This window comes from Planctomycetaceae bacterium (genome assembly GCA_021371795.1).
Lineage (GTDB): Bacteria > Planctomycetota > Phycisphaerae > Sedimentisphaerales > UBA12454 > UBA12454.
In genome coordinates this window covers 1-57,671 of sequence record JAJFVK010000001.1, presented here as the reverse complement: position 1 = coordinate 57,671, position 57,671 = coordinate 1, and the positions used below count along the sequence as shown (strand labels likewise).

Sequence of the window (57,671 nt, the reverse complement as noted above, 5' to 3'; positions counted from 1 at the left end):
GAGGCGTCTGTGAGAAACTGGTGTGTGCCGACTTCGAGCATTTCTTTGATTGGTGTTACGCCATAGAGAGGGTCTTTGCCGCAAGCCCAGCCGGAAGACAATGCGCCGGCAAGTCTGCCATTAATATAGACAGGTGAACCACTGCATCCGGCGACCGCGCCGGAATGAATAAATGCTTCGTCAGTTCCGATAACAAGAATCAAGTCTTTGTTCGGCGTGGCATTTCGGACGACAGACACGACTTTCAGGTTGTATTTTGCCGGTTCAACGCCCTGATAGACCGTCAGGCAGTAGGCGTCCATTCCGGGCTTGATTTCGTCGATGGTTATATATCTGGATTTGTCAATTTCTGCGAAACAAATGACTGAAAACACGGAAATAAAGGTGCACAAGAGCAGGGAAAACGGAATTTTACGAAACATCTGGATTTTTCCTGTATTATTAAGTATAAATTCTTTGAACTGACCGCAATTTTAGTATGTAAATCTTTTATTGCAAGTCAAAAGCTAAATGGTTATAATTGCTGAACTTGCTATATAATTTAGAAAGGTTAAACGATGAAATCAGAACGTCGGCACGAATTAGCGACAAATGAACTGGCAGACTGGATTGTGAATTTCCCGGCCTGGTTGAAGGAAAATATGACCACCGTTATAATCGGTGTTGTTGTAGTAATCGCTCTGGTCGCATATACAGTCTTTTTCTACAGCAGAGAACATCGTGTCTGGAACGAGAAAAACGCGATGATTACCTCGACTATCGAACAGCTTGGTATGCAGAAACAGGCCGTCATTCAGGGTAAGACACAGGGAATGGGCGTTTCTGATTTATTCCAGACCACCGCCAATACGCTGAAAAATTCGGCAGCCGAAACTGATAACCCTGTTCTTGCGGCACTGGCGATGGTTAAACAGGCCGAAGCGTTACGCACCGACCTGCATTACAGACTTACAGCGGCCGAGCCGGACGTTCGCAAATTCCAGTTCCAACAGGCACAGAAAATTTATGAAGAGGCTCTGGTAAAAGCAAAGGCAGACCCACAGGTCGCCGCGATGGCTCAATATGGAGTAGGTCTTTGTCTTGAAGAAATCGGCGATTTTGCCGGAGCTAAAAAAGCTTACCAAACTCTGGTCGATGAGCCGAGTTACAAAGGCACTACATATCAGGAACGAGCACAGGTTCGTGTAAATACAATGAGCGATAATCAGAGACAGGTTGTTTTCGCAAAGGCGCCGATTCAAATAATGCCGCCGGCAAAAGAGATTAAAAGGCCCGGCCCGCTCAAACTCGAAGGCCCTGTCGATGTAACGAAAATATCCGCTCCGAAGTCGGATTCCAATAAGCCAGAATAAATGGAATCGCCTGAAAATTTAAACGAACCGAACAATCAGGATGAAGTAATTGATACCGAAGGCGCAGAGCGTCTGACGCTTAAAGTCGGTACAAATATCACAGTTCGCAGATTGGACAAATATCTTGCCGGCAGATTCAGCAATTTCAGCCGGACAATGCTTCAAAAACTGATTGACGAACAGGCTGTAACCATCAACGGCAAACCTGTAAAGCCCAGCACGAAAGTTTCTACCGGCGACAGTATTGATGTAATCCTGCCGCCTCCTCCGGTGAAGGAATATATCCCCGAAGATATTCCTCTGAATATTATGTATGAAGACGATGATATTCTCGTCATCAATAAACAGGCAAATCTGATAGTGCATCCGGCAAGGGGTTATAAAACAGGAACGCTGGTAAACGCTCTTGCGTTTCATCAGAAACAATTATCCAAAGGCAGCGAAGATTTTCGTCCCGGCATAGTTCATCGTCTCGACCGTAACACTACCGGCTGTCTTGTCATTGCCAAAAATGAAACCGCGCACTGGCGGGTTGCAAAACAATTCGAGGACAGACAGACGAGAAAATTTTATCTTGCGATTGTTCACGGCACACCTGAACCGGACGCAGACTGCATTAATAAGCCTTTGGCTGTTCATCCGCTTATACGTGAGCGGTTCGCTGTTCGGCCTGAAATCGGAAAAGAAGCGATAACGTTCTATGAGAACATTGAAAAGTTTCGCGGCTATACTCTGGTGAAGGTAAATATCAAGACCGGCAGAACGCATCAGATTCGCGTTCATATGTCATATTTGAAACATCCGATAATCGGCGATGAAATGTACGGCGGAAGATTCGTGTATCCGTGGCAGCTTGAGGATAAAAAAGCCTGTCCGCAGGAACCGCTGATAAACAGGCCTGCGCTTCACGCGTGGCAGCTTGAGATTACTCATCCGACAACGATGAAGAGGATGCTTTTCGAGGCGCCAATGGCCGACGATATGAAGAATATTCTTGAGGAATTGAGAAAGTATAGAAAACTAAAGGGCTGATTGTTTTCCGGCAGTTTTGCGGTTTGTCTTTTTGCTTCGCACTATGAGCGATTGGTTTACATCAATGGCAATTTCTTGTTTCATGAAAGCTAATTAAAACAAGAAATCAGGATGGCGCAAGTATAAAATATAAAATCTTTCAAGATAAGCAAAAATAGTGCCGAACAGAATTGGTAAATTGCAGTGAATCAACATAGAAACGACAGAAAATCACAAAAAAAACAAAAAATGACCCGCGGATATAGCCACTAATACCACGGGTATTTTTTAATTGCGCGTCGAACGAACTGATTATTAATCACGGATTAAACAGATATTTTATGGATGAAGTTTGGAAAAGTATCGTATAAAATGCCATCAGGGAAAATGGAATATGAGTTGGATATATTTATTAATAGCGGCGGTGTTTGAAGTCGGCTGGCCATTGGGATTCAAGCTGGCGCAGATGACGGCACATAAAATTTTGTGGATTTCATTCGCGGTTGTTACGATGGCCTTGAGCGGATACTTCTTATACATCGCGCAAAGAAACATTCCAATCGGAACGGCATACAGCGTATGGACGGGTATCGGAGCAGTATGTACATTTCTTATCGGTATTGCTTTCTTTAATGACGCAATAAATATGCTAAGATTTTTGGGAATCGTTCTGGTTGTTTTCGGCGTAGTCTTATTGAAAGCAGCACACTAAAATATGCGAGCGGTAGTACAGCGAGTTAAGAAAGCAAGCGTAACGGTTGATAGCCGGATTGTCGGGCAGATAAACGCCGGGCTGCTGGTCTATCTCGGCGTTGGCAAGGGCGATGATGAATCCGATGCTGTTTTCATTGCGGATAAGTTAGTCAATCTGCGAATCTTCAAAGACGGCAATCAAAAAATGAATCTCAATGTCAAAGACGCGGCAGGAGAAATTCTTATAGTCAGTAATTTCACGCTTTATGGCGATTGCAGAAAAGGAAGACGGCCGGGGTTTGATTTGGCGGCTGAACCTGCGATTGCTGAAAAACTCTATGAGCGAGTTTGCGAACTTATAAAAGCAGAGGGGCTGAATGTTCAAAAAGGAATCTTTGCGGCTGATATGGATGTAACGGCTTCAAACGATGGGCCGATTAATTTTCTGTTAGACAGCAAACGCCTGTTTTAAATTGTAGGCACTAAGGCACGAAGAAAAGATATTATAAATATAGCTATATAATTTGGTGTCTTTGTTTCTTGGAGGCGGTTTTTGTCTGAAAATCAATTCTTGATTGAAAACCACATTTCGAGTAAAATACACGGTTTTGAAGGCTTTTCTAATTATGATAGATTGTAAACAGCAGGCAGAGCAGTTAAAACGCGGAACAGTTGAGATTTTCAGCGAAAATGAGCTGGTGCAGCGTTTGGCTGATGCGGCGAATGAAAAACGTCAGCTTCGTGTAAAACTCGGTATGGACCCGACGGCTCCGGATATTCATCTGGGACACACGGTCGTTATGCGGAAGATGCGGCAGTTTCAGGATATGGGGCACAAGGCCGTTCTGATTATCGGCGACTACACCGCGCGTATCGGCGACCCGACGGGTCAGAACGCCACAAGGCCGATGCTCTCGGGCGCACAAATTGATAAAAACGCGAAAACATATATTGATCAGGCAGGCAAAATTCTCGATACATCGCCTGATAAATTCGAGGTCAGGCCGAACAGCGAATGGCTCGCCGATTTAAGACTTGCGGAAATTATAAAACTCATGAGTTCAATGACCGTCGCAAGAATGCTCGAACGCGATACTTTTGAAATTCGCTACAAGGCAGGCGATGCGATTAGTATGCATGAATTTTTGTATCCGCTGATGCAGGGTTATGATTCCGTTATGGTAAATGCCGATGTCGAGCTGGGCGGAACTGACCAGACGTTTAATAATCTTGTCGGCAGAGATTTACAGAGAATCAATAATCAAAAGCCGCAGATTGTAATTACCATGCCGATACTTGTCGGACTTGACGGCGTACAGAAGATGAGCAAGTCAAAAGGCAACTACATCGGCGTAACGGATTCACCAAAAGATATGTTCGGAAAAGTTATGAGCATCAGCGATGAAATGATGGAAAATTATTACACGCTGCTGACGGATATTCCGACTGATAAAATCAAAGAGCTTGTTGATTCGCAAAAAACGCATCCGAAACAGGCGAAAGTACTTTTGGGCAAGACAATAATAAAACAATTTTACGATGAGGCGACGGGCGAAGCGGCGGCGGCAGAGTTTGAAAGTGTTTTCGCACAGAAGCAATTGCCGCAGGATATGCCGGAGGTTAAAATCGCCGGTGAAGCTGTAACAGCCGCTAAACTGCTGACTATGTGCAATCTTGTCGCAAGCGGCGGCGAGGCGAAAAGACTTGTCGCAGGCGGTGGAATGAGCGTTGACGGCGAAAAAATTACAGACCCGAATAAATCAATCACGCCGGCAAACGGTATGATTGTTCGTGCGGGAAAACTTAAATTTGCGAAATTAATAGTAGGATAGATTTTAAAATGAGATTGCCGCGGTCGTCCCTAAGGACTCCCTCGCAATGACAATGGTGAATAAATGAAATTACCGGAAATAAAAAACGCGGACAGATATACGGGACTTTATGTAGTTGATTTTGGCGGGCACAGCGGTGTCGGCTTTACGGCTGAAGAAGTGGCCGAGCTTTTGGAAAGCGAAAAGTTCCAGGATATCAAAGTATATAAAATTTACAGGGCTTACGCTGACGGCAAAATGGAACTCAAAGGCGTGCCGAATGGAATCTTTCAGCTTGAAACTGGAATGTTCTTCTATGAATCGGATGAAACAGCCGCAAGAACCGATTATAAAAAATTGGTAAACGCTGCGATTGCAACCGCTCCGCCGACACAGGCGAAAGTACATCTGGCAAAGTACAGCGATGATAAGTTTGTAACAGTTTTGATTTTTCCCGCGGAACAGAACGACGAAATGAGCCGATGGCTTTTGGATGTCGATTATAAAACTCAAGGGCTGGCCGAGGGCGGTATCGACGCGGTTAAACAATATTATAACGACGCTCCTGAAATTATGGAAAGACACCAGTTGTTTAACCAGAGGCAGATTGATACGCTGACGGGCGAAAGACTGCTTGCGGCAACTAAAACTGCGATAGTGCGATAATGAAACAAATTGAAGATTTAAGATTTAAGATTGAAAATTTAAAAATTTCATTTGTGCTGTTTATCTCTTCGCTATTCAAACAAAAAACAAAATCGAAAGACTTACGAAATATAGATTTTTCGGCATCTACGCAAAGAATGGGGCTTTCATTTACGGATAGAATCCGCGGCGTTTTTCGACGCAGATGGATTAAAAAGACATAGCCACAAAGACACCAGGGAATTGAATATTTAAGATTGTAGATTGAAGATTTTTATAAATACTCCGCCGCAGGCGTTCCTTAAATCTTCCCCCTCTGATTTTTGCGTTCAAGGAGCAAAAATCCTAAAGATTCGGGGGGCTGCGACATTCTTCCTTCTTCAATCTTCAATTTTTTATTAGCCGTTTTGTCCGCAGCACTTTTTATATTTTTTGCCGCTGCCGCAGGGACACGGGTCGTTGCGGCCGACTCGCGGTTTGTCGTGCACAATCTGTTTGACCTTTGCCGCTTCACCCTGCGGAGCCTGTGCCGCCGCTCTTTGCTGCTCGGACATCTCGAACTGGTTCACTTCGGCGTGCTGTGTTTTGCCGGCCTGGAAAACATTTCTTGACCTTGTGCCTGCTTCAAGACGCACTTTGAAAATCGTGTCCGTAACTTTATCCTCAATCAAGTCCAGCATATCGGAGAACATTCTAAAGCCCTCGGTCTTGTACTCAATCTTCGGGTCTTTTTCAGCGTACGCACGCATAAAGATGCTTTCCTTGAGCCTGTCCATCGAATAAAGATGGTCTTTCCACGCGGTGTCGTAGAATTGCAGCAGGACATATTTTTCCAACTCCGTAAGCTCTGTTCGCAGGAAATTTTTGCCGACTTCGACCAGTTTTTCCTTAGCGGAATTTATGTTACCGGTCGCTGACGAGTCGTCGTGCCGACGACTGCTAAACACAAGTTCATCTTTTTTCAGATTTGCTCTGAATCTTGTGTTCGCCCATTCAAGAAGCTGTTCTGCGTTTAACGCAGCGATTTTTTCGTCGATTTCCTTTTCAAGGCCTGTGGTGTAGTATTCTTCGCTGATTTTCATAAGCTCGGCGTGCACAACGTGCGGCGCGGTGTCCTGAAGATAGCCGACCGTCATTACTTTTCCGAATTTGTCCGCTATCCATCGCGACAGGCTTTCAAACGCATAAACGTTTATTCCGTCGGGGCGGTATGTCATACTCATCGCGAACTCGACGGGGTACTCTATTTCGCGTCTGGCGTAACGTGCGCGAACCTGCTCGATAAGTTTTTCGTAAATCTGCTCCGGTCTTAATCCTTTCAGTTCGTCCGGTTCGAGCTTAATTGCGAATTTGTTCGCAGCCCAGTTTGTGAATGTTCTGGTTGAAAATTCAGTGTCGAGGAATGATTGTAAAGGCGAACAATCTTTTTTATCTATCTGCTCGGCTGCGGCGTCTTTCAAATTCTGCTCGATTTCCTCTGCGGTCATCTGGCGAATTTTACTGCCGGAAAGATTCACACTAAACGCAGTCATAGCCCATTTTACAAGCGATTCGATATTCCACGTGTTTTTGTCGTCGAAGTCTTCGAGATATTCGCCGAGTGTTACGGAAATATTGTTCGATGCTTCGTTTCTGGCGATTTTCTTAATCAGCTCTTCGGCGGTTTCAACTTCAAGGCCGTCGAAACGTTTGGGATTGACATCGACACCGAACGCGACTTTCGCCCATTCTGAAATCGCTTTGAACCGGTAGCCTTCCGACAGAATATCGCTGACCGCGTGATCAACGGTCGATTCGAGCATCGCGGTGATAACTTCCTTTAAGCCTTTGCCCTCGATTACCTGTCTTCTGCGCGAATAGAAAGTTTTACGCTGGTAGTCCATTACCTCGTCGTATTCGAGCAGGCTTTTTCGTGCCTCGAAGTTTCGCTGCTCAACTTTTTTCTGTGCTTTTTCTACGCCTTTACTGATGTGACGGTTCTGAATCGGCATTCCTTCTTCCCAGCCGACCCACGAAAGAGCTTTTACCGTCCATTCCGGCGAAAATATTTTCAGCAAGTCGTCATCGAAACACAGGAAGAACTGGCTTGAGCCAGCGTCGCCCTGACGACCGGCTCGGCCGCGAAGCTGATTATCTATTCTTCTTGATTCGTGGCGCTCTGTGCCGACGATATGCAGACCGCCTACTTGCTGCGGGTCTTTTTTCTCGACCTGAAAGATGTTCGCAAGCGGCTCAGAAGATTTAAACGTTATCTCTTTATCGGTTCCGCCTTGCTTGAGTGTGAAGACTTTTTCGTCTTCAATAGTTTCGGTTTTTGCGACCTGGAAAAGTACGCTCGGACTTAATTTAATATCCGTTCCGCGACCTGCCATATTTGTCGCGATTGTAACGTTTCCGCAAAGATTGCCGCGGCGGTCGGTGTGCTGATGGCCTGCTTTTTCGACAATCAACGCTTCACGTGCGTGCTGCTTTGCGTTTAGCACTTCGTGTTCCAGGCCGTATTTTTTCGTAAGCGCGTTCGATATCGCTTCGCTTTTCTCGACGCTGATTGTGCCGACCAAAACCGGTCTGCCGGACTGGCTTGCCAGATTGATTTCATCGACTATCGCGTTGAATTTTTCGTGCAGCGATTTATAAATCATATCCTCTTTGTCGTCTCGGACGCATGGTTTGTTTGTCGGTATCGTAATGACTTCAAGTTTGTATATCTGCGAAAATTCATCTGCTTCGGTAATGGCTGTGCCGGTCATTCCCGCGATTTTTTCGTAAAGTCTGAAAAAGTTTTGCAGCGTTATTGTCGCAAGCGTCTGTGATTCTTCTTTTATCTGAACGTTTTCCTTTGCTTCAACGGCCTGATGCAGGCCGTCTGACCACTGTCTGCCTTGCATTAATCGGCCGGTGAACTCATCGACGATTACGACTTTTCCATCCATTACGACGTAATCTTTTTCGCGTTCGTAAACGGCGTGAGCACGAAGGCTTTGCTCGATTAGGTGTTTCCACTCGGTATTCGCTCCGACAAAGAACGAACCTACGCCGACTAAATCCTGTGCAGCGCCTGTGCCGTCGTGGTTCATGTGCGCACTTTTGCGGTCGATTTCCACTTCGTAATATTGTTTTGCGGATTCGAGTTTTGTCTCTGCACTTGCGATTTCTTCTTTGCTTTTATCGATAACGGTTTGTGCTTTATGTACTCTTTCGTCATCTTTCGATTTTTTCGCATCTGACAATTCGCCCTGCGCGTTTGCGAGAGTTTTATGCGCGTTGTCAAGCTGCGTTTTGATTCGGTCGTACTCGCTTTGCATTTGGATGAGTTTGCGGGCGACGCCGTCAGCTTTTTTGTATCTGCTGACATCGTCGAAAGCGGGGCCGGAGATAATCAAAGGCGTTCTCGCTTCATCGATAAGAATCGAGTCAACTTCGTCGATAATCGCGTATTCGAGCGGGCCCTGTGCGAGCTGCTGGGCGGAGATTTTCATATTATCGCGCAGGTAATCGAAACCAAATTCGTTGTTTGTGCCGTAAGTTATATCGCAGGCGTATTGCCCTTTGCGTTCATCGCCTGATGTGTCCATATCGGCCTGAATCGCGCCGACTGTCAGGCCTAATGTTGTATAAATCGGCCCCATCCATTCGCTGTCGCGTTTTGCCAGATAATCATTGACTGTAACGATGTGGACTTTTTTGCCGGTCAGGTGCACAAGATATGCCGCAAGGGTTGCGACGAGAGTTTTGCCTTCGCCGGTTGCCATTTCAGCGATTCTGCCATCATATAGCACATTGCCGCCGATGAGTTGGACATCGAAGTGCCGCATATTAACGCTTCTGCGAGCCGCTTCGCGAACGACCGCAAACGCTTCAGGCAGAATATCACCTGGGTTTGTTCCGCCGGCGAGTCTGGCCTTGAACTCCTGCGTCTTTGCCGTCAGAGCGTCATCGGTCAGCGTTTTGATTTGCTCCTCGAATTCGCAGGCCGCAAGAGCCGTTGACATATAACCCTTGACGAGCCTTTCGTTGCGTGAGCCGAAGATTTTTACGAGAAACTTATTAAATGCACTTGCCATATAATCAATTCAAAAATTAAATATCAAAAATCAAAATTGCGGAGTCGCCTTCGGCGGATTATTTTAAACTCTTGTAACGTAATCGCCTGTTCGCGTATCGACACGGACGACATCGCCAACTTTAACGAACGTTGGAACATACACGACGGCGCCTGTTTCCAGCGTTGCGGTTTTCTTTTGGCCTGTCGCTGCTGCGCCCTTAATTTCCGGCGGACAGTCCGTAACCTTGAGGTCAACGCTGTTCGGCAGGACTACGGAAATCAGCTTGCCTTCATACGAACTTACGAGCAGTTCAGTGTTCGGCAGCAGATACTTTTTTCCGTCGCCGAAAGCGTCGTTATCTAGCGTAATCTGGTCGAACGTTTCCATGTCCATTAACACATGGCCGGTCGGCTCGGAATACAGATATTCATATTTTCTTTTATCAAGATTAATTTCCTCGATGTACTCTTCCGAACGGATACGCGCGTTGGCAATCAGGCCGTCGGTAATGCTTTTGAGCTTTGTCTGGAAAATCGCGCCGCCTTTGCCGCACTTGACGTGTTCAAAATCGATAATTATGTAGAGCTTGCCATCCCATTTGATGGATTGCCCCTTTTTCATTTCTGCTGCCTTCATTCGTTAGACCTTTAAAAAACACACTTTCATTTTGGCCGTAAGTATCGCAGAAAAGGCAGGATAAGTCAACCCTGGAACTATTTTGTGATTTAGAAGAAAAAATGAGAGTTTTGCACAGCAGCCCGAGAGTTTAAAATAAGAAAATCTTGCATAAAACATCCTTATTCATTATATTATGCCGTCTTATCGTGTGATGAGGCGTTTTTTTTAAGTGATTTCATGTTTAATCAGGTGAACAAATGGCAGACGCAAGAACTCCGGATATTGAAGGCATTGTGCCGGAAAAGACGCCCAAAGACCCGTTTTTGACAGAATTAGCTCGGCTCGCGAAGGAAAGCAACCGAATCGACTCGCAGCTTTTCGTTAAATTCGACGTCAAACGCGGTCTGCGCAACTCCGATGGTACCGGTGTGCTCGTCGGCCTGACCGAAATCGGCGATGTGCACGGCTATATCATCAACGAAAAAGAAAAAGTCGCTGTGCCGGGCAAACTGCGCTATCGCGGAATCGAAATCGAAGATTTGGTCGAGGGCTTTCAAAAAGAAAAACGCCACGGCTTTGAAGAGACAGCGTACCTGCTTTTGTTCGGTGAACTGCCGAAGAAAAAAGATTTAACGAAATTCACGCACCTGCTCGGCAAAAACAGAAAACTGCCTGACGGCTTTGCGGAAAATATGATTCTCAAAGCGCCGAGCGATAATGTTATGAATAAACTCGCGCGAAGTGTTCTGGCGGCGTATTCGTATGACAAAACGCCCGAAGACCGCTCGCTGAAAAATGTTCTGCGTCAGTGCATAGGCCTAATCGCAAGATTTCCGACGTTTGCCGCTTACGGCTATCAGGCCAAATCGCATTACTATGACGGCGAAAGTCTTTATATTCACACGCCGGACGAGAAGCTCTCGACCGCGGAAAATTTCCTGATGCTGACTCGGCCGGACAAAAAATTCACAAAGATGGAAGCCGATTTGCTCGACCTTTGCCTTGTTCTGCACGCTGAACACGGCGGCGGTAACAATTCATCGTTCACAACGCACGTCGTTACGTCCGCTGATACGGATGTTTACTCTGCGATTGCCGCGGCTATCGGTTCGCTCAAAGGCTACAAACACGGCGGTGCGAATATTCAGGTTATTCAGATGATGGAAGACATCAAGCAGAACGTAAAGAATATCGAAAGTGAAAATCAGGTTGCCGATTATCTTACGAAAATTGTCAAAAAGGAGGCATTCGACGGCAGCGGTTTGATTTACGGTTTGGGTCACGCGGTTTATACGATTTCCGACCCGCGTACCGAATTGCTCAAAGGCCAGGCTCAAAAACTTGCAAAAGAGAAAGAACTTGGTTGGGAATACGATTTGTATTCGATGGTTGAACGGCTCGCTCCGGAAATTTTCCAAGAGATAAAGAAGTCCGACAAGAAAGTTTGTCCGAATGTTGATTTCTATTCAGGCTTTGTTTACAGAATGCTCGGCATACCGACTTCGCTTTTTACTCCGCTTTTCGCGGTTGCGAGAATTACCGGCTGGTGCGCTCATTTGATTGAAGAAATCGTCAGCGGCGGAAGAATTATTCGCCCGGCGTATAAGTGCATTGCTGAAAAACGCGAATATGTAAAAACGTCGAAAAGATAATTGAAGATAGAAGATTGAATATTGAAGATTGTTTTATAAAATTCGCCGAAGGCGTTTTTTTTCAAATCTTCATTCTTCCATCTACCCCAAAGGGGTCTTCGACAATCTTCGATTTTACGGTTTACTCCACCAGTTTACATCGCGGAAGTATTGTTTCATCAGAATAGCCGCGTTGACACCATCGCCGACAGCGGTGGCTAACTGCATAGCCGCTCCGACTCGGCAGTCGCCGGCTACGAAAACGCCGGGAACTTTCGTTCGCAGATTGCCCTGGTCGCACTTAATGAAACCATCGTCTGTTAAATCCACGAATCCCTTTAAGAAGTCAGTGTTGGGAATAGTGCCGACGAAAATAAAAATGCCGTCGCAGGGAATGTACTCCTCCGCATTGGTCTTTACGTTTTTAACTTTTACCTTTTCAACTTTTTTATTGCCTTCAATCGCTGTTACAACCGAATCGAGCTGAAGTTTAATATTTCCCTTTGGCGAAACGCTCTGCATAAGTTCTTCGACCAGGATGGGCGTTGCGCGAAATTCCTGACGTCTGTGGACGAGAGTAAGTTCGGCTGCGAATTTTGCGACATGAAGCGCTTCTTCGACAGCGGTGTTTCCGCCGCCGACTGCGACGACTTTCCTGCCCTTGAAAAACGGAGCGTCGCACGTGCCGCAATAGCTCACGCCTGCGCCTGCGTTACGGAATTCTTCCTCGCCTGGCACGCCGAGTTTGCGATAACTGCTTCCGCAGGTGATTATCACGGATTTGCCTATAAACGTCTTTTTGCCGCAGTTTATCTCGATATTACCGTCCGGCAGTTTTGTCAGCTTTTGCGCTTCTTCTGTTTTTATTTCCGCACCGAATTTCTCGGCCTGCTGTTTTAATTTCTCGGTAAGGTCGGGGCCGGAGATATTTTCAAAGCCCGGATAGTTTTCAATTCTGTCGGTGTTGATGATTTGTCCGCCGGGGAAGAATTTTTCTAGTACGAGTGTTTTAAATCTGTCTCTTGCGTTGTAAAGAGCCGCCGCCAAACCGGCAGGGCCCGCTCCGATGATTATACTGTCGTAAATATTGTCCGCCATAATTACAATCCTTTGGTTATTTGCTCTTTTTTTTCACGTTTTGAGATTGTTCCATCTTCTGAATCTTTGTGAGCCACTGCGGGAAGTCCGCGAAGATGGAAGCTCTTGTGGTTCTTTCACGCCGATATGATATACCGCTTTGAATATCAGACGAGACAAGGTGTCCGCTGCCGTCATAATAGCATTTGTGGGTTGCGACAAACTCGCCGAAAAAATCGGCCTGTGCAGCGGAGCGTTCCGGCAGCGCAGCGGTTTCAGACGATTTAATTCTCGACAATAGCACCGGTGCAAGTCTGCCGTCGGAAAGTATCGCTTCGACGTAAATTGTATCGTAATCGCTTTTGAGAAACTCGGCTACTATCATATCAAATAAACATTCCGGTATCATAATGTTCGTGAACAGAAGCTGCTGAATACGTCCTGATTTTTCGATTGTGATAATGCTGTTGGAGTCAAGCACAAGACGAATCGTCTGCTGACGGTTGGCCTGCAAATCGCCTTCTTTCACGAGCCATTCGAAAATAGTTAAATTCATGTCCGAACGAAAACAAGACTGTTCGGCCAGCGTCTTTGACGAAGGGCTAAAGAAAAAAAGCGATGACAGCGTCAGGTTGTAATTGTCGTTCGGCTCGGCAGTGTAATTCAGCGAATCGGTAGTGAAACCGATGGAATTACCAGAAGCATCCTTTATTCGGAAGTAATCCGAAATAATCTGTCCGGTCAAGTCGTCGTCGGCAAGGGACGGCATAAAAGTTGTCTTGAATTTTTTGAGGAACTCGGCGCCTTTTGCGAACGAATTTTCATCGTAATATTTAGCCGAGGCAAGCAGCGTCTTGAAAACATTCTCCGCAAGCTCGACGCCTGTGCCTTTTTGGCTGACTTCGAGAGTCAGGACTCTGTCGTTCGGCAAAACTGTTGTTCCGATGAAAGTGGTCAGAGTGCCTGCTTCAATTTTTGCGAAGTCGAAATTGAATTGGCCGAATTGTTTTGTGCCGGACGAAACGATGTGTCCCTGCAGGCCTGTGGCATACTGCTCAAATTTTTCGGATGCCGATTCATTTGAAGGAAGCAGGAAATATCGCCAAATTACCGATATGCCCGAATCGCTGCTGATTGGCAATTGTGAGGCAAGGCGAAATTCCCTTTCAATATAAGTAAAATCGTTCGTGATTTGTTTCCAGTTTCCCGATTTCGGCAGCGAAACTTCAAGGCCTGTACCCTTGAGCTTTATCGCCTCGGAAAGCTCAAACGTCGTCCTTGATGAAATAACAAACTGCGCAATGCCCATCCCAATAATCAGCAGAATCAAAAACGCGAGCTTATCGACACCGAATCGTCTTAATTTTGCACCATCTACCATATTAATCCTTATTTATTATTTGAATACCTTATTTTAGCATCTCCACAGATGATTTTCCAGCTATAAAACCGCTTGCGAACGCGAATTGTAGATTATATCCGCCGCAGGGGCCGTCAACGTTCATTACCTCGCCGGCAAAGAACATGCCCTTGACGATTTTGGACTGCATCGTCTTGCTGTCAATCTCGGCGGTATCGACTCCGCCGCGAGTAACCGTTGCACGTTCTATTTCATGTGTGGAAGTAATCGTCAGCGGAAAATTTTTCAAAGTTTCAACGAGATTTTGACGTGATTTTTTATTTACCTGTCCTGCGGGCGTTTTCAAAATATCGCTCTGCTGACAGATTATATTCGCCATCGCTTTGGAGAAGAATTGCGACATAATCTGCTCGACACTCCGCTTTGGCGTTTGGGCGAAAAGCTTGGTAAGTTTTTTGTCTAAATCTTCAGCTTTTATTTCCGGCATAAAATCGATTGATACTTTGTAATTATTTCCCGAAATGCCGGCGACATTTCTGCTCAAATCAAAGACAGCAGGGCCTCCGATTCCGTGATGCGTGAAAAGCATTGCGCCGGTCGATGTGAATTTCCTGTTATTTATCTTGCAGCTTATCGAAACCTTTGGGAGTCCCAATCCGGCAAGCTCGACACAGAATTTTTCGTCCGCTATCAGCGGAACCAGCGCAGCAATCGGCTCGACAATTTTATGGCCGAGCGCCGAGGCGAATTTATACCCGTCGCCGGTCGAACCTGTCTGCGGCCAGCTTACGCCGCCGGTTGCGATGATTAGTGATTTCGCTGAAACGGTAAATTTCCCGCAGGGGATAATAAACAAATCATTTTCTCTTGTGATGGTCTGAATTTTTTTGCCGTAGTAAATTTGTACATCATTTTTTTGCAATTCGGCAAGCAGAATATTATTAACATCCGAAGCGGAATTTGTAACTGGGAAAACGCAGTTGTCTTCGTCGGGTGCGCTGTCCAGGCCGCGGTCTTTGAAAAATTCCACTACCTTTGTCGGCGGAAATTCGTAAATGCAGTGGCGAACGAACCGCTCGAAAGGCGTGAAAGTCTTTATTATCTCGTCTGGTTTGCCGGCGTGAGTGAGGTTACACCTGCCGCCGCCTGTAACGAGCAGTTTTCTGCCAGCGGAGGTATTTGCCTCGAAAAGTGCGACTTTTCCGCCGTTTTGAGCCGCGGTGATTGCCGCCAGCATTCCGGCAGGCCCGGCCCCAATTATTGCTATGTCAGTATCTACCATAATTAACCAATCTGAAATTATATATGTGTTGAATGAATTATATATCAAAAATCAAAAATTAAAATGCAAAATGACAATTTAAAATTCAAAATGAGACCAACTGCGGGTTATTTTTGCATTTTGATTTGTCATTTTGATTTTTACATTTTGATATTTAATTTGTATTATATACGACCAATGGAAAATTTAACTGACAAAAATATGAACGAAGGCGGATGCAGCGAAGTGTTTAAAATCGCGGTTCCGCTGATATTAAGCACTTCTGCGATGACGGTGCAAATGTTCGTTGACCGTATGTTCCTGATGTGGTTCGACCGCGACGCGATGAGCGGAGCGATGATGGGCGGCGTTTTAAGTTTTGTTCCGTTCAGTCTGTTTCTCGGCACCGCCACTTACGCGGGCACTTTCGTTTCGCAGTATGACGGCGCGAAAATGCAGCATCGAATCGGCCCTGCGATTTGGCAGAGCGCATATTTCGCGTTCGCAGCCGGTCTGATGATGGCTGGGTTTGCTTTGTTTGACAAACCTTTGATAGCTCTAATCGGCCATAAGCCGCCGATTAACGAATATGAACTGACCTATTACAGGTTTATGCTTTTGGGCGCAATGCCCGGCATTCTCGATTCGGCGATTTCCTGCTTCCTGACCGGCAGAGGCAAAACGTGGGTCGTGATGTGGATTAATTTACTTAAAACAATCATCAATGTCGTGTTCGATTACGCGATGATTTTTGGGCATTTTGGTTTTCCGAAATGGGGCGTGGCCGGCGCGGCAGTAGCGACGATACTTGCGAATGTTGTATCGTGTGTGATTTATTTTGTGATTTTCCTGTGGCCGAGTTATCGTGAAAAATTCGGAACGCTCAACAACCGTTTCGACAAAGAGCTTTTTGGCAGACTGATGAAATACGGCTTTCCGAGTGGCGTGCAGTTTATGCTCGATGTTTTGGGTTTTACGCTGTTTGTTGTTTTCATCGGAAGAATCGATGCTGTTTCGTTCGCGGCTTCATCGATGGTATTTCAAATTAATATGCTGGCGTTTATGCCGATGATTGGTTTCGGTATGGCGACAAGCATTCTTGTCGGCAGGGCAATAGGCGCTGAAAAACCGCACATTGCGCAGAAGACTACATGGTCGGCTGCGAAGCTGACGTTCGGTTATATGATTGTCATTGCTGCCAGTTATTGGCTTGTGCCGGATTTGTTTATGCTGCCGTTCGGACTCGGCGCTTTGAAAGAGCAGATGGACGCAATCAGACCAATCGCGAAAACGCTGCTTTATTTCGTGAGCTTCTACTGCATCTTCGATACCGGTAATATTATTTTTTCCGCTGCGTTAAAAGGCGCAGGCGATACAAAATACGTAATGTACCGCTCAATCTGGCTCAACTGGCTGATTATGGTTATTCCAAGTTGGTTTGCGGTAACTCATTTGCAGGGGCAGGCTCGGCTGTATGTCGCATGGGCTGCGCTTGCGGGGTATGTTTGTGCGCTGGCGATTTTGTTCCTGCTGCGTTTTCTGTCCGGCAAATGGAAAACGATGCGAGTAATCGAAAAAGTACCGACATTGCCGGGCACTATGCCTAATGTTCCGGCTGTTGAAGCTGATTTGGGTACATAAGCTATTTATTTGTAAATAGTTGCGAGCGATTTTACCGGATTTGCCAATTTGTTCTATTTTTAACTTGAATTTTATAGGACTTATGGCATAAAATGTCCCCTTGGGAGTGGAGACTTGGATTTACTTGTTTGGGTCTCTGGACAGGGCGAAGGAAGTTGTTGGCGTGCGTGCGCGTCTATTTATCATTTCTTTTTTCCTGTTTGTAGCGATTGAATGTTTATCAGCATTTTTTTTGTTTTAAGGAGCAGGAAACATGCGGAAGTTATTGTCTGTGGGAGTCGTATTGTTAGCGTTTGTCTGTGCAGTTAGCGCAGCTAATGCGGCAGTGTACAATCTTGCGAATGACTGGAGCGATATAGTTAATCCAATGGGAGTTTGGTCGCTGTACAAAAACACAACCAGTTTATTCACCATCAATCAATCCGATTACCTTAATAATGGCAACGGTCAAAATGCCTGGGCAGACCAGGTTTTTCAGTTAAACGCTCACGTTCCGGTTTGGTATAAGAGTGATATCGACGGCGTCGTCTATATGCACGGAGCGGAATATGACCGTACCGGTTCGAACGTTACATTTGTCCGCTGGACAAGTCCTGAAGACGGAATCGTAACAATCAGCGGTGCGGTGTGGACCACAGATTTTTACAACCGGACGATGGGTTGGAATTTGCGATATGATGGCGCAAACATTGCCGGCGGAACGCTTTATTCGAATGGCAATCAGGGGTCAGCTACTCCCGTTCTGTTTTTGCAAGGCTCCGGCGGCGCCGGCGTTTTAACTTTCGCAATCGAGCAGGGACAAACGATAGACCTTCTGTTTACATCGATAAGCGAAAGCGGAAATCTCGGCGATATGCTTGGACTGGAATTGACAATTACAGTTATTCCGGAGCCGGCGACGATTGCGCTGCTTGGTTTTGGAATCTTGAGTTTACGCAGAAGAAAATAAACATTGTTATAAAAAATTTATGGAGGAAAAAATGAGAACAAAGTTTTTGGCGGTAGTTGCGATTTTAGTTATGACAGTCTGCAACGTAAATGCGAATTTGATTGTCAACGGCGATTTCGAGCAGGGCGTATATGGTTATACGACGGAGTATCACTACAATCCGAGCGGTACATCTCCATGGCTTTATTATGTAGGTACAAATCCTGATGACTGGGATGGCGGTTATGTTTCCATTGGCGACCATACAAGCGGCAGCGGAAATATGATGATGATTGATGCTTCAGGCGGCGCAGGCGGCGGTGCAGGACGAATCTGCTGGAGCGAAACTGTCGCCGTTACGCAAAATACCGATTATACTTTCTCCGCATGGATAGCGCAAATATATCTCTATGGAATATATTCCAATGTGCAGTTCGAAATAAACGGCACGGTTATAGGCAATTATGAGGTTCCGACAAACACCTCCGAATGGCGGGAGTTTACTGAAGTTTGGAATTCCGGCAGTGCGGTTGCTGCGGCAATAATTATCCGCGAAACCACCGGCAATAACGGAAGTCCCGGCAATGATTTTGCTCTCGATGATATTTCATTTGTTCCCGAACCGACGACGATTGTGCTGCTTGGGTTTGGCATATTATTGTACGCAAGAAAAAGATTGTAAGTGGTTTTTTAGGAGGAAGTGTTGTGAGAAAGTTATTAACGGTCATTATACTAATGGTATTAAGTACCGTATCGTATGGCGTTATGTGGGGCGACGATGCGGTTTATCGCAGTCAGGTTGACCAGGCGTGGTCAATAACTTTTATTAATACCGGTATGCCTTCGCAGATAAGCGGTAAAATCTCGCAATGGTACTTGTATGTCTCTCCTGTTATGGTTGACAATTATGTCAAGCTGCAGGTTTTCAGACCTGTATCAGGCGGCTATCAACTGATTGGGCAAAATGTTTTTACGCTTTCAAGCACCGGCAGCGTTACATTAGCTGTTGCCGAAACACAACAGATTGATATTCAGGCCGGCGATATGCTGGGGTTTCACTATAACGGCCCGACGTATTTGGCAAAGCGGTCAATAGTTTTTGATTATGTTGAAAATGGGAACTATATTTACTCGCTCAACTGGCCTACTACTGCCCATGATGTTTCAATCAACGGAATTATTCCGTCCTCCGATATGGGCGATGGCGGAAGAGGAAGAAATTATTCGCTGGCGGCAGAAGTGATTCCCGAACCGGCGACGATTGCATTGCTCTGCATCGGCGGAATAATGCTGCGAAAAAGCAGAGTTTTTTAAATGAGTAAGATTTTGTTGAGAAAGAACAATATCTCAAGGGAGGGAAATATTATGAAGGTAAAAGTAAAAATCATAGTTGGAATGTGGCTGCTTTTTGCAACAGGGGCTTATGCTGCCTCGGCGCTTCATCACTACACGTTTGACGGCTCTGCCGTTATCGATTTAGTCGGTGCCGCAAACGGGACGCTATTAAATGGAGCATCAGTTTCGCTCGGGAAACTTAATTTGGACGGCGTTAATGACTATGTCCAGTTCAGCCAGCATATAATTCCAACGACCGGCAACTTTTCTGTCGCCTTTTTTGCACAGGAACTTTCACCGAAGACAACCTGGACGGAGATTATCTCGCAGGGATATTCCGGCGGCCCAGGCTTTTATGTAGGAACTGACCCATCGCACAATTTCCGAATTGGCGACAACTTGACATCTACCGGCGTTCCGTTTCCGAGTGACGGGCTTGTCCATCACTACGCAGTTACGAAAGGTGTCGACACGCGATTGTACGTTGATGGTTCTCTGATTAAAACCTTCGGTTCTATCGGAATGACTACCGGCGGCAGCGACACAAGGCTGGGTTGCCAGTTCAGTTATCATGGAGAATACTTTAATGGCAATATCGACGATTTGTATATTTTCAGCGGCACGCTCACTGCTGGAGAAATTGCAGCATTGGCCGTTATTCCCGAACCGGCAACGATTGCGATTCTTGCGTTGGGAATGTTGTTTACAGCGGCAAAAAAGAAATAATTAAATTACCTGTTTTGCCTGCTCGGTAAAGTTTCGCAGCGGTCATAGGAGTGGTGTATAAAGAAAAACAACAGTAGAAAAACTGTATGTGTGTGGGTGTGTATATGGTATAATTCCGCAATCAATGTTTTGGCTAATCAGATAGGCAAAATTTGTTTTACGGAGAAAACTCACAATGTCGAATGCAAATTGGCGCAGTGAAAAAAGAATCGGGGAAACATTCCGCAAAATTTTAGCACTGTCTTTTATCTTTGGATGTTTATCTTGCACCGTTGTGCAGGCTGTCAGTTATACGGTAATTGATTTGAATCCTGCGGGATTTATCAACACAAGAGGCAAGGGCAGCGGCAGTTCGCAGCAGGTCGGCTACGGCACCACAGGCGGAATAAAGCACGCACTACTTTGGAATAGTTCTGCGTTGGGTTATGTTGATTTACATCCGGCAAGCGGTTACGTAAATTCTTATGGTTACGCAATAAGCGGTTCGCAGCAGGCCGGTGCGGCATTTTATTCAACTACCAATAAATCTCATGCGATGCTCTGGAACGGAACAAACAGCAGTTACGTCGATTTGCATCCATCGAGCGGTTACATTTCATCCATAGCGTATGGTATTAACGGTACGCAGCAGGTTGGCTCCGGCACAAGCAGTACCGGCGACCACGCGCTGCTCTGGAGCGGAACATCGGCGAGCGTTGTAGATTTGAATCCTATTGGTTTTACAAGTTCCGCTGCAAATGCAACAAATGGTTCGCAGCAGGTTGGTTATGGTTCAGGCACTGCAACGAGCAATCAGTTTCGCGCAATACTTTGGAGCGGAACAAAGAGCGGTTATGTCGATTTGCATCCGATTACCGGTTACAGCGCATCTTACGCATTGGGCATCAGCAGTTCGCAGCAGGTTGGTTATGGAACCAGCAGTACCGGCGACCACGCACTTCTTTGGAGCGGTTCAGCGGCAAGTTATATTGATTTGAATCCTGATGGTTTTAAAGCTTCTGGCGCTTATGCAACCAATGGCAAACAACAGGTCGGCGAAGGAACTACAGCCACAGGCGTACATCACGCTTTGCTTTGGAATAGTTCTGTGGGCAATTTTGTTGACTTGCATTCGTTTTTATCGAGTAATTATACATCATCTTACGCCGAATCAATCGATTCTTTGGGCAATGTCGTAGGTTATGCTTATGATAGTAATGCAGGCACTTATCATGCGGTGCTTTGGCAGGTTCCGGAGCCGACAACTGCGATGCTGATTGCCGCGGGAATGTTCTTTTTTTCGTCCCGGAGAAGGCGAAAATAAAAAATAATTTTGGTGGACAAGACGAAAAAAACAATTTATGCTTAACTTCGTGGTTTGCTGCTGTGTGACGGAATAATCATAATTATTCTAACATAGGAGAAAGAAGTTATGGGTACAAAGAAGGATAGTGGAAATAACACATCGTTTTTGTTTTTATGCAATTTTGAGTTCAATCCTCTTTTTAGTAACAATTAGTTAAACTCTATCGTATTTGTGGGCGAATATTAGGATTTATCTGCTCGGAGTTGTTCTAATTAGAAGAAGAAATAGAAACAAAAATTAGGGAGATGATTATGAAGAGAGTAATTTTTGTATGTTTGGTTGTGGTGCTGTTGGGATTTTTTGCCAATTCCGTACAAGCAGTGGCGGCAGCGGGGCCGACGTGGAATTCACTTAATAGTAGTTACGAGAACACGGTCCGCTATACCAAAGCCCTTCGTTCTTACGGATGGAAAGAAGAAACATTCACCTACTGGGGCAATATTAACTGGGGAATGCACAATGCTTTGAGTACTTTTTATTCTGGTTTGAGGGTAATGACAAGCACGGCGGTAGTGTGGCAGGAATATCCTTATTATTCATCGTGGGGACGATTTACCGCTGGCTTGTCCGGCACCGGCGTTGCCGGCCAAACTGTTCCCGTGCGCGTGGTGATTGACAGATTTGACCAGTACGATTCCGGAAACTACAAGCAGCAGTATGGTCTGACCGGTGCGTTCGGCGAAGGAACGCTTGTCGTTCGTGATATGACTACCGGCCAAATTCTTCAGCAGTGCGGCATCAGCGGCACAGGCGTTGTCGGTGGAATTCTCGAAATACCAAAAACTTCGACGGTTGGTTTGGAACTTAAAAGCGTAAGCGACCTTAGCTCCAATCAGTCCGGCATTTTGCTGTCGCTTGACCTTATCGGCCATCTCGAATATTCGCCGGATTTATATCGTGGTATGATTCAGGAATACGCGATTTTGCCGGATGATGAAATTCAGGGCGGCGGTTTTTCGTTCGCCAATGCGCAAAGCGGTTACTGGTTTGACCCGCCGTTCGTGAGCGAATTTGAATATCAAATGACTTCCGGTTCGCTGTTCACAAAAATCGGTGCATTTCCAACCGGCTTTGATGCCGCGATGCAAGTGTTGGTAAACGGAGTCTCGCTCGGCACGTTTGGCGCAGGCGACAGTGTTGATTTTGTATCACTGCTCGGCGCAGGCGTTTCGGAGTTCACGGTTCGCGGAATAAATCCGCTGGTGGATGCTGAAGACGAACTTGGTTTTCCGCTCCAGCTCGAATTCGATACAACGACCGCAAGTTTTGATATGATACCTGTTCCCGAACCTGCAACGATTTGTCTGTTGGGTCTCGGCGTTTTGGGTTTTGTTCGCCGAAAAAAAATAAACAAAAACAATTGAGAAGAAGTTTTTATTGAAAGGAGACGACAATGAAATCTCTATCTGTGGCATTGTTAGTTCTTCTGATGGCCGGCAGCTCTGGAATGGCCGCGGTTATCGCGGATTATTGTTTCGATGAGTCGGACGATACGGTGGCGATCGACTCATCAGGCAACGGCAACGATGGCACTCTCTTCGGCTTTACAAATTATGAAATGGGCTACGCCGATGACATCGCCAATGCCGGTTATACTTCAAATGGTATGCTTCGTTTGGTTAAAGGCGGCCTTTGCGAATATATTCAGTCCGCCATTGTCGCCAGAAATTTGCTCACCGGCAGTTTCACAATCGAAGCGATTACGAGCCTTCATTCCGACCCGTGGTACTGGCAGCCGTTGATCGGTTATGTCATACCGGATGAAGCGTTTGTTTATTGGGGTTCAGGGGTTAACGATGGTACCTCCGCTCCGCCGCACTGGCACATTGACAATGGCGGCCCGTGGATGAGCTATGATGATTATAAGGAAATTCTAACCGATGGCCAAATGCACCATTATGCGATTGCTTATGACGCCGGCGAAGGCATATTGAATATGTATCTTGATTCAGTTGACCCTATTGCCACGGTGTTTGTGAATCTTAGCGGCGCTGTGCCGGAAGGCGATACCGGCCTGTTGCTGATTGGTTCACATATGGGAAGCTCTTCTTATGAAGTTTGGAACGGCCTTATCGACAGGATTCGTTTTTCTGATAATTTTGTTTCTCCGCAGGATTTTATTGCGATACCTGAACCGACGACAATATTGATGTTGAGTTTTGGTTTGGCTGTTTTAAGGAAAAGAAAATAATATGAAAATTTGTCCGGTGCGTCTATAAGCCGGGTTCTGTCTTTCACCTGTTAAGATGAGAGGCAACCATTTATCTGGGCCTGCGATTGCTCACAGGCTCAAGCAGCCTACCCGCTGAAGTAACGCTCGGGCAAAGCATTTCAGCATACTTGGCCTTGCAGACGGTGGGGTTTGCCGTGCCGATTACGTCGCCGCAATCGCGGTGCGCTCTTACCGCACCTTTTCACCCTTACCCGAAGGCGGTTTATTTTCTGTTGCACTTTCCCTTATCTGATTTCTCAAATCGGTGGCCGTTAGCCATCACCGCGCCCTGTTCTGCCCGGACTTTCCTCCCAGCGACATTTAAATGTCACTGGACGGTCGCCCGACGCAACGGACAAATTTTCATCATTGTAATTATACGCTATTTTGCAAAAATGTGCAATTTTTCATTGTTAATTTTGCGTAAAATACCCTTTTCAACGCTTTATACTTGATTTTTAGCCCTCTTTATGGTATAATACCCGCCTGATTCAAAATTGAAGATTGTAGATTGTCGAAGACCCCCGAATCTTTAGGATTTTTGCTCTTTGAACGCAAAAATCAGAGGGGGAAGAATTTGCGAATAAACAATCTTCAATCTTCATTCTTCCATCTTCAATTGTTACATCCCCTTTTTTCATTTTTTTTAAGGAACTTTTATGACTACTGCTTTATCGCCGCGACGTATTTCAAAAGCGAACAGGATTTTTCAATCAATAAAAAAGCACAGGCCGAAAACGCGCGCCGATTTGAAAAATTATCTTTCAGTATGTCTGGATTTGAACGTCAGCGATTCGAAAATTTGTCCCGCTCACGATTCACCAATGGATTATTTATGGCACAGCTTCAACAGCGATTTTGACGGCAGCGCAAGCGGTGATTGTGTCGTCTGGGCCGGCCGTGGCGGCGGAAAAACTTATCTTGCCGCGGCCGCGACTCTTTTAGACAGTATTTTCAAGCCCGGCTGCAAAACGCGAATCCTTGCCGGCAGTCAGACACAGGCGCAGCGGATGTATGATTATCTGCTTGGCTTTGTGTACAACGGCTTTGAAGAATTTATCGCGGATGAGAAAAAAGATAAATGTATTTTTACGAATGGCTCAAATGTCGAAGTACTGACGCAATCAATGGCTTCGGTTCGCGGCAGTCATATCCACAAACTTCGCTGCGATGAAGTTGAGCTTTTCAAAAAGCAGATTTTTGAAGCTGCGAAATTCACAACCAAAACGAATAATGGTATTGTCGCCGCGATGGAAACCTTGAGCACAATGCACCAGCCGTTCGGCATTATGCACGAGCTTGTCGGCAAATCGCAGGAAAGCAAAATCAGAATTTTCAAATGGTGTATCTGGGAAGTGATAGAAAACTGCAAAGACCGTTCGTGCGGTCAATGTCCGCTGAACGATGACTGCCGAGGCGTTGCAAGGCGGGCGAAAGGCTATTTAAAAATAGATGATGTAATTGCACAAATGCGGCGTTGCAGCAGGGCGGCGTTTGAATCTGAAATGCTTTGTTTAACGCCTTCGCTTGAGAATGTAGTGTTCGCGGAGTTCAAGCCGAATATTCATATCGCGCCTGTGGAATATAATCCTGATTTACCGCTGTATCGGACGATTGATTTTGGTTTTGTAAATCCGTTTGTTTGCCTGTGGATTCAGGTCGATGGCAGCGGAACAATCAGGGTCATTGACGAGTATATTCAGAGCAGAAAGACGATTGATGCGCACGCCGAGGAGATTAAAAATAGAAAGCCGTACAGCGAGAGCAATGTAATTATGACATTTTGCGATCCTGCCGGTGTTGGCGTGAATGATGTTACGGGCACAAGTCCTGTCAGTCAGTTGCGCAAAGCGGGCGTAAAACTTCGTTTTAGAAAAAGCGCGATACTCGACGGTGTTGAACTTGTCAGAAGGGCGTTGCGAACCGGCGACGGCAAAAGCAATTTCGTTGTGAATCCCCGTTGCGGCAGATTGATTGAAGCGATGCAGAGTTATCATTATCCTGTCAGCGGCTCGATTGAAACGCCGCAGAAAGACGGTGTGTACGACCATCCGATAGATGCGCTGCGGTATTTCTTTATGAATTATTATTGTATGGGAACTGCCAAAGACAGGAGATATTAAGGTTCTCTCTAAAAAAAATGACATCGGATGCTATTTTTAGAGATAACCTTAACTAACAAAAAAGCTGCTTTGATTTACCAGAGAATAGAACCAAACTCTGGCTCATCAGAACAGCCTTTGCTTCCACTTATGCCCTATGTTGCGAGCACAACTTTTATCGCATCCGATAATCTGATGCGTCTTCGTACCTTTCCGCTGAAGCGGCACCGGCAAAAATCTCTCTGCCCCCAACCCATCAACACGAACGATTGTAACGAGAGTTTTACATATATTCAATTGTGGTAAATACGGGGAAGAGGTTAGGAACCGGTTTTTATACCGGAAAACAGGGTTTTGGCTGAAAATATATATTTTTTTTATATTTTTTGCACTGCGGCACCATAATTTATCGCTTTTTGCGTCAGTTCCACAAGATTTGTCGCCCCCAATTTTCGCATTATATTAGCGCGGTGTTCTTCGACCGTTCGGATGGAACGCAGCGACTCGGCGGCGATTTGTTTATTGCTTTTGCCTTCCATTACCATCGCGAGGATGTCATTTTCTGTTTTGGTCAATATTTTATACGCGGTGATGTCAGACATTACACCCTCCATATAGTTTTCATCTCGATTTATCGCGGCGGACACTCTCATCCAGAAAAGTTCGCCGGTCAATCGTCTGGCTTTTATCTCAAAATTATCAATGTATCCCTTTTCATTTAAAACAGCCAACAGTTCGGACCGGCGTTTCAGGTCTGCGTAGAAATTTGTTGATTTGTGATGCACAAGGCATTCCTGCCGGTTTTCATAACCGAGTATTCTTACCAGCGCTTCATTGCATTCCAGCAGCTTACCATCGCTGATTTGAGTTCTGAATAATGCTACTCTGGCATTATTGTACAGAGCTTTGTAATTATTCAATGAGGTTTCTAATTTTTGTTGTAACGTTTTTACTTCGGTAACATCGCGGATTGTGCCGACTATCGCTTCGATTTCACCATTCTTATCAACCATGAAATTCCTGCTTATGCCGAACCATACCCAGTGGCCGTCCTTATGCCGGAATCGTTTTTCGAGGTATCCGTCAAAATTTTTCGGCTGTTTTTTTTGCGTAAGTATATCCCTGATTTTATAATCTATGGTTTCCAGGTCGTCAGGATGGAATCTTTGGCGTGTTCCTTCAAAACCCATTTTTATTACTTCTTCAGGCGTGAAACCGCTGATAGCTGTTGAAGCCGGACTGACATATTTAACCTCACTTGTTTTGGCGTCTATCAGATAAAATACATCTGTCGAATTTTCAATTAGTCGCAAATAACAGTTCTTTGATTCATCCCAAAAACAGCTTTTGGGCGTTGCAGATTTTTTTCTACTCATAAATTGCCTATCCTGTCTAACAGACAACCCCCATTTTAGCTTACTACCCTTATAATACACTAAATCGTAGTAAAAACCAAATAAAAAAGGCCATTTTAATGTCAGGATAGAAGCGCAGAAAAGACATGCTGAAACGAGGTCGTAAGGGTGGACTAAACTTACACCTGCCTTACGCATCTTTTTATAGCATCCCAAGCCAACGACTTTTACCAATTAAGTATTGTACCGTATTGAGAATTTGCTTGTAAAGAAAAAAGATACAAAGCCTTTTTAGACAACAAGTCAATGCCAAAATAGCTTTTAATTACTTTTTGGATACTACTCTGTAATGCGGATGGTACTTTGCGATGAATTCTTCGCTGTGGTGGACGACATATTCATTTTTCGCAAGCAGGGCGTTAATGTATTCCTTGTCCTGTTGGAATTGCGACATATCAGGTTTTTGCTTTTTAATTTCAGCCAAAATTCTCGGCCAAATCCGCTTCCACTGCTGAATGTCCTTTTTGCTGACCGGCTTTGCGCTTCTGACAAGTGCATCTGTTAAATCCTCGATAGAAACTTTGCCGTCTTTGATAAGTTTCAGATTCGCACGCGTAAATTTTCCGCTCGGCGGAAGCGGACAATAATCGTAATCCTCAAAATCGTCGGCTTCGGCAAGCTCCTGCCTGATATAATTCCTCGCAGCGTTCGCGTCAGAAATTAAATGAGCCGGCCCGAAAAATCCCTGAAAGAAAGTCTTGTAAATATCGACAAGTCTTTGTTCTGGATACCTGTCGATCTCCTGTTTGACAATTTTAGAAAGAGATTTGTCATTTGCGTATTTGCACGAAGACGCTAAAAAAAGAAAAGGCAGAACAAGGATAAGTAATACAAAAGTTTTCACAATAACAATAAATACTAAAAATGTTATTGCGTCAACAAGTTTCTGTTTGGCATATTTTAATTTTGGTAATTCGGATTTGCCTGCCCCGTTAGATGGTTCGTTAATATTATTTAATTAAATCCATCTAATCGGGGGTTCGAATTTAGATATTAGGATTTCGGATTTAAGGTTGCTTATCTTCCACCGCGTCCTCCGCCGCCACCAGGACCGCCGCCACCACCCATTCTCGGCATACTGATTCCGCGCTGCTGCATTCTCTGCTGCATTGCACGCATAAATTGCGACCGTTGCGCACGCTCCAGTGCAGTGCCACGTTCAGTCCTCGAACGTATATTCGACGGATTGTTGCGTTGTGCCTGACGTTCTTCCCGACGTTTCTGTGCGTTCGGGTCGTTTGGTTCGTTTGCGTCTCTGCGGCGTTCAGGTCGCGGCATCTGCTGCATGTTTTTCATGTTCTGCTGCATTTCATCAATCACTTTATCGAGAAACGCGGTTTGCTGTTCTTTCGGCAGTGTAAAATAGGTTTCCATATTATGCTTCTCGACTTGCCTGTGCGTCATCATCGAGTACATCATCTGTTCCTGCTGCGAGAGCTTTTTATATTTGTCGCTGTTCTTGTACACAACGACATCATCGTAGGATTGCTTACGCATGTCCGGCAGATTCGCGTCGTGGAACCTTGGCCGTCTTCCGCCGAATTCATCGTCATCGCCGCCGAAAGCCATGTACAATCCGCCGACAGCAGAAAGGCAAACAACGGCAATTACGGAGGCAATTATTATAATTTTCTTTTTGTTTGGTTCTGGTTTTTTCATTTTTCCCGCTAACGTTGCCATTATTTACCCCTTGTTCTGTCGGCGACTAAAGTGTCCGCAAAAAGATACATAAATGAGCCAAGAGAATATTGACTACTGTCTCGCATATCTCTTTCGCCGCCGGAGTTTATTTTTTTACCGTGAAAGCCCTCATAATCGTGCAGCATCCAAACTTCGCTTGTGCCGAATCTCTTGGCGAACCAGTCATCTTCAATTTTCCGACCGCCCAGATGTTCGTTATACTCGTAACTCGAGCCTTCTTCCTTCCAGTATGATGTTCCCTTTTCAGGATATTTGTCGGCAGGACATTTGAGTGCTTCCGGTCCGCTTAGATATTTTTTCATACACGGATAAAGTGCTACGGAATTTGCGTCGCCCTGTACGGTTGAATACGGCATGTTCCATATTATCGGCATTGTGTTGCGATTTTCATCGAGGTACATTCTGAACGCGACCGCGCAGCCGTGGAGGTTTTGTTTGCAGCCGGTTTTGTACGCGCTTCTGCGGGCGGCGCCGAGTGCAGGCATTAAAATGCCCATCAGCATCGCGATTATCGACAGCACTACAAGCAGTTCAACTAATGTAAAACCTGTGCAATATTGCCTGTACCCTGTTCCCTGTACCCTATACCCTATTGTTCTCATACGTCCTTTAACTTTCCAATAAATATATTCTGTCACCGTTTAGTGTACGGAATTATCGTCTGGTAACATATATAGTATAAGACGTTTACGACTTTTAAATATTGCAGAAAAATGGCGTTTTAAGAATAAGCGTCGAAGTTGAAAGCGGGATTATAACCCTTTTGGTGGAAAGAAATTATGAACGCTTGAGTTGCCGCAGTCGATTCGTTGCCAATCAGGAGGCACAATGCTCTTTAAGTCGATTTTGTCGAACCTTGTCAGTTCCGGCCCAATAACTATCGCGCCTGCTGGTTTAGCGTTTGTTAATTTAGGCAATTCTTTCAAGCCTGCCGTATGCGTAACGGCTCTGTCGGTTGCGGAGAGTTTGTCAGCGACTCGGAACGCGGAAACTCCCGCCGACAATTCGTTATATATCTGCCCGCCGCCTTCAATCGCGTACAAGGGCGAAAGTGTCAAAATCGTTTTGGAGTCCTGTGCGGTCGCGACGATTTGTTTTGAGATGTTATGAATCTTTATTGGCGTCCAGTTGTCCGGCGATAAACATTTTGAAATTTTAGAGATGGGCTTTTGTGAAATCATTGTCGCCAATGACAGCGCGACAAAAATCGCAACGCAAATTTTATAACTGCCCGTGGTTCGTAAATACAATAATCCGAATCCCATAACAATAATTATAAAAATTACAGGTATTCCAAAATATTGTTTCCACATCGTCGGCGGAAAATACGTAATGATAAACGATGTAATCAGAAGCAGAAAAGCAAGCAGGGCATTTGTTTTTTGAGTGATAGTAATTTTTTTGCGAAAAACAAAAACGCAGAAACAAATAAAAACCGCAGTCATTATCAGAAATGAGGAGTCAAAATTTCTTAAAGCCCAAATCGTAAGATAACTTTTGTCATAGGCGATATGAAGGTCGTGTAGCAATTGGCCGTGCAGCATCGATACCAAAAAGATGTTCACAAAAAACGCCCGTCCGCTTGCAATTGCAATATAAACCGGCACAATACTGAAAGCAATCACGCCAAGTGTTATTGCGAGGAGTGATGTGGATGTAGGGTGGGCTTTAGCCCGCGCGGAGTTGATAATAATATTGTTACTTCGTGTCTTTGCAATAACCATTGCAAGGAAAATCGGCATAATAAAAACGCTTGTCGCCCTTGTCCAGACGGCGATTGTCAGCAGGGCAGCGATTGTGAATATTCGCATCGTGTTATGTTTTTCGCCGATGAAAATCCTGAAACTCAACACAATGCACAGTAGCGTCATATCGTGGTTCCACGCAACGCCCAGCAAATACGACACGAAAGGATTGAACACAAACAGCGTGCATGCCGCCAGTCCCAGCAGCGTTCCTGAAAAATAATATTCAGCGAAAATTTTCCTGAATGTACTGAATATGCAGATAATAATGAATATATCGAAAGCAATGGAAATCAGCCGAGCGGCCAAAAGATAATGCGTTGTGCCGGTCAGTTTATAAACCGCTGCGCACAAAAGCGGGTGATAGGGCAATTGTGTGGCATAAGAAAAATCGCGGTAAATCATCAGGCCTTTGCTTATTAAGTATCCGCCTGTGCAGTACATCTGTTCATCGCTGCTCATTGCCTTGCTCATACTGGCGGCAAAAAGATACAGCGACAAAAACGCCAAAACCACGACAGCAAAAAGAAGCATTAATTTATAATAGGCTTTATTCATCAGCCTTAAATTATAGTATATGCTGAAATATGCAATTAAAAAAAAGCCCTGATTTTTAGGTCAGGGCTCTGGATTTTTCATTGCTGATATTATTTTATCAACTGGTTTGCGTTTTCAAGGAAGCCGATAGAATCATCGATTTTCCTGCATGCCCATGATTCGTAAGTGATTGCCGCCAGTATTTCAATGCGTGTCTTTATTGAATCCTTCGGCTTCATGCCAATCTTTCCCAACATCTGATAAGTCGCCGTTTCAATTTTTCTGGCGTGATTGAGCTGGGCTACTATATCCTGTTTGATTTCAATTGCGTCTGCGAGATTGCGTTTCGCAAGTTGCTTTTTGGTACATTCATTGCCATCGCAGACCGGATAAATGCTGACCTGCTTTTTCGCGGCAAGTCCTTTGCAATCGGCCTTGATAGTGCAGGTTTCGCTCGGCCGATAGAGTCTTTCGGTCATTAATAATCCGTTTGCATCGATGAAAGCGAACTGGTTTGAATTAATTGTGAAGTTCGCGTCCGCGGTTACATCACCGCTTGTGCCGTCGCTGTAATAGCCGGTAACCTTGTACTGCGTGTCGGATTCTTCCGCTACGGAATTCGGCCCAACGATTTCAATGTTGTCCAAAACTGCAGTCTGACCGGCGACCGCGTTGATATAATCGACAGACAAGCTGCCAAAAGTCGAACGTGGATAAACATATTTCGAGAAAATCAATTCTACCTTATCTATCGGCGAACTGCTGTAGCCTGTTAAAATCGCGGCGTTGTCCCAAAAGATGGTAGCGAAACCATTTTCCCTTTTCATAGTGATTTCGGCAGTACCTGCCACAGGAAGAGTGTTCATTTGACAATTGTAAATATAATTGGATTCAATTTTTGCGACTTTTCCGCCTCTGTGTGCTATCCACGCATCGCAATATCCGGATTCGACGACGATTTTTGTGCCGGAATATGCTCGGATGTACAGCGTTTGCATAGCAGAGGAGACTCTTCCTGAATCCCATGATATTTTTGTGTTTATTTCAAAATCTCCCGGCGCAGAAAAATCACGTGTAAGGAACACATCATTCCATGCGTATGAAACTGGCGATGTAATGCCTGTAACGGTGAGATTTGTGCCGCTTTCAGTGTAAGTCCAGCCGGAAGCGTTGTTGTAAGTTATGTTCCATGCCGGGTCGAGTACACCATCGTCGAAGTGGTCACTGATGGAGCTTGCCGCCGTTGCTTCGTTATAAAGCTCGGCAATCTCGTTCGTGTCGAGTGCGTAATCATAAATGCTGACTTCGTCAATCAGTCCGTTGAAATACATTCCATCATCTCTTCTGCCTATATACAATGGTCTGGTGTTGCCTGCCGGAGTAGGAAATGCATAGCCTGTTCTTGAAGTTGCAATGCCATCCACATAAAAGGTGGAATAGCTGCCAGAAACCGTTACGGCAACGTGGTGCCATTCGTTTAATGAAATGGCCAAATTACTGTTTTGTCCCTGAAATTTGTATTTACTGGCTCTGACCATTGTCAATGTCGGGTCAACATATACATTGGTTCTGAAATCGTATGGATTATATGTAGCTCCGCTGCCCAGACATTTTGTAACGATACATTGGCTGCCGCCTGTACCGGTGCCGCCTTGTCTAAAGCAAACCCACGCAGCTATTGTGATGTCGCCTGTGATGTTCAGGTTGGCATTGTGAGGAACTTCAACATAATCGCTTACACCGTTGAAGTCCAGCGCTCCGCCAATTACGCCTTCTGCCCAGGTTGCGCCGACTATCGTTCCGTTGTAACCGCCCGCTGAATCGCTTGCGACTGTGCCGCTGCCTTCGTCGAACGTCCAGTTCGCGACAAGACCCGCTGCTGACGCAAAACCACAGACCACAAGAATTGCTAAAAACGAAATTGATAGATTTGGTTTCACAGTTAACTCTCCTAAAATAACGTTCAATATTTGAATATGTATTCAAGAGATACTGTATCACTTGCTTTTGTTTTGTCAAGTTATTTACGACTCTGTTTTCCTAAACAAATTTTCGCTCTTCAGTCCTGTTCGTCCACTCGTTTACAATTAACATCAGCGCAGCGGTGCTTTTTTTATTCTTCGTAATGACAATTGCGATTTGAATTACTACAGTGATTAGTTGTTATATATTATTTTCTTCCGGTAATATCATTTTTTTATAAATCGGCGGAATTACCTTGCTTTTTGCAATACCGTGAAGAATTTTTTGCAGCAGTTCATTTGGCAAGGCGGGCAATAGCTCCCACTTTTGTTTTTTTAATTGTTTTTTCAAATTTTCCTTATTGTACTGTTTAGGTCTGTTGCAACATATTAAACAGTATTCAGTAAACTCTTTGTAGTCTTTTGGTGAAAGTGGGATGTGAATGTCATCTCCACCATTACAATTTTTATGTAAGTCAAATTGTGTTGTACTAGTTGACAGAATTGTTAATTCATCGGCTTGAGGATTAGAATTGAGAACAAAATAATATCGAGTTTTTCTGCTACCATCTTCGGTGAGTTTTGCTCTGAATGCTCCACCTTGAGTAAAAACAGCTCGAAATTTTAGATCATCAGATGAATCCATTAACTAAAATCTGCCCATGCATCCTGCTCATCGTAAATGATTTCGAGCATTTTTTTAGCGGTGTCATCTAAGTCGGCAAAAAAATCCTCGTAAGGAATTAATTCCCGTTGTCCTTCTTTAGGCGGCCAGTGTTTTTTATATACTTCAAGATTATGGGTTATATCACTTAGCCTAAAGGGGTCGGTATGACCGTAATTTTTATAAATGTCGTCCAGTACTTCCAAGTCTGATTCAGACAGCCAATCTGTGGTAGTTTTTTCATTCGCAACTAATCTATGCTTTGCATCTAAAACTAAACTGCCGTCAAGGAACCTGTCTATAGCATCTTTCAATTCTGAACATACTGGGCCATACTTCATAGTGTAATAGGTGCCGCCGATAATTGGCCTGCCATATTTTGCCAGATGTTCTCTGTCGGCAAGGAAAAACAATTTTACTAATTGGAGTTTGTCCATTGAGCCATTGTTTTTATACAACATCCACAGGACTGCCTGTTTGGCTTTTTCGGCGTCATATTGGAATTTAATGATTTTATTCGGCATAGTGTGCATACCTCCGTATGCATTATACTATTATTTATTCGACTAAATCAAGTAGTTTGTTCAATTAATTTTGCATTCAAGACCGCTGAAATCTTTTTACGGCCTTTTTTTCTTTTCCGCAAGCACTGCCAGAATTGTCGAGGCTGTTTCATTGTCGATTTTTGGTGCGGGTTCCTGGGCTTCTGTTTGAGTTATGGGTTCTGCGAATTTTTCTTGTAATTCTTCTTTGATTAAATCCATACAGGCTTTTCTGCTGGTTTCGTTATTGTCGCTGTTGCACAGTTCGATTAATTTCGCCGTTGCGACTGGCAGATATTTTGCGATTAACAGTTGGCTTCGTTTTTTGGCAACTTCGAGTCTGCCATCGATTTCATCCTTAGTTTGTTTGTAATTTAGTAATTTTGAGAGTTTTTTAAAAGAAATCCGGTATTTCTGGATTAATTCAGTTTCATCCACTTCATTTTGAACCCATTCATCTATTATTTTGGTGTGTTTTTTTGTTATCGACATAGTTTTATCCCTCCTTTTCGATAAAATTTAACCATTCTGAGGCGATTTTTGTTATCGCAAGGGCTTTTTTCGCGGCTTTTGAGCTGTTTTTGGCTGTTTTTGAGACTGCTTTTTGAACGATTTTTAGTTGTTCATCGGTAAGAAAGAACACCAGCGTTTGCAGATACGCCTTTACATCGGCCGTGAAATTCTCCAGAGGCTTGGTAATATTTTTAAGTTTTTCAATGACTTGTTTTGTGTCCGGCAGTAATTTACTAAGCTCTTTGCTGTTGTATTTTTCTGAAAGTTTTTTAATGATTTCGATTTTCATACTCAATTCGTCTTTGCCTCCGAGCCGGTTCAGCGTCGTTAATAAAATCCGTACTTGGTTGTCGTCAGCGTCCCACTGAATACAGTCAGCGGTCTTTGCGCCGATTTGCTTTAACGCCTCTGCGCGGTGATGGCCGTTGATGATTTGGAAAAAGTACTCACGCTCCGGATGCTTGCGGACTATCAGCGGCTCGTAATTGCCGGTTTTTTTGATGTGCAGTTTGAGCTTCTCGAAATTCGCTTTGCTCATCCTGTTAGGATTCTCCGGATGCACAAGCAGTTGTTCCAATGGGATTCTGATAATTGTCGTTTCGTTTGTCATAATATGCTCCTTGTAAAAATGAATATTGAATATTGTAGATTGAAGATTTGAGGAACGCCTTTGGCGGGATATTTATAATAATTTTCAATCTTCATTCTTAAATCTTCAATCTTTATGGGACTTTGATGCTGTCCGATTTGGCATTTGCGAATTTAATTTGTATGTTTTCATTGCAATGTAAACATAAACATAAATATGAATAGCAGTTAGGGGGTTGTTTATGGACACCGCAGCGAAGATGAGTTTAGGTTTTTCAGAAAAGACCATTAAAAAGATTGCGTTTCTAACTATATTTTATGTTTTTTTGCTTGTGGTGCTATCCATTTAGTCGCAAGCGGATTTTGTGCTATGAAAAAGATTGCGTTTATAACTGTATTTTGCGTTGTATTGCTGATGTTATTATCTGCTCAATCGGAAGCTAACATCATTCAGCATGTCGAAGGCGTTTCAATTACCGGCGACGCGGTGATTTTAGAATCGCAGATGGCAATCTCCGGCGACATACTGACGGTCAGACTTTCAAATCTCTCGACGACTGCCTCCAACAGTCCCGACGATTTGTTGAGCAGTTATTATTTTGACATTTACAACAGCATCGGTCAGCGGCCGGAGCTTGTGCTTCTGTCTGCGACCGGCGATGTTTACAAGACGGATGAAAATTCAACCGACACATTGCAAACAGCCAATGCGGATTTAAAAGCCGTCGCGAAAAAGGACGACACATGGTATTTTTCAGCGTTCAACGCGGCAGCCAATCCGTATCTCGGCTTTGGCGTGGGGACGGTCGGCAATTCGACTATGACAAATAATTTCCCCGGCAACATTGTCGGCGGAATAGACTACTCGATTTATGCCGGCGATGTCGCGACCCAGAGTCTGAACGACAGGCTGTTTGTTTTGAATACAATCACGTTTACATTCTCCGGCGTAACAGGTTTTGCTGAATCTGATGTTTTGAACTCTGCGGTGTTTGGTTTGGGTACATCTCCGGATAGTACTCTGATGTTTATTCCTGAACCTTCTACTCTCGCAATACTCGCCGGCGGAATTTTGCTTTTCAAAATTAGACGAAAATAATTTAGTCGTTAGTTGATGGTTGTTAGTGGATAGTAAAAGTTTTTACTGTCCATTTTTTTTATACTCTTCACTCTTAGTTCTTTTTATCCCCGAGTCTTCAGGATTTTTCTTCTTACAATCCCCTTACGGGGACTTAAAAGAAAAATCAGAGGGGACACTCTTAACTCTTCGTTTTTAACTCTTATTGACATCTCCTCCTTTGCGAGTTACACTTTTAGCTTTTAAAGGCTGAATAAATGTTCTCAATTACAATCGGTGTAGTAACTTTCGTATGTGCTTTTGGCGGCGCGATTTTCGGTATGTATCTTCGCGGCCTTTTGCCTGACCATCATTTGCGTGAAGACTCAAAAGACGCGATGAAGACCGGCATTGCGATTGTCGCTACGCTGTCGGCTCTTGTTTTGGGTCTGCTGATTAGCTCGGCTAAAAATGCGCTGGACTCGACGAACACCGCGTTCACGCAATCCGGTGCGAAAATTATTATGCTCGACCGCGTTTTGAAAATTTACGGCCCCGAAGCCAACGAGCCTCGTGTCATTTTGAAATCAACTTTGCAGGCGATTGTCGAACGCTCGGCTGTGAAAGATAAAAATAAAGTTGTGAAAATGCCGACCAACGGCAGAACGGTCGGAATGGAACTTGTGCTCGATGGCGTGCGGAGTCTTGTGCCGCAGACCGCTTCGCAAACGCAGATTCAGAGCCAGGCGGTGGAGCTTTGCAACGATTTAATGCTGTCGCGATGGCTCGTGATGGAGCAGTCGCAGGTTACTGTGCCGGCGACTCTGCTTGTGATACTTATTTTTTGGCTGACGATACTTTTTGTAAGCTGCGGTTTGTTTTCGCCGTACAATTCGACGGTGATTATTGTTTTGCTCGTTTGCGCAATGTCGGTTTCGTCCGCGATTTTTCTGATTGAGGATATCAGCAAGCCGTTCGACGGAATGATACAGGCCTCAACCGGCCCACTCACTACCGCGCTCGAAAGACTCGGAAGATAAAAATAAGTGAAGAGTGAAGAATTAAGAGTGAAGAATTCTTAATTTTGAGTTTTGAATTTTTAATTAAAAATTAAAAATTAAACATTAATAATTAAAAATTAAAAATTATATGGAATCCGTTTAAACAAGAAATCTTCAAAAAATAAGGTATGATTTTTGCCTTGCAATTCCAAACCAAAATGCGATAATTTGTATTAGTTATTGATATTTAGTATTGGTACGTGGCGTTAAGCTTTTGGCTATTAATTTAGCCACAGAAGTTCACAGAGATTTCGTTATGATAAAAGTAATTTTACTTTCAATTGCAGTTATATGCTTAATTATTAGTATATGGCAACTATATTCTAGAAAAGATTCTTCAAAAAGACGCCTTAATATTTTCTTCATTATACTTTCTACCATGTCAGTTATTATTGGAATTTTTTATGATCCAACTCCAAAAAACTTTGGTGCGTTAAAGCCAAAACAAAAAGTTTCTTATACTATAAATAACAATGAAAAAAATAGCATACAGTACAGGTCTGGAGAGCAAATAATCAAAATTACAGGGCTGAATCAAATCATACAACCTTTTGGGCCTAATGTATATTTTTCTCTGAGAAAAACAAAAGAGGGTCTCCTTGTTTCTGCTAAAATAACCAGTTTGGACAATAAAATAGTTGCCAAAATGATTAATAATCAATGGGTACTAAATCCCAATAATTATTTTCGTAAATATTATGATGAATCCACATTGGAAGTAATAGATGCATATGAAGTTCCAGTACTACAAATAGAATATCTTGATCAAGATACAGTAAAAATAGGAGGTATTTTTAGAGCAGAAAATGATCTTGTATCAAAAATAGATTCAGATTTCCCAGCAATAAAAGATCCCAATGATGGAGGAGTAGGCTTTTGGGTGCCAAATAAAAGTATAATTATTGTTGGCATAAACGGGATGCGATCAGGAGGCTACTTAAAAAAATTATCTCTTGATGAATTTATAGTTGAAGCAAAAACAGTAATAAAACCTTGGCTTGATTACAATGATCCTCAAATACCTTGTAAAAGAAGACTGAATAATTAGGGACAGCCACCTATTTTTTTGCGATAACTACCGGCGTTCCATGCTATTCATTTTTTTTAAACCGCGTAGCGTCAATATTGAATGTTGGACGTTCGATGTTGAACGTTAAAAAGACACTCTTAACTATTCACTATTCGTTCTCGTCGTCCCAAACTTCTATATTAACTTGTAAAAGAGCCGGTGATTTATATTGCTTCTTTCAGTTCTGCAATCTTCAATTTTCAATCAGTACTGTCCCATTATAAGTTGAATAAGGACAGTTGGTTATAGTTTTGTTGCTCTTTAAAATCATAATAATTTTCCGTAAGTGCTTGTTTTAGCGGTGTTTTCTCGAAAAGTAGGACACTTATAATTTGGAGTATTTCGTGTAATGAACGCTCCAGCTTCAATTCCTTTTTGATTATCGCCACAAGCACATAAACACTGATAGCTATCCATATTTGCGTCTTGACTGCATTGATGGAAGTTCCGAAAAAAGATTTTATCCGCAGGTGTTGTTTGATCCATTTGAAGAATAATTCGATCTGCCATCGCAGTTTGTAAAGCTGACAAATAGTCAATGCGTCCAGTTGAAAATGATTGGTCAGAAATACAAAAGTACGATGCTGTTCTTCGTCTCGAAAAGTAATTCGTCTCAGTGGTATCGGGTAAAGTCTTGAAGTTTTTGGGCCGGTTAATTGGATTGTCTGGTCGCTTCTTATGCTGCTGCTCTTGTCTATCGGATGAGAACACCGGCGATAATAAACTGTATTTCTTTTGGCTCTGATAATGAAGAAGCAGTTGCTCTTTGAAAAACTGTATAATGTTTCGAAGTCTGTGTAACCTTTGTCCATTACATATATGGCAGAGGCCTCCAGAGGTATCGTTGGAAAGATGGTAGTTTCGTGCACCGCACCGCTTGTAATGCGTACAAACGTAGGTATAGAGCCTTTTAAGTCCATCAGTGTATGCAGCTTTATCGCACTTTTGTGCCGGCGGTGCTGAGCCCATGGGAATAACGACAGGCATAAATCGATAACGGTTGCATCCAGAGCATAGACTGTGTTTTTCAATGTAACACCGAAGTCTTCGTTGGCATAAAGCTGTCTTGCTTTGGAAATGAGAACCTGTGCAAAGTCGTGATATATTCGCCAGTCTCTTTTTTCGTTGGAGTTGGCGAGGTTGTTGCGAGAAACTTTTCCACGAAAGCCGCAGTGATAGAGCTTGCCTTGTAAAGCGTTTAAACAGGTTTCTATATCTCTTAAGCTTTCGCGATAAGTTAGCTGTGCAAATGCCATCGTTAGATATTGATCGAAACATGAAAAAGATTTTACTCGATGGTTGCCATTGTATCGATTTACGCAAGTTCTGAATTGATGCATTGGAATAAAATCGAGTATTTGCGAAAACACTGTACGTTCGTTGTTCATTGGCCGTGCTACTCCTGATTGGTGATAATAAAATCTCACCGCAGGATACCAGCCCGTTCAAATCGATAACAGTTGTTTTTTGTTGTAACATTGTATATCTAAAATAGTTATACTAATTAGGTCTCAAGTTAATGGGACAGTACTGGTTGGTAAAGATAAATTGAGCGAAAAATGAAAAACGAAAATGAAAATAATTTTTATGGAGATTAAATAATGGCTGAAAAGAAAAATGCAATGGTTGCAGTGTACAACACACACACAGAAGCTGAAGCTGGCATCAAAGAACTGCAGAAATCAGGCTTTGCCATGAAAATGCTTTCTATTGTAGGCAAGGACTATCATTCTGACGAGCATGTAATCGGATACTACAATACGGGCGATCGGATAAAGTATTGGGGCAAGCTTGGCGCTTTCTGGGGAGGTATTTGGGGGCTATTATTTGGCTCGGCATTTTTTATGATTCCCGGATTTGGGCCGATTTTGGTTGCAGGTCCACTTGTGGCATGGCTGGTTGGAGCACTGGAAGGTGCTGTCGTAGTTGGAGGCCTTAGCGCATTAGGTGCCGGGCTTTACAGCATAGGCATTCCTAAAGACAGCGTGTTGAAATATGAGACCGCAATCAAGGCAGGCAAATTTGTTATAGTTGCGCATGGTACAGCCGATGAGGTGGCCAATGCCAAAAAAATTATCGAAGACACAGAAGCTATTGAATCTGATGTGCATCATACAGAACCTGTTAACGTTTAACATAATTCAAAAATTGCTTTTAAGAGAGAAGAATACCAATGGCTGACTCTCTGACAATATTGACAGTAACACCGAAACACGTCGGAGTCGCAGCCGACCATGGAGGATTTGAATTAAAAGAGAAACTGATTACTGCTCTCAAGGCAGCAGGTTTCACGGTAAAAGATTTCGGTGCTTATCAATTGGAGTTGGAAGATGACTATCCGGATTTTGTTATTCCGCTTGCAAAGGCAGTGGCAAAAGGCGAGATAGAAAAAGGTCTGGCTATCTGCGGTAGTGGAATAGGGGCGTGCGTGGCTGCCAACAAAGTTGCAGGCGTGCGTGCATCAATGATTATGGATTCGTTTTCCGCTCATCAAGGTGTGGAAGACGACAATATGAATATAATGTGCCTGGGAGGCCGTATCATTGGTTTTGAATTAGCGTGGTCTCTTGTTCAAATTTTTTTGAATGCCCGGTTTAGTGATATTCCGCGTCATCGGCACCGCTTGGCTAAAGTTGTGGAATTGGAACACAAGGAGGTAATATCATAAAAGATAATCCTTTGAAAAAATTGCAAACGCTCGGCCAGTCAATTTGGCTCGACTACATCCGGCGTGATTTAATTGTAAGCGGCCAGCTTCGACGTTTAATAGATGAAGATGGACTTCGGGGAATGACCTCTAACCCATCTATTTTTGAAAAGGCTATAGCGGAAAGCAATATTTATGACCAGGACATTCGTGATATGGCTCTTAAAAAAAAAGATGTCAGAACAATCTATGAAACTATCAGCCAACACGATGTACAGAACGCCGCGGACGGGTTCAGGTCTGTGTATGAAAAAACTAACGGCATAGACGGATATGTCAGTCTTGAGGTCAACCCTCATCTGGCAAATGACACCAAAGGCACAATTGAGGAAGCTCGCCGATTATGGGCAGCACTGAACAGACCAAATGTTTTCATCAAAGTTCCTGCGACAGCCGATGGTCTGTCTGCCATTCAGCAACTCATCAGCGAAGGAATCAATATCAATGTAACGCTGCTCTTTGGGTTGCCTCGTTATCGACAGGTTGCGGATGCTTACATCGCAGGTCTCGAAATGCGCGCTGCCCAAGGCAAGCCAGTGGAACATATAGCCTCGGTGGCCAGTTTCTTTGTCAGTCGTATCGATGCATTGGTGGATTCACTGCTTGAAAAACTCATCTCACAAGACAGCCAGAAAACAGATATCGCAAAAAAGTTGCATGGACAAGTTGCCATCGCCAGTGCGAAAATGGCCTATCAAATATACAAGGAAATATTCTGCGATGATAGATTTAATAAACTGGCTGATAAAGGTGCTCGTGTCCAGCGGCTTCTATGGGCCAGCACAGGTACCAAGAACCCTGACTACAGTGATGTAAAATACATTGAATCACTAATCGGCCCAGACACCGTAAACACGGTCCCGCCTGAAACCATAGATGCCTACCGTGATCACGGTGATCCGAAATCACGTCTTGAACAGGATGTCGAGCAAGCAAACCTGGTAATGGCACAATTACAGGAACTCGGAATCAGCATCGACAAGATTACCGGGCAGCTCGAAAATGAAGGCGTAAGAAAATTTAATGAACCATTCGACAAGCTGATGGAGGCCTTAACAAAAAAGTCATCAGAGTAATTAAAGAGAAACTATGAACGAGCAAACACATGTGAACAAGCTATACTCTTTTCTGCCAACAGAAGTGGATGGATTTGATTCTCTTGCCGAGCTTGCTCTGGATATGCGATGGTCGTGGAGCCATTATGAGGACAAAGTATGGAGACAGCTCGACCCTGAATTGTGGGAACTGGCACAAAATCCATGGGTTGTTTTGCAAACGGTTTCACGGGAAAAACTTGAAAACTTATTGGCCAACACCGAATTTCGCAGGGAAGTGGATAAGCTTTTGGAACTCAAGGGCCGCAAGTCGGCAGCGCCTGCGTGGTTTCAGGAAACTCATCCGCAAACTTCTTTAAACTGTGTCGCTTATTTCTGTATGGAATTTATGCTAAGCGAAGCTCTGCCCATATATTCAGGCGGCCTCGGTAATGTTGCAGGAGACCAGCTCAAAGCCGCCAGCGATTTGGGTGTTCCGGTAATCGGTGTGGGGTTGCTTTACCAGCAAGGCTATTTTCGTCAGATGATTGATAAGGATGGAGCGCAGCAGGAACTGTACCCGTATAACGACCCGGGGCAATTGCCGATTACGCCTCTGCGGAAAGAAAATGGAGAATGGCTGCGGCTGGAAATCGTGCTTCCTGGTTATTCGGTGTGGCTGCGTGCATGGCACGTCCAGGTCGGCAGAGTTAAACTTTACTTGTTAGACACTAATGATGCCGCGAACTTTCCAGCTCATAGAGGAATTACAAGCGAACTTTATGGAGGCGGGTTTGAATTGCGGCTTAAACAAGAGCTTATACTTGGGATTGGAGGATGGCGGCTGCTTCGTGCTCTCGGGATTCGGCCGGAGGTATGCCATCTGAACGAAGGGCATGCTGCCTTCGCTGTGTTGGAAGGCGCAAGAAATTTTATGGAAGATACAGGTCAGTCTTTTGAAGTCGCACTGGCTGTTACACGAGCCGGTAATCTATTTACCACTCATACACCGGTAGCAGCAGGCTTTGACCGTTTCTCTCCAGCTCTTATCGAGCAATACCTTGGCTGGTATGCCGACAAGAGGCTTAATATACCAATCCACGATTTGCTTGCTCTTGGGCGGCAAAATTCCAATGACTCATCAGAATTTTTTAATATGGCTTATCTGGCTATACGAGGAAGCGGAGCGGTAAATGGTGTGAGCCGGTTGCACGGAGAAGTCAGCCGCCATCTCTTTGAACATTTATTTCCACGCTGGCCGGTAGATGAAGTGCCTGTCGGTTCAGTTACCAACGGGGTGCATATGTCAACCTGGGATTCGGCGACGGCCGACGAACTTTGGACACAGTCTTGCGGAAAAGACCGTTGGCTGAGAACAAAGGAAACGCTGGGCGAAAACATTCGCCGCATTTCCGATGTCGGGCTCTGGCAATTTCGTGCCGTGGCCCGTAAGTCTCTCGTTGAATATGCCCGTCAGCGGCTGTCTCGGCAACTCGCTGAATCAGGCGCATCGTCCGAGATAGTTGACGATACAAAATATTTATTTGATCCAAATGCATTAACGCTCGGTTTTGCACGCCGCTTCGCATCCTACAAAAGACCGAATCTTCTGCTGCATGATCCGCAGCGATTGCTTGGCCTGTTGACTGACAGTCAGCGTCCTGTTCAACTTATTATCGCCGGTAAGGCCCATCCTGAGGATCAGGAAGGACAACGACTGATTCAGGAATGGATACGTTTTATCAGGCGGCCAGAGGTGCGTTCACATGCGGTATTCCTTAGCGACTATGATATGCATTTGACTGAACACCTGGTACAGGGAGTAGATGTCTGGATTAACACGCCGCGGCGTCCATGGGAAGCCAGTGGAACCAGCGGAATGAAAGTGCTTGTCAATGGAGGACTCAATCTGTCGGAACTGGATGGATGGTGGGCTGAAGCATATACACCGGAAGTTGGATGGGCGATTGGCGACGGCCATGAACATGGCGATGACCCGGCATGGGATGCTGTCGAAGCAAATGAACTTTACAACCTGCTCGAACGCGAGTTGATTCCTGAATTTTATAACCGTGATGAAAATGGAATTCCCAAAGCATGGGTATCGCGTATTCGTGAAAGCATGGCAATGTTAACGCCTCGCTTTTCAGCCACCAGCACTGTTCAGGAATACACCGAGCAGCATTACCTTCCATCTGCGATATCCTATCGTATGCGTGCTTCAGATAAAGGCGCAATGGGGCAAAAACTGGTAAATTGGAAACATACTCTCGAACAAAAATGGGCTGCGGTGCATTTTGGCGAAACAAAAGTTGAAACTGACGAACAGCATCACACATTTAAAGTTGAGGTCTATATCGACGACATCGACCCAAATGCGGTTCGAGTGGAACTTTATGCGAATGGGATAAATGGTGGCAGTCCGGTAAGGCAGGAGATGAAGCAAGGTCAACAACTGGCTGGTGCAATTAGAGGCTACATCTATAGCATAACAGTATCAGCAGCCCGGCCTGCGACAGACTATACGGCCAGAGTGATACCGAACTATGACAGCGTTGCGGTTCCTCTGGAAGCCGCTCAAATATTGTGGCAGCGATGATTCAATCGACGGAAGAAAAGACAATTATTCGCTGCCTTGAGTTGTTTGGTGAAGATATTAGAATTGATAATGAAATGGTTTATACGATTAATCATGTTAAATAAGGGTTAAGGCCGATCAAGTGAGTATACTGCCGGAAAAACTTGTCTTTGATTATTCAACACCAAAAACACTTCTTATTAAACTAAGCGGAGATTGGCAGATTTCCGCCGGTCTTCTTTCGACAGATGAGGTCACGTCGCAACTCGATAGTCATCCGGATGTCGCAGAAATTAATATTAGTGTTTCAAAAGAGTTAAAGTGGGACAGCGGGCTTATTTCTTTTTTGCTTAAGCTGATTAGGGAGTGTGAGGACAAGGATATTCATGTCGCTCGCGAAGGGCTGCCGGAGAAATCGCAGAAACTGCTCTCGTTGGCTTTAAAGACATCTGAAAAAGATATTTCACCTCAAAAGGCGAGTGAGTCATTTCTTGAAAAATTGGGAGGGAAAGTTTTACAAATTATCGAAAACTTGCGTTCGGGGGTTGATTTTCTGGGGGATATCACTGTTTCTATAGTCCACATGGTTAAAGGTAAATCATATTTTCGCTGGGACGATTTTATGTTAATCGTGCAGAGATGCGGGGTCGATAGTTTGCCGCTTGTATCTTTGATAAGTTTATTAGTAGGTATGATACTTGCCTTTATCGGGGCGATACAGCTTAAAACATTTGGGGCTCAAATATATATCTCCGATATGGTCGGAATTGGCATGGTGCGCGTATTGTCGGCAGTGATGACTGGTATTATTGTATCCGGCCGCATCGGGGCGTCTTTTGCGGCAGAGCTGGGAATGATGCAGGCAAACGATGAAATCGATGCTCTTAAAACGTTAGGTGTTTCTCCTGTTGAGTTTTTGGTCATACCACGTATTCTGGCGTTAGTAATTATGATGCCGATCCTGACCATATATGCGGATATCATGGGCATATTAGGTGGTTTTGTTATCAGTGTGTGGGTACTTAATCTTAATCCGATAGAATATTTGAATCATACCCAGCATGCCGTAAAGCTTAGCTATATATGGGTGGGGCTTATTCACAGTTTTGTTTTTGGCGTAATCGTTGCAGTTGCCGGGTGTCTGCGTGGTATTGAGTGCGAAAAAAACGCAGCCGGCGTGGGAATCGCAACTACCTCGGCAGTGGTTACTGGAATAACTGGTATTGTGATTGCAACTGTAATTATTACGTTCATTTGTCAATTTTTGGGAGTATAACTTGTGAATTCAACAATGCGTCCGGTTATTGAAGTGAAGAATATTGATTTAGGGTATAATAATCACGCCGTGATGCGTAACCTTAGCTTTAGTGTGAATAAAGGCGATATCTTCATTGTTATGGGAGTAAGCGGATGCGGCAAGAGCACTTTGCTTAAGAGTTTGATTGGCCTTAAGGCGCCGACTAAGGGTAAGGTTTTGTATAACGACAAAAGTTTTTGGGATGAAGATGAAATAGGGCAGAAAAATATTATGCGGCGTTTCGGCGTTCTTTATCAAAGCGGAGCGCTATGGAGCTCTTTGACCGTAGGGGAGAATGTCGCGCTTCCTTTACAACTATATACAAAGTTATCCAGCCAACAGATACAGGAAGTAGTATCGCTAAAACTTTCGTTGGTTGGATTGGAAGGATATGAGGATTTTTCTCCTTCGAAAATAAGCGGTGGTATGCGAAAAAGAGTCAGCCTTGCGCGGGCAATCGCGTTAGATCCTGATATTATTTTTTTTGACGAACCGTCGTCCGGGCTTGACCCGATAAATGCGCGAAAGCTTGATGATTTGATTCTCGAACTAAGAGATGATTTGGGCACTACGATAGTTATTGTTACGCACGAACTCGCCAGTATTTTTGCCATTGGGAATAATTCAGTGTTTCTTGATATGGAAAGCAAGTCAATTATTGCTGCAGGTGACCCCAATATATTGTTGGCTAATTCCAAGGATGTCAGGGTTATCCAGTTTTTAACGAGAGCCGGAACGCAGGGAGCTAAGCAATGAGTAAAAAAGCGAACAAAACATTGATTGGTTTATTTGTAACAGCAGCATTAGTATTGCTGATAATAGGAATAGTGGTTTTCGGTTCGGGAGCACTTTTCAAGCGGACAAGTAAATTCGTTTTGTATTTTGACGGTTCCGTTGAAGGCCTTTCAATAGGAGCCCCGGTTTTATTTCGGGGAGTCAGTATCGGTACCGTAAAAGACATCAGCTTGATTTATAACTCAAAGACCGGGACTGTTATACTTCCCGTGATTGTCGAGTTCGAACATAGTCGCATTAAGAGTTCCTTTAGTTTTAGGGAATTGGGCGGAGAGAAGAAGATGATTGCGCTTGGTCTGCGTGGGAAGCTTGAAGTGAAAAGTTTTTTAACCGGCCAGCTTATGGTTTCATTTGATTTTTATCCTGATAAACCAGCTCAACTGCGTGGTTTCCCGAGTCAGTATCCAGAGCTGCCGACGCTTCCTATCTCTCCGGATATTTTTGAGATTATGAATGAATTACCGATTAAAGAAATCGCAAAGAATATAGATGCTGTAACCAAAGGGATTGATAAATTGGTGAATTCAAGCGATTTCCAGGGAAGCCTTTACGATTTGCGGGAGACGCTTCAAGAAACAAAACAGACAATGCGATCAGTGCGTTTACTTGCCGAATATCTTGAGCAGCATCCGGAAGCTATTTTAAAGGGTAAACCAGTACTTAAAGGAGAATAAGATGAAGCAAATTGTTATTCATTCTTGTGTGGTTATGTGTCTTGCCTTGGTTTTAAGCGGCTGTATGTCTGTGCCAAATAGCCCGACGCCGCGGTTTTATATGCTTCAGGCTGTCCATGAAAATCAGGTAGATAAAAAAATAAATATTGCTTCTGATGTGGTCATTGGTGTCGGGCCGGTTAAAATCCCGGAATATCTGAACAGGCCGCAAATTGTGACTCAGGATGAAGAAAAGATGCTTAAATTTGCTCAATTCGACCGCTGGGCAGAATCTCTCGACCTTGGAATGGCGCGTCTGATTAGAGAAAATCTCGCAGATATTCTTCCGGATGCAAAATTTATTTTGTATCCCTGGAATTCATCCATTTCTGTTAGATACCAGGTAGTTGTAGAAATTGTTAAATTTGATAGCAACCTTGATAAGGAATTGTTTCTTGTTGCGCAATGGTTAGTTGTAGATATGCAAAATGCGAAAGTTCTAATTATAAAAAGATCAGAATTCCGGCAGTCGATCGTCCCGCATAATTACTCCGGTTTAGCCAAAACGTTAAGTATGGCTTGCGACTCATTAAGCAGCGAAATGGCTGAATCGTTGGCAATGCTTGAAACTCATTCTTAAAACCAAAGCGGATGCCTCGGTTTAAGAAAGTGGTTAAGAAACTGTGGTTTTACTAAAGAAGAACCAATGCCGCTTTGGGTGGCAAGATTATGCTGAAGGAAGCAAAATGAAAAATAGCAGTTTAATTACTATGTTGTTTGTGGATATCGGCGGCGTTTTGCTCACCGACGGATTGGGGCACGTGTCCCGCAAACTGGCGGCAAAGACATTTGGTCTGAATCTCAAAGAGATAAACGACAGACATAATATGATATTAGATACGTATGAGATAGACAAGCTTACTCTGGAAGAATACTTGAATTACGTGGTGTTTTATCAGAAACGATTATTCACACTGGCTCAATTTAGGAAATTTATGTTTGCCCAGTCGAGGCCATATCCTGAAATGATCGAGTTGGTCCGCCGGCTTAAGGGGCGGTATGGGCTGAAGATTGTTGTTGTCAGCAACGAAGCAAGGGAGCTGAATTTGTATCGGATTCGAAAGTTCAAACTTGATGGTTTTGTGGATTTTTTCATTTCCTCCTGTTTCGTCCACTTGCGAAAGCCAGATGCGAATATCTTTCGTATGGCACTCGATATTGCGCAGGTTCCTGCCAGTCAGATAGTCTATATTGAGAACATCCCGATGTTTGTCCAGGTCGCAAAAGGTCTGGGAATTAGAGGTATTTGTCACACGGATTACAAATCCACATGTGCGAAACTGGCTTCGTTTGGATTGGAGGCTGCAAAATGACAAACAAGTCATCAAAATCGACTCATACTAACGTGCTGATGATCAAAGGCGGCTCATTGAGCATCAAATTCGTGTTGTTCGAGGCCTGTGATTCGCTTCGACGGATTCTGGAGGTGATATCATTATGAAATCGCAGAAAAAAAAAGACTTTCAAATGGGAAACTATAAGGTGCCAACCATCAATCCTGAACATCCAGGCTCGGCAGATGCACCGCATCCGTCCGCTTCAGTTGCTAATGCTGTATTGACTGACCTATCCATGCTCCAGAAGGATTTGGCCGCACAGAAGAACGATTACATTCGCCTCGCCGCCGACTTTGACAATTTCCAAAAGCGCACACGGCGAGATTCCGAACAACAAGCTGCGGTGGAAAAGGAAACCTTCATACGTGACTTATTGCCCATTCTCGATAATCTCGAACTTGCCATGGCTTCCGAGCAATCTATTTCTTCCGAGTTGTTGCATCAAGGTGTGACGATGACGCTGCAGCAGATTGGCCAGTTGCTCCACCGCCACGGCATTGAGGCGGTCGAGGACATTGGTAAGCCATTCGACCCTCACCGGCACGAGGCTGTTTCCGTGTGGCATGACCCACGCCAACCCGATCAGACCATCCTCGAAGTTATTCAGCGTGGTTACTACCGCAATGATAAAATCTTTCGTCCGGCAAAGGTTGTTGTAAATGACTTGAGTCATTCTCCAGGAGGCAATCATGCCCGTTAAATTCAAGGACTACTATGACGTTCTCGGCGTGGCTCGAGATGCAAACGGCGAGGAAATCAAAAAGGCATTCCGCAAACTCGCTCACAAGTATCATCCTGACGTTGCCAAAGACAAGATTACGGGTGAAGAAAAATTCAGGGAAATCAACGAGGCCAACGAAGTCCTTAGCGACCCGGAGAAACGGCGAAAATATGATCAGTTGGGAGCAAACTGGAACCATCAGGGACAGCAGCCGCCACCGCCACAGAGCGGATTTGGCGGAGGTTCCGGAGATGCTTCGGAATTCCATTTCGATGGTACAGGCTTCAGCGATTTTTTCGAGCAGTTCTTCGGCAGTCGCGGTCGTGTATCCGAAGGTTTTGGTCGAACAAATGGGAATGGCATGGAAGGCGAGACAATCGCCCATCGCGGCCAGGATATCGAGGCCGACATTTTGGTGACGCTGGACGAAATTTTGCACGGTTCGACACGTACAATAAATTTGCAGCGTACCGATCCGCGCTCCGGACAATTGGGCAAGCGGACTTTGCGGGTGAAAATCCCGCCTGGCGTGCGGGAAGCACAACTCATTCGTCTTGCGGGCAAAGGCCAGGAAGGAATTGGCGGAGGTGAATCGGGAAATCTGTATTTGAAGGTAAAATTCGCCCAGCATCCGGACTTCCGCGTGCGCGGTGCCGACCTCTATTACGATTTGGATCTGGCTCCATGGGAAGCGGTGCTGGGTGTTACCATCCACATCCCGACTTTGGACGGAATGGTATCCTTGAAAATACCGACTGGTACCATTGCTGAACGGCAATTACGTTTACGTGGAAAAGGTTTGCCAATGAGCAACGGGATGCGGGGTGACCTGTATGCTGTCGTGTCTATCCAGGTTCCAGTAAATCTGACGCCGGAACAAAAAATACTATGGGAACAATTGGCCGCAAAATCAACTTTTAACCCGAGGCGCCCTTTATGAATAAAAGATTTGTTACGAACAGCCAGCCATCTCTGGCAATAGAGTTGTTTCAACCGAAACCAAATGTTTTATACAGCCTCGACGAGACAGCACATCTCGCGGGTGTATCCCGCCGTTTCATTCTTATATATTGCCGTGACGGCTTTGTACGACCTATTGTTCAACCACCGTACGGGGTAATGGAATTCACGGAAGAGGCAATTTATACCATTCGGCGAATCGAGTACTTGCGAACCATTCACGGCCTCGATTTAGCTTTGCTCAAAACAATGTTCGATCTGCTCGACGAGGTCGAGCATCTTCGTACCGAACTGCGTTTTTTGCGTAAACATTGAGAAGGCGAAAATACACGAGGCTTATATCCTATGACAAAGAAACTTAATTAAGCCTGTTTATTGAAATATGAATAATAACAAAACTCAAAAATAAAAGGATTACTATTATGTTAAACAAAGCTAAAACATTAAAAGGTTACAAATTGCACAGCCTCGATGGTGAAATAGGAAAGGTCAAAGAATTCTACTTCGATGATAACCACTGGACGATTCGTTATCTGGTTGCCGACACAGGAAGCTGGCTTATGGGCAGACAGGTATTAATCTCCCCGTACGCAATGGTCGCCGTGAATAAAGAAGAACAATATATCACCATTGATTTAACCAAAAAGCAGATTGAGGACAGTCCATCTCTGGACAGTGACAAGCCCGTCTCGCGACAATTTGAAGATGCCTACCATGGGTATTATGGATACCCGATGTATTGGAGCGGTCAATACATGTGGGGACTTTATCCATACATTTTGCGAGACCGTAAAATGTGGAGAGAACCCACCAAAGAGGAAAAATCGTGGAATCCCAATTTACGCAGCACTTACGATGTGAGTGGCCATCACGTCCAAGCCACAGACGGCGAGATTGGCCACGTTGATGATTTTATAATAGATGACGAGACGTGGGCGATTCGTTATCTAATCATTGATACACGGAACTGGTGGCTGGGTAAAAAAGTCCTAATTTCACCGAAATGGATTGGTAATATTAGTTGGAGCGAGTCGAAAGTATTCGTCAGTATTTCCCGCCAGACCATCAAGCAGGCACCGGAATACACAGATGAGTCTCTGCTAACTCGGGAATATGAGACCGAACTGCATCTACATTATAATCGCCAGGGATACTGGGATGATGAACTGACTGCCATTGAAAAGGAAAATAGTTATGAAAACAAAAAAAGTATCTGAAAAGAATATTGAGGTAAAAAAGGAAGAGAAAAATAAAAATGACAAACCGTTGTCGCCAGATTTGCTGCGAAAGATAAACGCCTACTGGCGTGCCGCCAACTATCTGTCGGTCGGTCAGCTCTATCTATGTGACAATCCTTTGCTTCGAGAACCGCTGAAGCCGGAGCATGTGAAGTCGATGCTGCTGGGACATTGGGGTACTACGCCGGGGCAGAACTTTATTTATGTACACTTGAACAGGATCATTAAAGAGTACGACCTGAATATGTTTTATATCTCCGGCCCGGGTCACGGCGGTCCTTCTCTTGTGGGCAATGTTTATCTCGAAGACACATGGAGTGAAGTTTATCCGAACATCACCCAAGACGAAGCCGGACTGAAAAAGCTGTTTAAGCAATTTTCATTTCCAGGTGGTATTTCCAGCCATGTTGCACCGACGACGCCGGGTTCAATTCATGAAGGCGGCGAATTAGGGTATTCGCTAAGTCATGCCTTCGGAGCCGCGTTCGACAATCCAGAGCTTATTGTCGCCTGTATCATCGGCGATGGTGAAGCGGAAACAGGCCCGCTGGCAACGGCATGGCAGTCCAACAAATTTCTCAATCCGATAACCGATGGAGTCGTGCTGCCGATCCTGCATCTCAACGGCTATAAAATAGCCAACCCAACTGTGTCGGCGCGCATTGAGCATGAGGAATTGGAGCAATTCTTCCGGGGCTGCGGCTGGACGCCTTACTTTGTGGAAGGTGATGACCCGGAAAAAATGCATCAACTCATGGCCGAAACTTTGGAAGAGGTCATCGAGAATATTCGGCAGATCAAAAATAACGCGCGAAATAAAAATGACGCCTCTCGACCACGCTGGCCGATGATTGTCCTTAATTCACCCAAAGGCTGGACGGGACCGAAGGTTGTCGATGGATTACAAATCGAAGGTACTTTTCGAGCACACCAAATTCCGTTGTTGGTAGATTCCGAGCATCCCGGTCATCTAAAGCTCCTTGAGGACTGGATGAAAAGTTATAAAGCAGAGGAACTCTTTGATAAAGATGGACATCTCATACCGGAATTGGCAGAGCTGGCACCCGAGGGTGAGCGAAGAATGGGCGCCAATCCTCACACTAATGGCGGGTTATTATTGCACGATTTAATTATGCCGGACTTTCGGAAATACGCAGTGGATGTACCATCTCCAGGATCGGTTGAGGCATCAGACGCACATATGCTCGGAGAATTCCTGCGCGATGTGATTAAGCTCAATAAGGAACAAAGAAATTTCCGGATATTCGGTCCCGATGAGACGCTTTCCAACAGGTTAAATGCTGTCTTCGAGGTCACCAAACGGCAGTGGGAAGCCCGAACAAAAGAGAACGATGAGTTTCTTGCATCCGATGGCCGGGTAATGGAGATGTTAAGCGAGCATCAATGTGAAGGTTGGCTTGAGGGATATCTGCTCACCGGAAGGCACGGGTTGTTTAACTGCTATGAAGCGTTCATTCATATTATCGATTCGATGTTCAACCAGCACGCAAAATGGCTGAAAGTTACTGCGGAATTACCATGGCGGCGAAAAATAGCATCGCTAAATTATCTGCTCGCTTCGCACGTTTGGCAGCAAGCCCATAACGGCTTTACCCATCAAGACCCTGGCTTCATCGATCATGTGGTAAACAAGAAGGCTTCTATCGTGCGAGTTTACCTTCCGCCCGATGCCAACTGTCTGCTATCGGTTGGGGATCATTGTTTGAGAAGTCGGCATTATGTTAATGTCGTGGTCGCAGGCAAATACCAGGCACCGCAATGGTTGACTATGGATGAGGCGGTAAAGCATTGCACCGAGGGCATCGGTGTATGGCAATGGGCAGGCAGCTACCAATGCGTCGAGCCGGACGTGGTGATGGCTTGCTGCGGTGACGTACCAACTCTTGAGTGCTTGGCCGCTGTGTCCATCCTGCGTAAACATCTGCCGGATTTAAAAATACGTGTAATCAATGTTGTCGATTTAATGAAACTTGAACCGAATACGGAACATCCGCACGGACTTAACGATCAAGACTTCGATACATTATTCACGAAAGACAAGCCGGTCATTTTTGCATTCCACGGATATCCTTCGCTGGTTCACCAACTGACATACAGCCGAACCAACCATGAAAACATGCATGTTCACGGATATAAGGAAGAGGGTACCATCACAACGTACTTTGACATGACGGTTTTAAACGGTCTTGATAGATTCCATCTGGTACTGGATGCGATAAATCGGCTGCCGCAGTTGGGCGATAAAGGGGACCGCCTCAAGCAGATGGTGCAGGATAAACTCGTCGAGCACAAACTGTATATCGACAAGCATGGCCAGGATATGCCTGAAATCAGAAACTGGAAATGGATAGTGAATACCAATACATAACCGCATCGGAATTATTGGAAATTTAATTAAGAAAGGACAGAAAAAATGAAAGGCAACGAACACGATCTCCATCGACAGGAAGAGCAGGATCACAACAAGAAGCATCATGACGATAAGCCTTACTGGAAAAGGATACATCATACCTGGAGTTTTTGGATTTTCTTGGTTTTGATGTTAGCTGCCATCACGTATTACGCGCTGAGCGATAACTTGTCATTGCGGCCTCGCATCCAGCCGCAGCAGGCGCCGTCAGAAAATAGCAGAATCCCATAGATTTTCACAAACAAAGAAATATTGCAAATGATAATGAAAAAACTAATTGTTTTTGATTTGGATGGTACACTTGCCGAAAGTAAATCGTCTCTTGATGCTGAAATGTCGGCACTGCTGCATGACCTTCTTGGCATCGTCAAAGTAGCCGTGATTTCCGGAGGCGATTGGCTGCAGTTTGAGAAGCAAGTGATCTCCAATCTTCCCCATGACGAACGCCTGAAAAATCTATCCATCCTTCCTACATGTGGAACAAAGTTCTTCCAATATACAGGTGATTGGAAAAAGATATATTCAGAAGATTTCACCACGGACGAAAAGGGAAAAATCATCAGTTCTCTAAAGAAGGCTCTCGAAGCAGCAGGCTTCAAGGTTGAAAAAGTTTGGGGAGAAACAATTGAAGACAGGAGGAGCCAGATAACTTTTTCCGCGTTAGGTCAGCAGGTTCCTTTGGAAGAAAAGAAAAAATGGGACGCAGATTTCAACAAGCGGAAGAAGATAAAGGCAATCCTTGACACTTTTATCCCCGAGTTTTCTGTCCGAATGGGCGGCGCGACATCCATTGATGTTACCAAGCCCGGAATTGACAAAGCCTATGGGGTTAGAAAACTTCGAGACATACTCGGCATTTCATTGAAAGAGATGATTTTCATAGGCGATGCATTGTTCCCTGGCGGCAACGACTATCCGGCTGAAGAAGCAGGTGTTGTTTCTATTCCGGTTAGATGCCCCAATGAAACAAAACGGGTTATCGAAACAATAATAGCTTGTTTAGACTGAAATAAGAAAACATAACCAGACGAAAGATTTTTATGGGTGAATTTAAGTTGCAGCGACTGGGGCTGGTGATTGAGCCGGAGCCGGGTAATCCGCTGGAGGCTGAAGGTATCCTGAATCAGGCTGCTGTTCGCGGTCCTGATGGAAGGCTTTATCTTTTTCCACGTCTCGTCGCGAAGGGTAATTATTCACGTATCAGCATCGCCCGTGTTCGGTTTAATGATGCAGGCGACCCTTCCGGAGTCGAACGACTCGGCATAGCGCTCGAGCCGGAAGCTGATTACGAACGGCGGCCTGAAAAATAATCAGGCCTTGAAAGATTACCAGGTCGTCCATTTCCAGCCGTTTGACCCTGTGCATAAACGCACCGAAGCCACTGTCAAAAGCACGGATGGAAAGGAGTTTAAGGTAACCAAGGGAGCACCGCAGGTGATATTGAATTTATCTGCCAATGCAGGTCATGTGAAATCTGCCGTCGATAAGGCAGTCAACGAATTTGCAGTCCGCGGCTTTCGTTCACTGGGCGTGGCGCGAGCTGATGGTGAAGGTCAATGGCAGTTTGTCGGTGTGCTGCCGTTATTTGACCCGCCGCGAAAAGATGCTAAGGCAACAATCGCAACCGCTGGCAATATGGGTGTGAAAATTAAAATGGTGACGGGCGATGCGCTGGCCATCGCCAAGGAAACCGCCAAAAAATTAGATATGGGCACAAATATCCTTGATGCGGGCAGCTTGGGCGATTCAAAAAAACAAGAGAACGCAGAAATAGTTGAATCCATTGATAATGCGGATGGCTTTGCACAGGTGTTCCCAGAACACAAGTTTCACATTGTAGATGTCCTACAGCATCGCAACCATATCGTCGGTATGACTGGCGATGGAGTAAATGACGCTCCGGCTTTGAAAAAGGCCGACTGCGGTATCGCCGTTTCGGGTGCAACGGACGCGGCGCGTGCGGCAGCTTCCATTGTGTTGCTGACGCCCGGTCTGTCGGTGATTATTGACGCGATTAAGGAGAGCAGAAAAATTTTCCAGCGGATGAACAGCTACGCAATATACCGCATCGCCGAGACGCTGCGTGTGCTGTTGTTTATGACACTGGCGATTCTGGTTTTTATTTTTATCCATTGACAGCGGTAATGATTGTGATGCTGGCACTGCTCAATGATGGTGCCATCCTGTCCACTGCGTACGACAATGTTCATTACAAGGACAAGCCCGAAGCTTGGAATATGCGTATGGTATTGGGAATTGCCACGGTGTTGGGCGTCATTGGGGTTGTCTCTGCTTTTGGCTTGTTTTATCTTAGTGAACGAGTCTTTTATCTCGACCGTGCGCATATTCAGACGCTTATGTATTTGAAGTTGTCCGTAGCGGGACATCTGACAATTTTTCTGACGCGCACGCGAGGCCCGTTCTGGTACATACGCCCCGCGAGGATTTTATGGGTAGCAGTGCTCGGCACGCAAACCGTGGCAACGCTGATAGCGGTTTATGGGATGTTTATGGCACCCCTCGGCTGGGGCTGGGCGATGTTCGTTTGGGGATATGCACTGGCGTGGTTCCTCGTTAATGACCGCGTGAAACTGCTCGCGTATCGGATTTTCGATCCGGTCAAAGTCAAGACACCGTCCGATTTGAAGCCGTAGATCGCCAAGCGACCTATGAACTATATGAGCAGCAAGGCCATCGTGAAGGTCACGCGGCTCAGGACTGGCTTCAGGCGGAACGGGAGATTCGAAAAGATGAACCTCACAAATAAACTGATGCGAACAGCGATGCCGATATAGCCGAGAGAATAAAGATGAAAATTAATTCCACCAATTTTCGTAAACTGCTCTGGAGACAAGACCACACTGTTCTGACGGTTTTTCGTAGGTCGCCAAAATACCATGATAGAACTTGCAAAGTCCGGTGTTTTTGACCTTGCTGGAAATTATTTCAAGGGCAGTTTAAGGGCAATGGGCAATCAAAAATAGTAATATTTTCACAACACCTTATTTCGTAAATAGTTGTGTACTATTATAGGGTATCTCTAAAAATTAACAAAATTTCGTGCAGTTCGCTGCACATTTGATATAGTTAGCTCATTGACAAGTAAATTACGGTTTTTCATATCATTGGCAAAGGATTTCTTATGATGCTCTCCGGACTTTTCGACTGGCAAACTCGTTTTGAACAACTCGATAATGGCGGCGATCCACTGGT

56 protein-coding genes, 1 other RNA gene and 2 pseudogenes (1 of these 59 running past the window's edge) are annotated in these 57,671 nt (G+C 44.7%); 40 read left to right on the top strand and 19 right to left on the bottom strand.

The annotated features are described in order from the left end of the window. Nucleotides 1-422: the 5' portion of a hypothetical protein gene (locus LLF92_00295; GenBank protein ID MCE5339551.1), read on the bottom strand. The gene continues 1,393 nt to the left of window position 1, outside the view; only the first 422 of its 1,815 coding nucleotides appear in the window; its start codon is at nucleotides 420-422; its stop codon lies beyond the left edge, outside the window. A gap of 135 nt (nucleotides 423-557) precedes the next feature. Here LLF92_00295 and LLF92_00290 point away from each other — a divergent pair, with 135 nt between their 5' ends. From LLF92_00290 to LLF92_00260, 7 genes are all read left to right on the top strand, one after another. After that, a complete protein-coding gene (locus LLF92_00290; GenBank protein MCE5339550.1) occupies nucleotides 558-1,352 on the top strand; it encodes a tetratricopeptide repeat protein in 795 nt (264 codons plus the stop codon). Then, nucleotides 1,353-2,384, top strand: a complete 1,032-nt coding sequence (locus tag LLF92_00285; protein ID MCE5339549.1) for an RluA family pseudouridine synthase — start codon at nucleotides 1,353-1,355, stop codon at nucleotides 2,382-2,384. 373 nt (nucleotides 2,385-2,757) lie between these two features. Further along, nucleotides 2,758-3,075 (top strand): hypothetical protein, encoded by a 318-nt coding sequence (locus LLF92_00280; protein ID MCE5339548.1) that lies wholly within the window; start codon nucleotides 2,758-2,760, stop codon nucleotides 3,073-3,075. 3 nt (nucleotides 3,076-3,078) lie between these two features. Then, on the top strand, nucleotides 3,079-3,528 hold the full coding sequence (gene dtd, locus LLF92_00275; GenBank protein ID MCE5339547.1) for a D-tyrosyl-tRNA(Tyr) deacylase: 450 nt from the start codon (nucleotides 3,079-3,081) through the stop codon (nucleotides 3,526-3,528). A 154-nt stretch (nucleotides 3,529-3,682) separates the two neighbouring features. Next, the gene (gene tyrS / locus LLF92_00270) at nucleotides 3,683-4,888 is read left to right on the top strand and encodes a tyrosine--tRNA ligase (protein MCE5339546.1); all 1,206 of its coding nucleotides are present in this window, start codon (nucleotides 3,683-3,685) and stop codon (nucleotides 4,886-4,888) included. Nucleotides 4,889-4,951: 63 nt separating this feature from the next. Next, on the top strand, nucleotides 4,952-5,533 hold the full coding sequence (locus tag LLF92_00265) for a hypothetical protein (protein MCE5339545.1): 582 nt from the start codon (nucleotides 4,952-4,954) through the stop codon (nucleotides 5,531-5,533). Beyond that, entirely contained in the window at nucleotides 5,533-5,736 is a 204-nt protein-coding gene (locus LLF92_00260; GenBank protein MCE5339544.1) for a hypothetical protein, read from the top strand. The genes LLF92_00265 and LLF92_00260 overlap by 1 nt, the downstream gene beginning before the upstream one ends. Nucleotides 5,737-5,910: 174 nt before the next feature. Here the strand turns inward: LLF92_00260 and LLF92_00255 are convergent, their stop codons facing one another. The 3 genes and pseudogenes from LLF92_00255 to efp form a co-directional block, all read right to left on the bottom strand. Next, nucleotides 5,911-6,594, bottom strand: a complete 684-nt coding sequence (locus LLF92_00255; protein MCE5339543.1) for an SEC-C domain-containing protein — start codon at nucleotides 6,592-6,594, stop codon at nucleotides 5,911-5,913. Between the two features lie 351 nt (nucleotides 6,595-6,945). After that, nucleotides 6,946-9,576, bottom strand: a pseudogene (secA, locus tag LLF92_00250) (preprotein translocase subunit SecA). A 63-nt stretch (nucleotides 9,577-9,639) separates the two neighbouring features. Next, a complete protein-coding gene (efp, locus tag LLF92_00245) occupies nucleotides 9,640-10,194 on the bottom strand; it encodes an elongation factor P (GenBank protein ID MCE5339542.1) in 555 nt (184 codons plus the stop codon). A gap of 239 nt (nucleotides 10,195-10,433) precedes the next feature. Between efp and LLF92_00240 the strand changes: the two genes are divergently transcribed. After that, nucleotides 10,434-11,828: a citrate/2-methylcitrate synthase gene (locus tag LLF92_00240; GenBank protein MCE5339541.1), complete on the top strand. Its 1,395-nt coding sequence runs from the start codon at nucleotides 10,434-10,436 to the stop codon at nucleotides 11,826-11,828. 114 nt (nucleotides 11,829-11,942) lie between these two features. On the opposite strand, the gene LLF92_00235 is transcribed toward LLF92_00240, so the two are convergent. Genes LLF92_00235 through LLF92_00225 form a run of 3 tightly spaced genes read right to left on the bottom strand, consistent with a single transcriptional unit; the run spans nucleotide 11,943 to nucleotide 15,574 of the window. Next, nucleotides 11,943-12,905: an FAD-dependent oxidoreductase gene (locus LLF92_00235; GenBank protein MCE5339540.1), complete on the bottom strand. Its 963-nt coding sequence runs from the start codon at nucleotides 12,903-12,905 to the stop codon at nucleotides 11,943-11,945. A gap of 16 nt (nucleotides 12,906-12,921) precedes the next feature. Next, nucleotides 12,922-14,265 carry a hypothetical protein gene (locus LLF92_00230; protein MCE5339539.1) on the bottom strand — a complete coding sequence of 448 codons (1,344 nt, stop codon included), beginning with the start codon at nucleotides 14,263-14,265 and terminating at the stop codon, nucleotides 12,922-12,924. A 28-nt stretch (nucleotides 14,266-14,293) separates the two neighbouring features. Continuing rightward, complete coding sequence (locus LLF92_00225; GenBank protein MCE5339538.1) at nucleotides 14,294-15,574, bottom strand: NAD(P)/FAD-dependent oxidoreductase; 1,281 nt, start codon at nucleotides 15,572-15,574, stop codon at nucleotides 14,294-14,296. A 129-nt stretch (nucleotides 15,575-15,703) separates the two neighbouring features. On the opposite strand from LLF92_00225, the gene LLF92_00220 reads away from it, so the two are divergent. The 8 genes from LLF92_00220 (at nucleotide 15,704) to LLF92_00185 (ending at nucleotide 23,671) form a co-directional block, all read left to right on the top strand. Next, nucleotides 15,704-17,146, top strand: coding sequence for an MATE family efflux transporter (locus LLF92_00220; GenBank protein MCE5339537.1), 1,443 nt, complete (start codon nucleotides 15,704-15,706; stop codon nucleotides 17,144-17,146). Nucleotides 17,147-17,399: 253 nt separating this feature from the next. After that, nucleotides 17,400-18,095, top strand: coding sequence for a PEP-CTERM sorting domain-containing protein (locus LLF92_00215; GenBank protein ID MCE5339536.1), 696 nt, complete (start codon nucleotides 17,400-17,402; stop codon nucleotides 18,093-18,095). A 31-nt stretch (nucleotides 18,096-18,126) separates the two neighbouring features. Then, nucleotides 18,127-18,756, top strand: a complete 630-nt coding sequence (locus LLF92_00210; protein MCE5339535.1) for a PEP-CTERM sorting domain-containing protein — start codon at nucleotides 18,127-18,129, stop codon at nucleotides 18,754-18,756. A 23-nt stretch (nucleotides 18,757-18,779) separates the two neighbouring features. After that, the gene (locus tag LLF92_00205; GenBank protein ID MCE5339534.1) at nucleotides 18,780-19,388 is read left to right on the top strand and encodes a PEP-CTERM sorting domain-containing protein; all 609 of its coding nucleotides are present in this window, start codon (nucleotides 18,780-18,782) and stop codon (nucleotides 19,386-19,388) included. Nucleotides 19,389-19,439: 51 nt separating this feature from the next. Then, complete coding sequence (locus LLF92_00200; protein ID MCE5339533.1) at nucleotides 19,440-20,135, top strand: PEP-CTERM sorting domain-containing protein; 696 nt, start codon at nucleotides 19,440-19,442, stop codon at nucleotides 20,133-20,135. Between the two features lie 175 nt (nucleotides 20,136-20,310). Then, nucleotides 20,311-21,438, top strand: coding sequence for a PEP-CTERM sorting domain-containing protein (locus LLF92_00195; protein MCE5339532.1), 1,128 nt, complete (start codon nucleotides 20,311-20,313; stop codon nucleotides 21,436-21,438). Nucleotides 21,439-21,731: 293 nt separating this feature from the next. Continuing rightward, nucleotides 21,732-22,844 (top strand): PEP-CTERM sorting domain-containing protein, encoded by a 1,113-nt coding sequence (locus LLF92_00190; protein MCE5339531.1) that lies wholly within the window; start codon nucleotides 21,732-21,734, stop codon nucleotides 22,842-22,844. A gap of 29 nt (nucleotides 22,845-22,873) precedes the next feature. Next, nucleotides 22,874-23,671, top strand: coding sequence for a PEP-CTERM sorting domain-containing protein (locus LLF92_00185; protein ID MCE5339530.1), 798 nt, complete (start codon nucleotides 22,874-22,876; stop codon nucleotides 23,669-23,671). Between the two features lie 9 nt (nucleotides 23,672-23,680). Here LLF92_00185 and rnpB read toward each other — a convergent pair. After that, nucleotides 23,681-24,047: RNase P RNA component class A (gene rnpB / locus LLF92_00180), an RNA gene on the bottom strand. A gap of 304 nt (nucleotides 24,048-24,351) precedes the next feature. Here rnpB and LLF92_00175 point away from each other — a divergent pair. Continuing rightward, nucleotides 24,352-25,815, top strand: a complete 1,464-nt coding sequence (locus LLF92_00175) for a hypothetical protein (protein MCE5339529.1) — start codon at nucleotides 24,352-24,354, stop codon at nucleotides 25,813-25,815. 356 nt (nucleotides 25,816-26,171) lie between these two features. Here the strand turns inward: LLF92_00175 and LLF92_00170 are convergent, their stop codons facing one another. The 10 genes from LLF92_00170 to LLF92_00125 all read right to left on the bottom strand — a co-directional run bounded on the left by LLF92_00170 (nucleotide 26,172) and on the right by LLF92_00125 (nucleotide 35,482). Then, nucleotides 26,172-27,170, bottom strand: coding sequence for a PAS domain S-box protein (locus LLF92_00170; protein MCE5339528.1), 999 nt, complete (start codon nucleotides 27,168-27,170; stop codon nucleotides 26,172-26,174). 304 nt (nucleotides 27,171-27,474) lie between these two features. Then, nucleotides 27,475-28,053, bottom strand: a complete 579-nt coding sequence (locus LLF92_00165) for a hypothetical protein (GenBank protein MCE5339527.1) — start codon at nucleotides 28,051-28,053, stop codon at nucleotides 27,475-27,477. A 173-nt stretch (nucleotides 28,054-28,226) separates the two neighbouring features. Next, nucleotides 28,227-28,889 carry a hypothetical protein gene (locus tag LLF92_00160; protein ID MCE5339526.1) on the bottom strand — a complete coding sequence of 221 codons (663 nt, stop codon included), beginning with the start codon at nucleotides 28,887-28,889 and terminating at the stop codon, nucleotides 28,227-28,229. Further along, complete coding sequence (locus LLF92_00155) at nucleotides 28,889-29,512, bottom strand: type II secretion system GspH family protein (protein MCE5339525.1); 624 nt, start codon at nucleotides 29,510-29,512, stop codon at nucleotides 28,889-28,891. The genes LLF92_00160 and LLF92_00155 overlap by 1 nt, the downstream gene beginning before the upstream one ends. 150 nt (nucleotides 29,513-29,662) lie before the next feature. Further along, on the bottom strand, nucleotides 29,663-31,213 hold the full coding sequence (locus LLF92_00150) for a hypothetical protein (GenBank protein ID MCE5339524.1): 1,551 nt from the start codon (nucleotides 31,211-31,213) through the stop codon (nucleotides 29,663-29,665). Between the two features lie 89 nt (nucleotides 31,214-31,302). Next, complete coding sequence (locus LLF92_00145) at nucleotides 31,303-33,132, bottom strand: LamG domain-containing protein (GenBank protein ID MCE5339523.1); 1,830 nt, start codon at nucleotides 33,130-33,132, stop codon at nucleotides 31,303-31,305. A gap of 223 nt (nucleotides 33,133-33,355) precedes the next feature. Further along, the gene (locus tag LLF92_00140) at nucleotides 33,356-33,799 is read right to left on the bottom strand and encodes a hypothetical protein (protein ID MCE5339522.1); all 444 of its coding nucleotides are present in this window, start codon (nucleotides 33,797-33,799) and stop codon (nucleotides 33,356-33,358) included. Then, nucleotides 33,799-34,341: a SocA family protein gene (locus LLF92_00135; protein MCE5339521.1), complete on the bottom strand. Its 543-nt coding sequence runs from the start codon at nucleotides 34,339-34,341 to the stop codon at nucleotides 33,799-33,801. The genes LLF92_00140 and LLF92_00135 overlap by 1 nt, the downstream gene beginning before the upstream one ends. Before the next feature lie 96 nt (nucleotides 34,342-34,437). Beyond that, the gene (locus LLF92_00130; GenBank protein MCE5339520.1) at nucleotides 34,438-34,851 is read right to left on the bottom strand and encodes a hypothetical protein; all 414 of its coding nucleotides are present in this window, start codon (nucleotides 34,849-34,851) and stop codon (nucleotides 34,438-34,440) included. A gap of 4 nt (nucleotides 34,852-34,855) precedes the next feature. Beyond that, nucleotides 34,856-35,482 (bottom strand): ParB/RepB/Spo0J family partition protein, encoded by a 627-nt coding sequence (locus LLF92_00125; GenBank protein MCE5339519.1) that lies wholly within the window; start codon nucleotides 35,480-35,482, stop codon nucleotides 34,856-34,858. Between the two features lie 348 nt (nucleotides 35,483-35,830). Here LLF92_00125 and LLF92_00120 point away from each other — a divergent pair, with 348 nt between their 5' ends. From LLF92_00120 to LLF92_00110, 3 genes are all read left to right on the top strand, one after another. Beyond that, nucleotides 35,831-36,559 (top strand): PEP-CTERM sorting domain-containing protein, encoded by a 729-nt coding sequence (locus tag LLF92_00120; protein MCE5339518.1) that lies wholly within the window; start codon nucleotides 35,831-35,833, stop codon nucleotides 36,557-36,559. A gap of 236 nt (nucleotides 36,560-36,795) precedes the next feature. Continuing rightward, nucleotides 36,796-37,557 (top strand): hypothetical protein, encoded by a 762-nt coding sequence (locus tag LLF92_00115; GenBank protein ID MCE5339517.1) that lies wholly within the window; start codon nucleotides 36,796-36,798, stop codon nucleotides 37,555-37,557. Nucleotides 37,558-37,792: 235 nt separating this feature from the next. Next, nucleotides 37,793-38,626 (top strand): hypothetical protein, encoded by an 834-nt coding sequence (locus LLF92_00110; protein MCE5339516.1) that lies wholly within the window; start codon nucleotides 37,793-37,795, stop codon nucleotides 38,624-38,626. A 239-nt stretch (nucleotides 38,627-38,865) separates the two neighbouring features. Here the strand turns inward: LLF92_00110 and LLF92_00105 are convergent, their stop codons facing one another. Further along, the gene (locus tag LLF92_00105; GenBank protein ID MCE5339515.1) at nucleotides 38,866-40,035 is read right to left on the bottom strand and encodes an IS4 family transposase; all 1,170 of its coding nucleotides are present in this window, start codon (nucleotides 40,033-40,035) and stop codon (nucleotides 38,866-38,868) included. A gap of 213 nt (nucleotides 40,036-40,248) precedes the next feature. On the opposite strand from LLF92_00105, the gene LLF92_00100 reads away from it, so the two are divergent. From LLF92_00100 to LLF92_00005, 20 genes and pseudogenes are all read left to right on the top strand, one after another. Next, on the top strand, nucleotides 40,249-40,782 hold the full coding sequence (locus LLF92_00100; protein MCE5339514.1) for a DUF1269 domain-containing protein: 534 nt from the start codon (nucleotides 40,249-40,251) through the stop codon (nucleotides 40,780-40,782). Between the two features lie 38 nt (nucleotides 40,783-40,820). After that, complete coding sequence (locus LLF92_00095) at nucleotides 40,821-41,315, top strand: RpiB/LacA/LacB family sugar-phosphate isomerase (GenBank protein MCE5339513.1); 495 nt, start codon at nucleotides 40,821-40,823, stop codon at nucleotides 41,313-41,315. Between the two features lie 11 nt (nucleotides 41,316-41,326). After that, complete coding sequence (gene tal / locus LLF92_00090) at nucleotides 41,327-42,430, top strand: transaldolase (protein MCE5339512.1); 1,104 nt, start codon at nucleotides 41,327-41,329, stop codon at nucleotides 42,428-42,430. Nucleotides 42,431-42,443: 13 nt separating this feature from the next. Further along, nucleotides 42,444-44,987 carry an alpha-glucan family phosphorylase gene (gene glgP, locus LLF92_00085; protein ID MCE5339511.1) on the top strand — a complete coding sequence of 848 codons (2,544 nt, stop codon included), beginning with the start codon at nucleotides 42,444-42,446 and terminating at the stop codon, nucleotides 44,985-44,987. 121 nt (nucleotides 44,988-45,108) lie between these two features. Then, nucleotides 45,109-46,242, top strand: coding sequence for an ABC transporter permease (locus LLF92_00080; GenBank protein ID MCE5339510.1), 1,134 nt, complete (start codon nucleotides 45,109-45,111; stop codon nucleotides 46,240-46,242). Nucleotides 46,243-46,245: 3 nt separating this feature from the next. Beyond that, nucleotides 46,246-47,019 (top strand): ATP-binding cassette domain-containing protein, encoded by a 774-nt coding sequence (locus LLF92_00075; protein ID MCE5339509.1) that lies wholly within the window; start codon nucleotides 46,246-46,248, stop codon nucleotides 47,017-47,019. Beyond that, a complete protein-coding gene (locus tag LLF92_00070; GenBank protein MCE5339508.1) occupies nucleotides 47,016-47,732 on the top strand; it encodes an MlaD family protein in 717 nt (238 codons plus the stop codon). The genes LLF92_00075 and LLF92_00070 overlap by 4 nt, the downstream gene beginning before the upstream one ends. A 1-nt stretch (nucleotide 47,733) precedes the next feature. After that, complete coding sequence (locus tag LLF92_00065) at nucleotides 47,734-48,351, top strand: PqiC family protein (protein MCE5339507.1); 618 nt, start codon at nucleotides 47,734-47,736, stop codon at nucleotides 48,349-48,351. A 106-nt stretch (nucleotides 48,352-48,457) separates the two neighbouring features. Next, complete coding sequence (locus tag LLF92_00060; protein ID MCE5339506.1) at nucleotides 48,458-49,084, top strand: HAD hydrolase-like protein; 627 nt, start codon at nucleotides 48,458-48,460, stop codon at nucleotides 49,082-49,084. Nucleotides 49,085-49,208: 124 nt separating this feature from the next. Then, nucleotides 49,209-49,808, top strand: coding sequence for a nucleotide exchange factor GrpE (locus LLF92_00055; protein MCE5339505.1), 600 nt, complete (start codon nucleotides 49,209-49,211; stop codon nucleotides 49,806-49,808). Then, nucleotides 49,798-50,769 carry a DnaJ domain-containing protein gene (locus tag LLF92_00050; GenBank protein ID MCE5339504.1) on the top strand — a complete coding sequence of 324 codons (972 nt, stop codon included), beginning with the start codon at nucleotides 49,798-49,800 and terminating at the stop codon, nucleotides 50,767-50,769. The genes LLF92_00055 and LLF92_00050 overlap by 11 nt, the downstream gene beginning before the upstream one ends. After that, on the top strand, nucleotides 50,766-51,104 hold the full coding sequence (locus LLF92_00045; GenBank protein MCE5339503.1) for a MerR family transcriptional regulator: 339 nt from the start codon (nucleotides 50,766-50,768) through the stop codon (nucleotides 51,102-51,104). Before LLF92_00050 ends, LLF92_00045 begins: the two co-directional genes overlap by 4 nt. A 143-nt stretch (nucleotides 51,105-51,247) precedes the next feature. Then, a complete protein-coding gene (locus LLF92_00040; GenBank protein ID MCE5339502.1) occupies nucleotides 51,248-52,006 on the top strand; it encodes a PRC-barrel domain-containing protein in 759 nt (252 codons plus the stop codon). Further along, a complete protein-coding gene (locus LLF92_00035; protein MCE5339501.1) occupies nucleotides 51,984-54,416 on the top strand; it encodes a phosphoketolase family protein in 2,433 nt (810 codons plus the stop codon). The genes LLF92_00040 and LLF92_00035 overlap by 23 nt, the downstream gene beginning before the upstream one ends. Before the next feature lie 45 nt (nucleotides 54,417-54,461). Then, the gene (locus tag LLF92_00030) at nucleotides 54,462-54,689 is read left to right on the top strand and encodes a hypothetical protein (protein ID MCE5339500.1); all 228 of its coding nucleotides are present in this window, start codon (nucleotides 54,462-54,464) and stop codon (nucleotides 54,687-54,689) included. A gap of 33 nt (nucleotides 54,690-54,722) precedes the next feature. Continuing rightward, nucleotides 54,723-55,466 carry an HAD-IIB family hydrolase gene (locus LLF92_00025; GenBank protein ID MCE5339499.1) on the top strand — a complete coding sequence of 248 codons (744 nt, stop codon included), beginning with the start codon at nucleotides 54,723-54,725 and terminating at the stop codon, nucleotides 55,464-55,466. A 32-nt stretch (nucleotides 55,467-55,498) separates the two neighbouring features. Then, nucleotides 55,499-55,768, top strand: a complete 270-nt coding sequence (locus tag LLF92_00020) for a hypothetical protein (protein MCE5339498.1) — start codon at nucleotides 55,499-55,501, stop codon at nucleotides 55,766-55,768. Nucleotides 55,769-55,775: 7 nt separating this feature from the next. Next, entirely contained in the window at nucleotides 55,776-56,594 is an 819-nt protein-coding gene (locus tag LLF92_00015) for an HAD-IC family P-type ATPase (protein ID MCE5339497.1), read from the top strand. 101 nt (nucleotides 56,595-56,695) lie between these two features. Continuing rightward, nucleotides 56,696-57,112: a hypothetical protein gene (locus LLF92_00010; GenBank protein ID MCE5339496.1), complete on the top strand. Its 417-nt coding sequence runs from the start codon at nucleotides 56,696-56,698 to the stop codon at nucleotides 57,110-57,112. Nucleotides 57,113-57,114: 2 nt separating this feature from the next. Next, a pseudogene (locus LLF92_00005) lies at nucleotides 57,115-57,225 on the top strand (DUF2934 domain-containing protein). The last annotated feature ends 446 nt before the right edge of the window (nucleotides 57,226-57,671 follow it).

Coding starts and splice junctions, on each gene's coding strand:
- LLF92_00190 (MCE5339531.1), top strand. CDS start 21,732: ATGAAGAGAGTAATTTTTGTATGTTTGGTTGTGGTGCTGTTGGGATTT.
- LLF92_00235 (MCE5339540.1), bottom strand. CDS start 12,905: ATGGCGGACAATATTTACGACAGTATAATCATCGGAGCGGGCCCTGCC.
- LLF92_00175 (MCE5339529.1), top strand. CDS start 24,352: ATGACTACTGCTTTATCGCCGCGACGTATTTCAAAAGCGAACAGGATT.
- LLF92_00240 (MCE5339541.1), top strand. CDS start 10,434: ATGGCAGACGCAAGAACTCCGGATATTGAAGGCATTGTGCCGGAAAAG.
- LLF92_00215 (MCE5339536.1), top strand. CDS start 17,400: ATGCGGAAGTTATTGTCTGTGGGAGTCGTATTGTTAGCGTTTGTCTGT.
- tyrS (MCE5339546.1), top strand. CDS start 3,683: ATGATAGATTGTAAACAGCAGGCAGAGCAGTTAAAACGCGGAACAGTT.
- LLF92_00010 (MCE5339496.1), top strand. CDS start 56,696: ATGCGTATGGTATTGGGAATTGCCACGGTGTTGGGCGTCATTGGGGTT.
- LLF92_00280 (MCE5339548.1), top strand. CDS start 2,758: ATGAGTTGGATATATTTATTAATAGCGGCGGTGTTTGAAGTCGGCTGG.
- LLF92_00115 (MCE5339517.1), top strand. CDS start 36,796: ATGTTCTCAATTACAATCGGTGTAGTAACTTTCGTATGTGCTTTTGGC.
- LLF92_00185 (MCE5339530.1), top strand. CDS start 22,874: ATGAAATCTCTATCTGTGGCATTGTTAGTTCTTCTGATGGCCGGCAGC.
- LLF92_00100 (MCE5339514.1), top strand. CDS start 40,249: ATGGCTGAAAAGAAAAATGCAATGGTTGCAGTGTACAACACACACACA.
- LLF92_00260 (MCE5339544.1), top strand. CDS start 5,533: ATGAAACAAATTGAAGATTTAAGATTTAAGATTGAAAATTTAAAAATT.
- LLF92_00230 (MCE5339539.1), bottom strand. CDS start 14,265: ATGGTAGATGGTGCAAAATTAAGACGATTCGGTGTCGATAAGCTCGCG.
- LLF92_00290 (MCE5339550.1), top strand. CDS start 558: ATGAAATCAGAACGTCGGCACGAATTAGCGACAAATGAACTGGCAGAC.
- LLF92_00155 (MCE5339525.1), bottom strand. CDS start 29,512: ATGAGAACAATAGGGTATAGGGTACAGGGAACAGGGTACAGGCAATAT.
- LLF92_00035 (MCE5339501.1), top strand. CDS start 51,984: ATGAAAACAAAAAAAGTATCTGAAAAGAATATTGAGGTAAAAAAGGAA.
- LLF92_00125 (MCE5339519.1), bottom strand. CDS start 35,482: ATGACAAACGAAACGACAATTATCAGAATCCCATTGGAACAACTGCTT.
- LLF92_00210 (MCE5339535.1), top strand. CDS start 18,127: ATGAGAACAAAGTTTTTGGCGGTAGTTGCGATTTTAGTTATGACAGTC.
- LLF92_00045 (MCE5339503.1), top strand. CDS start 50,766: ATGAATAAAAGATTTGTTACGAACAGCCAGCCATCTCTGGCAATAGAG.
- LLF92_00140 (MCE5339522.1), bottom strand. CDS start 33,799: ATGGATTCATCTGATGATCTAAAATTTCGAGCTGTTTTTACTCAAGGT.
- LLF92_00135 (MCE5339521.1), bottom strand. CDS start 34,341: ATGCCGAATAAAATCATTAAATTCCAATATGACGCCGAAAAAGCCAAA.
- LLF92_00120 (MCE5339518.1), top strand. CDS start 35,831: ATGAAAAAGATTGCGTTTATAACTGTATTTTGCGTTGTATTGCTGATG.
- LLF92_00095 (MCE5339513.1), top strand. CDS start 40,821: ATGGCTGACTCTCTGACAATATTGACAGTAACACCGAAACACGTCGGA.
- LLF92_00025 (MCE5339499.1), top strand. CDS start 54,723: ATGAAAAAACTAATTGTTTTTGATTTGGATGGTACACTTGCCGAAAGT.
- LLF92_00030 (MCE5339500.1), top strand. CDS start 54,462: ATGAAAGGCAACGAACACGATCTCCATCGACAGGAAGAGCAGGATCAC.
- LLF92_00170 (MCE5339528.1), bottom strand. CDS start 27,170: ATGAGTAGAAAAAAATCTGCAACGCCCAAAAGCTGTTTTTGGGATGAA.
- LLF92_00130 (MCE5339520.1), bottom strand. CDS start 34,851: ATGTCGATAACAAAAAAACACACCAAAATAATAGATGAATGGGTTCAA.
- efp (MCE5339542.1), bottom strand. CDS start 10,194: ATGAAGGCAGCAGAAATGAAAAAGGGGCAATCCATCAAATGGGATGGC.
- LLF92_00265 (MCE5339545.1), top strand. CDS start 4,952: ATGAAATTACCGGAAATAAAAAACGCGGACAGATATACGGGACTTTAT.
- LLF92_00220 (MCE5339537.1), top strand. CDS start 15,704: ATGGAAAATTTAACTGACAAAAATATGAACGAAGGCGGATGCAGCGAA.
- dtd (MCE5339547.1), top strand. CDS start 3,079: ATGCGAGCGGTAGTACAGCGAGTTAAGAAAGCAAGCGTAACGGTTGAT.
- LLF92_00200 (MCE5339533.1), top strand. CDS start 19,440: ATGAAGGTAAAAGTAAAAATCATAGTTGGAATGTGGCTGCTTTTTGCA.
- LLF92_00285 (MCE5339549.1), top strand. CDS start 1,353: ATGGAATCGCCTGAAAATTTAAACGAACCGAACAATCAGGATGAAGTA.
- LLF92_00160 (MCE5339526.1), bottom strand. CDS start 28,889: ATGGCAACGTTAGCGGGAAAAATGAAAAAACCAGAACCAAACAAAAAG.
- LLF92_00020 (MCE5339498.1), top strand. CDS start 55,499: ATGGGTGAATTTAAGTTGCAGCGACTGGGGCTGGTGATTGAGCCGGAG.
- LLF92_00255 (MCE5339543.1), bottom strand. CDS start 6,594: ATGAAAATCAGCGAAGAATACTACACCACAGGCCTTGAAAAGGAAATC.
- LLF92_00050 (MCE5339504.1), top strand. CDS start 49,798: ATGCCCGTTAAATTCAAGGACTACTATGACGTTCTCGGCGTGGCTCGA.
- LLF92_00065 (MCE5339507.1), top strand. CDS start 47,734: ATGAAGCAAATTGTTATTCATTCTTGTGTGGTTATGTGTCTTGCCTTG.
- LLF92_00195 (MCE5339532.1), top strand. CDS start 20,311: ATGTCGAATGCAAATTGGCGCAGTGAAAAAAGAATCGGGGAAACATTC.
- LLF92_00150 (MCE5339524.1), bottom strand. CDS start 31,213: ATGAATAAAGCCTATTATAAATTAATGCTTCTTTTTGCTGTCGTGGTT.
- glgP (MCE5339511.1), top strand. CDS start 42,444: ATGAACGAGCAAACACATGTGAACAAGCTATACTCTTTTCTGCCAACA.
- LLF92_00070 (MCE5339508.1), top strand. CDS start 47,016: ATGAGTAAAAAAGCGAACAAAACATTGATTGGTTTATTTGTAACAGCA.
- LLF92_00105 (MCE5339515.1), bottom strand. CDS start 40,035: ATGAACAACGAACGTACAGTGTTTTCGCAAATACTCGATTTTATTCCA.
- LLF92_00060 (MCE5339506.1), top strand. CDS start 48,458: ATGAAAAATAGCAGTTTAATTACTATGTTGTTTGTGGATATCGGCGGC.
- LLF92_00055 (MCE5339505.1), top strand. CDS start 49,209: ATGAAATCGCAGAAAAAAAAAGACTTTCAAATGGGAAACTATAAGGTG.